The sequence below is a fragment of the Streptomyces liliifuscus genome (assembly GCF_016598615.1).
In the GTDB taxonomy this organism is placed as follows: Bacteria; Actinomycetota; Actinomycetes; order Streptomycetales; family Streptomycetaceae; genus Streptomyces; species Streptomyces liliifuscus.
In genome coordinates, this window is sequence record NZ_CP066831.1 from 5281737 (window position 1) to 5334622 (window position 52886).

Annotated in this window: 68 protein-coding genes and 2 tRNA genes (2 of these 70 cut by a window edge); 45 read left to right on the forward strand and 25 right to left on the reverse strand. The window is 69.4% G+C overall.

Features of this window, described 5'->3' with window-relative positions; translation table 11 throughout:
• Positions 1 to 572, reverse strand: the 5' portion of a protein-coding gene (gene upp / locus JEQ17_RS22415) for a uracil phosphoribosyltransferase (protein ID WP_200396881.1). 64 nt of this gene lie to the left of the window's left edge; only the first 572 of its 636 coding nucleotides appear in the window; the start codon lies at positions 570 to 572; its stop codon lies off the left edge, out of view.
• A 143-nt stretch (positions 573 to 715) separates the two neighbouring features.
• Between upp and JEQ17_RS22420 the strand changes: the two genes are divergently transcribed.
• From JEQ17_RS22420 to JEQ17_RS22460, 9 genes are all read left to right on the forward strand, one after another.
• The gene (locus JEQ17_RS22420) at positions 716 to 907 is read left to right on the forward strand and encodes a hypothetical protein (RefSeq protein ID WP_055618270.1); all 192 of its coding nucleotides are present in this window, start codon (positions 716 to 718) and stop codon (positions 905 to 907) included.
• A 382-nt stretch (positions 908 to 1289) separates the two neighbouring features.
• Entirely contained in the window at positions 1290 to 1841 is a 552-nt protein-coding gene (locus JEQ17_RS22425) for a tRNA adenosine deaminase-associated protein (protein WP_200401653.1), read from the forward strand.
• Between the two features lie 56 nt (positions 1842 to 1897).
• Complete coding sequence (gene tadA / locus JEQ17_RS22430; RefSeq protein ID WP_200396882.1) at positions 1898 to 2329, forward strand: tRNA adenosine(34) deaminase TadA; 432 nt, start codon at positions 1898 to 1900, stop codon at positions 2327 to 2329.
• A gap of 81 nt (positions 2330 to 2410) precedes the next feature.
• A tRNA-Ser gene (locus tag JEQ17_RS22435) sits at positions 2411 to 2495 on the forward strand.
• Between the two features lie 167 nt (positions 2496 to 2662).
• Entirely contained in the window at positions 2663 to 2842 is a 180-nt protein-coding gene (locus tag JEQ17_RS22440) for a hypothetical protein (RefSeq protein WP_200396883.1), read from the forward strand.
• A gap of 8 nt (positions 2843 to 2850) precedes the next feature.
• A complete protein-coding gene (locus tag JEQ17_RS22445) occupies positions 2851 to 3144 on the forward strand; it encodes a Dabb family protein (RefSeq protein ID WP_055618263.1) in 294 nt (97 codons plus the stop codon).
• A gap of 170 nt (positions 3145 to 3314) precedes the next feature.
• On the forward strand, positions 3315 to 4217 hold the full coding sequence (locus JEQ17_RS22450) for an RNA polymerase sigma factor SigF (RefSeq protein ID WP_200396884.1): 903 nt from the start codon (positions 3315 to 3317) through the stop codon (positions 4215 to 4217).
• Positions 4218 to 4461: 244 nt separating this feature from the next.
• Positions 4462 to 5361 carry an RNA polymerase sigma factor SigF gene (locus tag JEQ17_RS22455; RefSeq protein WP_055618261.1) on the forward strand — a complete coding sequence of 300 codons (900 nt, stop codon included), beginning with the start codon at positions 4462 to 4464 and terminating at the stop codon, positions 5359 to 5361.
• Positions 5362 to 5464: 103 nt separating this feature from the next.
• Positions 5465 to 6253, forward strand: a complete 789-nt coding sequence (locus JEQ17_RS22460; RefSeq protein WP_200396885.1) for a hypothetical protein — start codon at positions 5465 to 5467, stop codon at positions 6251 to 6253.
• Between the two features lie 55 nt (positions 6254 to 6308).
• Here the strand turns inward: JEQ17_RS22460 and JEQ17_RS22465 are convergent, their stop codons facing one another.
• The gene (locus JEQ17_RS22465; protein WP_200396886.1) at positions 6309 to 6500 is read right to left on the reverse strand and encodes a hypothetical protein; all 192 of its coding nucleotides are present in this window, start codon (positions 6498 to 6500) and stop codon (positions 6309 to 6311) included.
• A gap of 761 nt (positions 6501 to 7261) precedes the next feature.
• Here JEQ17_RS22465 and JEQ17_RS22470 point away from each other — a divergent pair.
• From JEQ17_RS22470 to JEQ17_RS22480, 3 genes are all read left to right on the forward strand, one after another.
• The gene (locus JEQ17_RS22470) at positions 7262 to 7792 is read left to right on the forward strand and encodes a MarR family winged helix-turn-helix transcriptional regulator (RefSeq protein WP_200396887.1); all 531 of its coding nucleotides are present in this window, start codon (positions 7262 to 7264) and stop codon (positions 7790 to 7792) included.
• Between the two features lie 23 nt (positions 7793 to 7815).
• The gene (locus tag JEQ17_RS22475; protein ID WP_200396888.1) at positions 7816 to 10389 is read left to right on the forward strand and encodes an MFS transporter; all 2574 of its coding nucleotides are present in this window, start codon (positions 7816 to 7818) and stop codon (positions 10387 to 10389) included.
• A 101-nt stretch (positions 10390 to 10490) separates the two neighbouring features.
• Entirely contained in the window at positions 10491 to 11315 is an 825-nt protein-coding gene (locus JEQ17_RS22480) for a YceI family protein (protein ID WP_200396889.1), read from the forward strand.
• Here JEQ17_RS22480 and JEQ17_RS22485 read toward each other — a convergent pair.
• Complete coding sequence (locus tag JEQ17_RS22485; protein ID WP_200396890.1) at positions 11301 to 12113, reverse strand: GAF and ANTAR domain-containing protein; 813 nt, start codon at positions 12111 to 12113, stop codon at positions 11301 to 11303. The genes JEQ17_RS22480 and JEQ17_RS22485 overlap by 15 nt on opposite strands.
• A gap of 28 nt (positions 12114 to 12141) precedes the next feature.
• Positions 12142 to 12867: a GAF and ANTAR domain-containing protein gene (locus JEQ17_RS22490; RefSeq protein ID WP_200396891.1), complete on the reverse strand. Its 726-nt coding sequence runs from the start codon at positions 12865 to 12867 to the stop codon at positions 12142 to 12144.
• 241 nt (positions 12868 to 13108) lie between these two features.
• On the opposite strand from JEQ17_RS22490, the gene JEQ17_RS22495 reads away from it, so the two are divergent.
• Together JEQ17_RS22495 and JEQ17_RS22500 are read left to right on the forward strand one after the other, a co-directional pair.
• A complete protein-coding gene (locus tag JEQ17_RS22495) occupies positions 13109 to 13453 on the forward strand; it encodes an STAS domain-containing protein (protein WP_200396892.1) in 345 nt (114 codons plus the stop codon).
• Positions 13454 to 13462: 9 nt separating this feature from the next.
• Complete coding sequence (locus tag JEQ17_RS22500; protein ID WP_200396893.1) at positions 13463 to 13933, forward strand: PPOX class F420-dependent oxidoreductase; 471 nt, start codon at positions 13463 to 13465, stop codon at positions 13931 to 13933.
• Between the two features lie 157 nt (positions 13934 to 14090).
• On the opposite strand, the gene JEQ17_RS22505 is transcribed toward JEQ17_RS22500, so the two are convergent.
• The 6 genes from JEQ17_RS22505 to JEQ17_RS22530 form a co-directional block, all read right to left on the reverse strand.
• Positions 14091 to 14873: a TetR/AcrR family transcriptional regulator gene (locus JEQ17_RS22505; RefSeq protein ID WP_200396894.1), complete on the reverse strand. Its 783-nt coding sequence runs from the start codon at positions 14871 to 14873 to the stop codon at positions 14091 to 14093.
• An 80-nt stretch (positions 14874 to 14953) separates the two neighbouring features.
• A complete protein-coding gene (locus tag JEQ17_RS22510) occupies positions 14954 to 16477 on the reverse strand; it encodes an MFS transporter (protein ID WP_200396895.1) in 1524 nt (507 codons plus the stop codon).
• 122 nt (positions 16478 to 16599) lie between these two features.
• A complete protein-coding gene (locus tag JEQ17_RS22515) occupies positions 16600 to 18861 on the reverse strand; it encodes a mannosyltransferase YkcB-related protein (protein ID WP_200396896.1) in 2262 nt (753 codons plus the stop codon).
• Entirely contained in the window at positions 18858 to 20345 is a 1488-nt protein-coding gene (locus JEQ17_RS22520; RefSeq protein ID WP_200396897.1) for a bifunctional glycosyltransferase family 2/GtrA family protein, read from the reverse strand. Before JEQ17_RS22520 ends, JEQ17_RS22515 begins: the two co-directional genes overlap by 4 nt.
• Positions 20346 to 20359: 14 nt before the next feature.
• Positions 20360 to 21973, reverse strand: a complete 1614-nt coding sequence (locus tag JEQ17_RS22525; protein ID WP_200396898.1) for a sensor histidine kinase — start codon at positions 21971 to 21973, stop codon at positions 20360 to 20362.
• Positions 21970 to 22710, reverse strand: a complete 741-nt coding sequence (locus tag JEQ17_RS22530) for a response regulator transcription factor (RefSeq protein ID WP_200396899.1) — start codon at positions 22708 to 22710, stop codon at positions 21970 to 21972. Before JEQ17_RS22530 ends, JEQ17_RS22525 begins: the two co-directional genes overlap by 4 nt.
• 270 nt (positions 22711 to 22980) lie before the next feature.
• On the opposite strand from JEQ17_RS22530, the gene JEQ17_RS22535 reads away from it, so the two are divergent.
• Positions 22981 to 24222, forward strand: coding sequence for an outer membrane protein assembly factor BamB family protein (locus JEQ17_RS22535; protein ID WP_200396900.1), 1242 nt, complete (start codon positions 22981 to 22983; stop codon positions 24220 to 24222).
• Between the two features lie 48 nt (positions 24223 to 24270).
• On the opposite strand, the gene JEQ17_RS22540 is transcribed toward JEQ17_RS22535, so the two are convergent.
• The 4 genes from JEQ17_RS22540 to JEQ17_RS50125 form a co-directional block, all read right to left on the reverse strand.
• Positions 24271 to 25155: an amidohydrolase family protein gene (locus tag JEQ17_RS22540; RefSeq protein WP_234048318.1), complete on the reverse strand. Its 885-nt coding sequence runs from the start codon at positions 25153 to 25155 to the stop codon at positions 24271 to 24273.
• 61 nt (positions 25156 to 25216) lie between these two features.
• On the reverse strand, positions 25217 to 25699 hold the full coding sequence (locus tag JEQ17_RS22545) for an antibiotic biosynthesis monooxygenase family protein (protein ID WP_234048319.1): 483 nt from the start codon (positions 25697 to 25699) through the stop codon (positions 25217 to 25219).
• 106 nt (positions 25700 to 25805) lie between these two features.
• Positions 25806 to 26684, reverse strand: coding sequence for a DUF2797 domain-containing protein (locus JEQ17_RS22550; RefSeq protein ID WP_200396903.1), 879 nt, complete (start codon positions 26682 to 26684; stop codon positions 25806 to 25808).
• 60 nt (positions 26685 to 26744) lie between these two features.
• Positions 26745 to 27161 carry an HGxxPAAW family protein gene (locus JEQ17_RS50125; protein WP_234048320.1) on the reverse strand — a complete coding sequence of 139 codons (417 nt, stop codon included), beginning with the start codon at positions 27159 to 27161 and terminating at the stop codon, positions 26745 to 26747.
• Between the two features lie 229 nt (positions 27162 to 27390).
• Here JEQ17_RS50125 and JEQ17_RS22555 point away from each other — a divergent pair, with 229 nt between their 5' ends.
• The gene (locus JEQ17_RS22555; RefSeq protein WP_200401655.1) at positions 27391 to 27813 is read left to right on the forward strand and encodes a MarR family winged helix-turn-helix transcriptional regulator; all 423 of its coding nucleotides are present in this window, start codon (positions 27391 to 27393) and stop codon (positions 27811 to 27813) included.
• 396 nt (positions 27814 to 28209) lie between these two features.
• Here JEQ17_RS22555 and JEQ17_RS22560 read toward each other — a convergent pair whose 3' ends face one another.
• The 6 genes from JEQ17_RS22560 to JEQ17_RS22585 all read right to left on the reverse strand — a co-directional run bounded on the left by JEQ17_RS22560 (position 28210) and on the right by JEQ17_RS22585 (position 32828).
• Entirely contained in the window at positions 28210 to 28671 is a 462-nt protein-coding gene (locus tag JEQ17_RS22560; protein WP_200396904.1) for a hypothetical protein, read from the reverse strand.
• Positions 28672 to 29083: 412 nt separating this feature from the next.
• Positions 29084 to 29494: a hypothetical protein gene (locus tag JEQ17_RS22565; protein WP_200396905.1), complete on the reverse strand. Its 411-nt coding sequence runs from the start codon at positions 29492 to 29494 to the stop codon at positions 29084 to 29086.
• 559 nt (positions 29495 to 30053) lie between these two features.
• Positions 30054 to 30464 (reverse strand): NUDIX hydrolase, encoded by a 411-nt coding sequence (locus JEQ17_RS22570; protein WP_200396906.1) that lies wholly within the window; start codon positions 30462 to 30464, stop codon positions 30054 to 30056.
• 39 nt (positions 30465 to 30503) lie between these two features.
• Entirely contained in the window at positions 30504 to 30989 is a 486-nt protein-coding gene (locus tag JEQ17_RS22575) for an NUDIX domain-containing protein (RefSeq protein WP_200396907.1), read from the reverse strand.
• An 18-nt stretch (positions 30990 to 31007) separates the two neighbouring features.
• Entirely contained in the window at positions 31008 to 32222 is a 1215-nt protein-coding gene (locus JEQ17_RS22580; RefSeq protein WP_200396908.1) for a helix-turn-helix domain-containing protein, read from the reverse strand.
• Positions 32223 to 32456: 234 nt separating this feature from the next.
• A complete protein-coding gene (locus JEQ17_RS22585) occupies positions 32457 to 32828 on the reverse strand; it encodes a winged helix-turn-helix domain-containing protein (protein ID WP_200396909.1) in 372 nt (123 codons plus the stop codon).
• A 149-nt stretch (positions 32829 to 32977) separates the two neighbouring features.
• Between JEQ17_RS22585 and JEQ17_RS22590 the strand changes: the two genes are divergently transcribed.
• From JEQ17_RS22590 to JEQ17_RS22635, 10 genes are all read left to right on the forward strand, one after another.
• The gene (locus JEQ17_RS22590; protein WP_200396910.1) at positions 32978 to 33331 is read left to right on the forward strand and encodes an SCO3933 family regulatory protein; all 354 of its coding nucleotides are present in this window, start codon (positions 32978 to 32980) and stop codon (positions 33329 to 33331) included.
• 2 nt (positions 33332 to 33333) lie between these two features.
• Positions 33334 to 34689: an FtsK/SpoIIIE domain-containing protein gene (locus JEQ17_RS22595; RefSeq protein WP_200396911.1), complete on the forward strand. Its 1356-nt coding sequence runs from the start codon at positions 33334 to 33336 to the stop codon at positions 34687 to 34689.
• 80 nt (positions 34690 to 34769) lie between these two features.
• Positions 34770 to 35438 carry a DUF2637 domain-containing protein gene (locus JEQ17_RS22600; RefSeq protein ID WP_200396912.1) on the forward strand — a complete coding sequence of 223 codons (669 nt, stop codon included), beginning with the start codon at positions 34770 to 34772 and terminating at the stop codon, positions 35436 to 35438.
• Positions 35439 to 35455: 17 nt separating this feature from the next.
• Positions 35456 to 35647: a mobile element transfer protein gene (locus JEQ17_RS22605; protein WP_200396913.1), complete on the forward strand. Its 192-nt coding sequence runs from the start codon at positions 35456 to 35458 to the stop codon at positions 35645 to 35647.
• Positions 35648 to 35659: 12 nt separating this feature from the next.
• Complete coding sequence (locus tag JEQ17_RS22610; protein WP_200396914.1) at positions 35660 to 35815, forward strand: hypothetical protein; 156 nt, start codon at positions 35660 to 35662, stop codon at positions 35813 to 35815.
• A 23-nt stretch (positions 35816 to 35838) separates the two neighbouring features.
• Positions 35839 to 36156: a SpdD-like protein gene (locus JEQ17_RS22615; RefSeq protein WP_200396915.1), complete on the forward strand. Its 318-nt coding sequence runs from the start codon at positions 35839 to 35841 to the stop codon at positions 36154 to 36156.
• An 88-nt stretch (positions 36157 to 36244) separates the two neighbouring features.
• Positions 36245 to 36430, forward strand: coding sequence for a hypothetical protein (locus JEQ17_RS22620; protein WP_200396916.1), 186 nt, complete (start codon positions 36245 to 36247; stop codon positions 36428 to 36430).
• Positions 36423 to 37802: a replication initiator protein RepSA gene (gene repSA / locus JEQ17_RS22625; RefSeq protein ID WP_200396917.1), complete on the forward strand. Its 1380-nt coding sequence runs from the start codon at positions 36423 to 36425 to the stop codon at positions 37800 to 37802. Before JEQ17_RS22620 ends, repSA begins: the two co-directional genes overlap by 8 nt.
• Positions 37799 to 38005, forward strand: a complete 207-nt coding sequence (locus tag JEQ17_RS22630; RefSeq protein ID WP_200396918.1) for an excisionase family DNA-binding protein — start codon at positions 37799 to 37801, stop codon at positions 38003 to 38005. The genes repSA and JEQ17_RS22630 overlap by 4 nt, the downstream gene beginning before the upstream one ends.
• Complete coding sequence (locus tag JEQ17_RS22635; protein ID WP_456115132.1) at positions 38002 to 39228, forward strand: site-specific integrase; 1227 nt, start codon at positions 38002 to 38004, stop codon at positions 39226 to 39228. Before JEQ17_RS22630 ends, JEQ17_RS22635 begins: the two co-directional genes overlap by 4 nt.
• Before the next feature lie 77 nt (positions 39229 to 39305).
• On the opposite strand, the gene JEQ17_RS22640 is transcribed toward JEQ17_RS22635, so the two are convergent.
• Together JEQ17_RS22640 and JEQ17_RS22645 are read right to left on the reverse strand one after the other, a co-directional pair.
• A tRNA-Arg gene (locus JEQ17_RS22640) sits at positions 39306 to 39378 on the reverse strand.
• A 430-nt stretch (positions 39379 to 39808) separates the two neighbouring features.
• Complete coding sequence (locus tag JEQ17_RS22645) at positions 39809 to 40072, reverse strand: hypothetical protein (protein WP_200396920.1); 264 nt, start codon at positions 40070 to 40072, stop codon at positions 39809 to 39811.
• A 179-nt stretch (positions 40073 to 40251) separates the two neighbouring features.
• Here JEQ17_RS22645 and JEQ17_RS22650 point away from each other — a divergent pair, with 179 nt between their 5' ends.
• The 12 genes from JEQ17_RS22650 (at position 40252) to JEQ17_RS22710 (ending at position 47561) form a co-directional block, all read left to right on the forward strand.
• Entirely contained in the window at positions 40252 to 40623 is a 372-nt protein-coding gene (locus tag JEQ17_RS22650; RefSeq protein WP_200396921.1) for a hypothetical protein, read from the forward strand.
• Between the two features lie 146 nt (positions 40624 to 40769).
• Positions 40770 to 41927 carry a hypothetical protein gene (locus JEQ17_RS22655; RefSeq protein ID WP_200396922.1) on the forward strand — a complete coding sequence of 386 codons (1158 nt, stop codon included), beginning with the start codon at positions 40770 to 40772 and terminating at the stop codon, positions 41925 to 41927.
• Positions 41928 to 42016: 89 nt separating this feature from the next.
• On the forward strand, positions 42017 to 42160 hold the full coding sequence (locus JEQ17_RS22660; RefSeq protein WP_200396923.1) for a hypothetical protein: 144 nt from the start codon (positions 42017 to 42019) through the stop codon (positions 42158 to 42160).
• Positions 42157 to 42471: a hypothetical protein gene (locus JEQ17_RS22665; RefSeq protein ID WP_200396924.1), complete on the forward strand. Its 315-nt coding sequence runs from the start codon at positions 42157 to 42159 to the stop codon at positions 42469 to 42471. Before JEQ17_RS22660 ends, JEQ17_RS22665 begins: the two co-directional genes overlap by 4 nt.
• The gene (locus JEQ17_RS22670; protein ID WP_200396925.1) at positions 42468 to 42845 is read left to right on the forward strand and encodes a DUF6907 domain-containing protein; all 378 of its coding nucleotides are present in this window, start codon (positions 42468 to 42470) and stop codon (positions 42843 to 42845) included. Before JEQ17_RS22665 ends, JEQ17_RS22670 begins: the two co-directional genes overlap by 4 nt.
• A gap of 190 nt (positions 42846 to 43035) precedes the next feature.
• Positions 43036 to 43818 carry a hypothetical protein gene (locus JEQ17_RS22680; RefSeq protein ID WP_200396928.1) on the forward strand — a complete coding sequence of 261 codons (783 nt, stop codon included), beginning with the start codon at positions 43036 to 43038 and terminating at the stop codon, positions 43816 to 43818.
• A complete protein-coding gene (locus JEQ17_RS22685; protein ID WP_200396929.1) occupies positions 43815 to 43988 on the forward strand; it encodes a hypothetical protein in 174 nt (57 codons plus the stop codon). The genes JEQ17_RS22680 and JEQ17_RS22685 overlap by 4 nt, the downstream gene beginning before the upstream one ends.
• The gene (locus JEQ17_RS22690) at positions 43985 to 44305 is read left to right on the forward strand and encodes a hypothetical protein (RefSeq protein ID WP_200396930.1); all 321 of its coding nucleotides are present in this window, start codon (positions 43985 to 43987) and stop codon (positions 44303 to 44305) included. Before JEQ17_RS22685 ends, JEQ17_RS22690 begins: the two co-directional genes overlap by 4 nt.
• A 97-nt stretch (positions 44306 to 44402) precedes the next feature.
• Entirely contained in the window at positions 44403 to 44582 is a 180-nt protein-coding gene (locus JEQ17_RS22695; protein ID WP_200396932.1) for a hypothetical protein, read from the forward strand.
• A gap of 86 nt (positions 44583 to 44668) precedes the next feature.
• Positions 44669 to 46759: a cell division protein FtsK gene (locus JEQ17_RS22700; RefSeq protein WP_200396933.1), complete on the forward strand. Its 2091-nt coding sequence runs from the start codon at positions 44669 to 44671 to the stop codon at positions 46757 to 46759.
• Between the two features lie 145 nt (positions 46760 to 46904).
• Positions 46905 to 47135: a hypothetical protein gene (locus tag JEQ17_RS22705; protein ID WP_200396934.1), complete on the forward strand. Its 231-nt coding sequence runs from the start codon at positions 46905 to 46907 to the stop codon at positions 47133 to 47135.
• 63 nt (positions 47136 to 47198) lie between these two features.
• Entirely contained in the window at positions 47199 to 47561 is a 363-nt protein-coding gene (locus tag JEQ17_RS22710) for a hypothetical protein (protein ID WP_200396935.1), read from the forward strand.
• A 49-nt stretch (positions 47562 to 47610) separates the two neighbouring features.
• On the opposite strand, the gene JEQ17_RS22715 is transcribed toward JEQ17_RS22710, so the two are convergent.
• On the reverse strand, positions 47611 to 48228 hold the full coding sequence (locus tag JEQ17_RS22715; RefSeq protein WP_200396937.1) for a hypothetical protein: 618 nt from the start codon (positions 48226 to 48228) through the stop codon (positions 47611 to 47613).
• 160 nt (positions 48229 to 48388) lie between these two features.
• Here JEQ17_RS22715 and JEQ17_RS22720 point away from each other — a divergent pair, with 160 nt between their 5' ends.
• The 7 genes from JEQ17_RS22720 to JEQ17_RS22750 all read left to right on the forward strand — a co-directional run bounded on the left by JEQ17_RS22720 (position 48389) and on the right by JEQ17_RS22750 (position 52339).
• The gene (locus JEQ17_RS22720; RefSeq protein WP_200396939.1) at positions 48389 to 48730 is read left to right on the forward strand and encodes a hypothetical protein; all 342 of its coding nucleotides are present in this window, start codon (positions 48389 to 48391) and stop codon (positions 48728 to 48730) included.
• Between the two features lie 144 nt (positions 48731 to 48874).
• Complete coding sequence (locus JEQ17_RS22725; RefSeq protein ID WP_200396941.1) at positions 48875 to 49078, forward strand: hypothetical protein; 204 nt, start codon at positions 48875 to 48877, stop codon at positions 49076 to 49078.
• A 2-nt stretch (positions 49079 to 49080) separates the two neighbouring features.
• Positions 49081 to 49617: a DUF6879 family protein gene (locus JEQ17_RS22730; protein WP_234048321.1), complete on the forward strand. Its 537-nt coding sequence runs from the start codon at positions 49081 to 49083 to the stop codon at positions 49615 to 49617.
• Positions 49614 to 50459, forward strand: coding sequence for a helix-turn-helix domain-containing protein (locus JEQ17_RS22735; RefSeq protein WP_200396942.1), 846 nt, complete (start codon positions 49614 to 49616; stop codon positions 50457 to 50459). Before JEQ17_RS22730 ends, JEQ17_RS22735 begins: the two co-directional genes overlap by 4 nt.
• A gap of 87 nt (positions 50460 to 50546) precedes the next feature.
• Positions 50547 to 51008, forward strand: coding sequence for a hypothetical protein (locus tag JEQ17_RS22740; RefSeq protein WP_200396943.1), 462 nt, complete (start codon positions 50547 to 50549; stop codon positions 51006 to 51008).
• Positions 51005 to 51415 (forward strand): hypothetical protein, encoded by a 411-nt coding sequence (locus JEQ17_RS22745; protein ID WP_200396944.1) that lies wholly within the window; start codon positions 51005 to 51007, stop codon positions 51413 to 51415. Before JEQ17_RS22740 ends, JEQ17_RS22745 begins: the two co-directional genes overlap by 4 nt.
• Positions 51416 to 51775: 360 nt before the next feature.
• A complete protein-coding gene (locus tag JEQ17_RS22750; protein WP_200396945.1) occupies positions 51776 to 52339 on the forward strand; it encodes a DUF4352 domain-containing protein in 564 nt (187 codons plus the stop codon).
• Positions 52340 to 52418: 79 nt separating this feature from the next.
• Here JEQ17_RS22750 and JEQ17_RS22755 read toward each other — a convergent pair whose 3' ends face one another.
• Positions 52419 to 52679: a hypothetical protein gene (locus JEQ17_RS22755; protein ID WP_200396946.1), complete on the reverse strand. Its 261-nt coding sequence runs from the start codon at positions 52677 to 52679 to the stop codon at positions 52419 to 52421.
• A protein-coding gene (locus JEQ17_RS22760) for a hypothetical protein (protein ID WP_200396947.1) crosses the window boundary here: on the reverse strand, positions 52676 to 52886 show its 3' end. The gene runs 422 nt beyond the window's last position; only the last 211 of its 633 coding nucleotides appear in the window; the start codon falls outside the window, past its right edge — the gene reads right to left on this strand; the stop codon is at positions 52676 to 52678. Before JEQ17_RS22760 ends, JEQ17_RS22755 begins: the two co-directional genes overlap by 4 nt.

Consider the following 52886-nt stretch of genomic DNA (forward strand, 5'->3'; position numbering starts at 1 on the left):
TCGTTCAGGCGCTCGTCGACCGACGCGGTCACGACCGTGACGGGCGAGCCGGCCAGCTCGCGCTCCATGACCTCGACGCCCTCGGGGGCGGCGAGGAGGACCACGGCCGTCACATCGTCGGCGCCGCGCTTCATGAGCTCCTGGATCGCCGCGACGAGCGTGCCGCCGGTGGCGAGCATCGGGTCGAGGACGTACACCTGGCGGCCGGAGAGGTCCTCCGGCATCCGGGTCGCGTACGTGGACGCCTGGAGCGTCTCCTCGTCACGGATCATGCCCAGGAAGCCCACCTCGGCGGTCGGCAGCAGCCGCACCATGCCGTCGAGCATGCCGAGGCCGGCCCGCAGGATCGGTACGACGAGGGGGCGCGGGTGGGACAGCTTGACGCCCGTGGTCGGGGACACCGGGGTCACGATGTCGACCTGCTCGGTGCGCACGTCCCGGGTGGCCTCGTAGGCGAGCAGGGTGACCAGCTCGTCGGCGAGCCGCCGGAAGGTCGGGGAATCGGTGCGACGGTCGCGCAGCGTGGTGAGCTTGTGAGCGACCAGAGGGTGGTCGACGACGTGGAGACGCATGCCCACAAGGGTATCCGGGCGCCCGCCGCCCACCCCTCGCCCGTCACCGACCGGTCCTGTGCCTCGTCGCACCTTCAAACCTCGGCTGGCATCAAACCGCCCGTCGGAGGGAAAGTGGGAAGGACCGACTGGGGGTGTTGCCCATGTCCGACCCGGAGCAGCGGAGCCGTGAGGACCGCGAGGACCCGGTGAGCGAAGCCGCGCGACGAAGGCGCCGCGCCCAGTTCCTGCGGGAGCTCACGGAGGCGCGTGAGCTGCGCGACCGGGTGCAGCCACGCCGGGCCAAGACGGCCCGGCTGCGCCACGCCATGCGCATGCGCACATTCCGCTGGTAGGGCGCTGACAGGCCACTGGTGGCCACGCCCGGCGCAGGTCCCGCCGCGGCGGGGGCAGGCCGCCCGCCCGCGGGGCCGGTGCCGGGCGACCCGCCCGACGATCACTCGGGCGGCCGCGTGCGAAGCGGAGGTCGTGTCGGCGTACGATCCCGCTGTCGGTGGGTGCTGGGCGCCCAGGTGAGGCCGTACGGCGGCGTGACGCACGCGACACGGGAACGGACGCTGAGACGCGACCGGGACACAGCGAGCCGAAGACCTCTCCTGAACGCTCCGTTTCTGCCACGATTCCGAGTGGGCGGGGCTCGGCACACGCGCTCCCCGTCCACAGCCTCCGCCGGGGGGACCCCCAACCGGCACGCCTATGACCAGTGGGAGAGTCACGGTGTACTTCGCCGCACTGCTCGCGCGCACCGAAGACGGGTGGGAAGCGAGCGACACAGAGCTCGACGATGTGGAGACCCTGTCGGATCTGACCGACCTGGCCCGTGAAGCCTCGGTCGACGACGACACGGTGCTCGTCTTCATCGAGCAGGAGGACGCGTGGTTCGGAGTCGTCCGCGTGGACGGCGAGGAGGACCCTCGCATCTACGTCTCGGACGCCGCGGCCGCCGCCCGCAGCTCGTACGGCGAGATCCTGCTCACGGACGAACTGCTCGGAAGGGAGCCGGACGACGACGTCGCCGACCTGGACTCCCTCGACCTCGACGGTACGGAGGACGGTGAACCCGAGGACGAGACCGACGACGACGATGAGGACGACGTCGGTGCGACCGCGAAGGGTGAGGCCGTGCCGTCCGGACCCATCGGAGACCGCGAGGTCCTCACGGACCTCGGCGTGAACGAGAAGGAGCTGCTGGCCCTGGACAGCACCGACGCGCTCGGTGAGATCGCCGAGGTGCTCGGCGCGGCGGAGGTCCTGGAGACCGTCCGCTGACTCCCCCGAGCGCTCAGGAGGAACAGGATCCCGTACGCGACCGCTGGCGGGCGGCGATGCGGCTCGCCCTGGACGAGGCCGGGTCGGCCGTCCGGGGCGGGGACGTCCCCGTCGGCGCCGTCGTGCTGTCCCCTGACGGCACGACGGTCCTCGCCACCGGCCACAACGAGCGTGAGGCGACCGGCGATCCGACCGCCCACGCCGAGGTGGTCGCGATCCGCCGGGCCGCCGCGAAGCTCGGGGAGTGGCGGCTCAGCGGCTGCACGCTCGTCGTGACCCTCGAACCCTGCACGATGTGCGCGGGCGCGATCGTGCAGTCCCGGGTGGACCGCGTGGTCTACGGCGCCCGCGACGAGAAGGCGGGCGCGGTCGGCTCCCTCTGGGACGTCGTACGCGACCGGCGGCTCAACCACCGGCCCGAAGTGATCGCCGGCGTACTCGACGAGGAGTGCGCCCGGCTGCTCACCGAGTTCTTCCGCGACCGCTGATCCGGGCGCCGGCGCGGCTGCCCCACAGGCGGCCGAATACCGATTTCGGAGCACGGCCCAACGTGGGCTAGGATCTCTCTCGGTAGCGTGTCCGAGCGGCCGAAGGAGCTCGCCTCGAAAGCGAGTGTGGCGCAAGTCACCGAGGGTTCAAATCCCTCCGCTACCGCTTCGGAAGGGCCCCGTCGAAAGACGGGGCCCTTCGTGCGTTCCGAACTCGGCATGGTTTGAAAGATCGTCATATCAACTGTCCGGGTTACACTCACCGCCGGCAACAGGGGTCCCAACAGGCGCAGCCGACAAGACAGCAGGCAGCAGGCACACGGGGAGGCCGCGATGGCGGTGAATTCGAAGAAGATCGCCGTCTACGTGCTCATCGTGTTCGCGCTGTACGTGATCATCACCGACCCCGCCCAGGCCGCCGACTACGTCCAGATAGGGTTCGAGGGCATTTCGAATGCCGCTCAGGCCGTCGGGGACTTCATGACGTGGATCGCCGACGGGGCCAAGAACTAGGAGTCCCCGTGATCCGCCACCTGGTCCTGTTCAAGCTCAACGAGGGTGTGGAGCGCGACGACCCGCGCGTCGTCGAGGGCGTCGCCGCCTTCCGCGCCCTCGGCGGGCAGATCCCCGAACTGAAGTTCTGGGAGTGCGAGTGGAACATCACCGACCGGCCCATCGCGTACGACTTCGCGATCAACTCGGCGGTCGAGGACACGGACGCGCTCAAGCGGTACATCGAGCACCCCGCGCACCAGGCGGGCGTCGCACTGTGGCGGGAGTTCGCCACGTGGGTGATCGCCGACTACGAGTTCTGAAGCGCGCCCGGCGCACGCCCCCGGCCCCTCGCCTGAACGGCGGGGGGCCGTTTCGCGTCCTGGGCCCCGCCCCGGGCCCCAACTGACGCTCAACACGGAGTTATGCGGTGCTTGCACACAGTGCACATGTCTTGTGATGCTATGACCGCTTTTGACGGATGAGTTGACGGATGTTGACCGACCCAGAGGTGGAGTTGACCGTGCCGGCCAGTACTGCGCCTCAAGCACCGCCCCATGAGCCCCCGGCTCCACCCTCGGCCCCAGCCCAGGAGCGCCTTCCCGACACCCCGGAGGAAGGCCCGCAGCGTCGCCGCGGGGCCGACACCCGGGCCCTGACCCAGGTGCTGTTCGGCGAGCTCAAGAACCTCGAGCCCGGCAGCCCCGAGCACGGCCGGGTGCGGGCCGCGCTGATCGAGGCGAACCTCCCTCTGGTGCGGTACGCCGCCGCCCGGTTCCGGTCGCGCAACGAGCCCATGGAGGACGTCGTCCAGGTCGGCACCATCGGCCTGATCAACGCCATCGACCGCTTCGACCCCGACCGGGGTGTGCAGTTCCCGACCTTCGCGATGCCCACCGTGGTCGGCGAGATCAAGCGGTACTTCCGCGACAACGTCCGCACGGTCCACGTACCGCGCCGGCTGCACGAGCTGTGGGTCCAGGTGAACAGCGCGACCGAGGACCTCACGACGGCCTTCGGGCGCACGCCCACGACCGGCGAGATCGCCGAGCGGCTGCGGATCACCGAGGACGAGGTCCTGGCCTGCATCGAGGCAGGACGGTCGTACCACGCGACCTCGCTGGAGGCCGCCCAGGAGGGCGACGGACTGCCCGGGCTCCTCGACCGCCTCGGCTACGAGGACCCCGCGCTCGACGGCGTCGAGCACCGCGACCTCGTACGGCACCTGCTCGTCCAGCTTCCCGAGCGGGAGCAGCGGATCCTTCTCCTGCGCTACTACAGCAATCTGACGCAGTCGCAGATCAGTGCCGAGCTGGGCGTTTCGCAGATGCATGTGTCAAGACTGCTCGCCCGCAGCTTCGCCAGACTGCGATCCGCAAACAGGATCGAGGCGTAACCCGCAGGAGCGAATCGCCCTCAAGGCCTTTTCGCGACTTTTCTGCGTCGAAAAACTGTCAGACCCCCCTTTTCCAGGGCCTATTCACCCCTCCTGTGTCGACATGTCACTACAGCGTGTTGCCGACATGTGACATTCTTCCGCTGACGCGTTTGCCGCAGCCCCACCTCCGGTATTCAGGTGGAGGCTGCGTTCCTTCGACGGGAGCGTCCGCCGCGACCGTCCGCGACCCAAAGGGGGTGGCATGTCCGCAGACCAGGGCAGCTCGAAGGTGCTCACGCTCACGAAGAGCGAACCCGCGCCCGACGCGCTTCACAGTGTCGTTGCCGATGTTCCGGCCGTCCCGGCCGTGGAAGCCCCGGCCTTTCCCCCGACCTCGGAAGCCATCGACACCCGCACCCTGTCCCGCTCCCTGTTCCTGCGGCTCGCCGCACTCGACGAGAACAGCCCCGAGCGTGCCTACGTACGGGACACGCTCATCGAGCTCAACCTCCCGCTGGTGCGTTACGCCGCCGCCCGTTTCCGGTCGCGCAACGAGCCGATGGAGGACATCGTCCAGGTCGGCACGATCGGCCTGATCAAGGCGATCGACCGCTTCGACTGCGAACGCGGGGTCGAGTTCCCGACGTTCGCGATGCCGACGGTCGTGGGCGAGATCAAGCGGTTCTTCCGGGACACCTCGTGGTCGGTGCGCGTGCCGCGCCGCCTCCAGGAGCTGCGACTGGCCCTCACCAAGGCCAGTGACGAGCTCTCCCAGAAGCTGGACCGCTCGCCGACCGTGGCCGAACTCGCCACCGTCCTCGGCGTGTCCGAGGAGGACGTGGTCGACGGCCTCGCGGTCGGCAACGCGTACACCGCGTCGTCGCTCGACTCGCCGGCCCCCGAGGACGACGGCGGCGAGGGTTCCCTCGCGGACCGCCTCGGCTACGAGGACACGGCGCTGGAGGGCGTCGAGTACCGCGAGTCCCTGAAGCCCCTGCTCGCCAAACTCCCGCCCCGCGAGCGGCGGATCATCATGCTGCGCTTCTTCGCCAACATGACCCAGTCGCAGATCGGCGAGGAGGTCGGCATCTCACAGATGCACGTCTCCCGACTGCTCACACGCACGCTGTCGCAGCTGCGGGAAGGCCTGATCTCCGACTGAGGCCGGGCGTTGGGGTCTCCGACCGACACCGGGGCCGAGAGGTCTCCGACCGGGATCCCGACCGAGGGTTCATAATTGACGACCCGTCAGCCACACTGGCGCGATGCGCCGACGGATGGGTCACGAGTCGATTCGCGGTCGCCGAGGTGCCCTTGGGGGCGCCTCGGCGATTGTCGTCTGCCTGGGTACGGTCCTCGCCGCCTGCGGGACCGGCGACGGCGGCGAGGGTTACGTCGCCGTGCAGCGCCCCGCGTCGTCCGGCGAGGCGGTGGCGCCCACCGGGGACGTGGAGTTGGTGCCGTTGGAGGGCGCAGCGGCGCCCGAAGGGGCGATGGGCGACGGCAGTTCGGGATCCCCGGGCAGCGGGAGCGCGGCCGGTGACGGCTCGGCCGCGTCCGGGGCGGCCTCCGCGCCGGGGTCCGACGACGGCGGCCGTACGACCCCGCCGACGGGCGGGAACGACTCGGGTTCCGACTCCAACTCAGACTCCGACTCCGGTTCCGAGGGCGGGAGTTCCGGTACCGGAGCGCCGAGCGGCGGCGGCGCGGAGAGTCCCGCGAGCCCGTCGAATCCCGCGAAGCCCGGGCCCGCCGTGCTCGACATCGGCGACCCCGAGCGGGCGCCCGCCGACAAGCGCTGGTGCGAGAAGGTCACCGTCGGTTTCCACAACACCGGGGGTACCGCGGTGCGTTCGGGCACGGTGACCTTCGGGACGCACATCATCGGGGCGCTCGGGATCGACTGGGCGACCGTCGCGTCGGCCGAGAGGCTTCCCGCGCCGATCGCTGCGGGCGCGCGGGAAGAGAAGACCTGGACGGTGTGCGTCGACGCGTGGCGCGTCCCGCTGGGCATGCACATCGAGACGCGGGACGTGTCCGTCCGGTTTGAGTAGGGCAGGCGGGGGGCGCCTTGCGGTGCCCCGGCCTACCCGAAGACCTGTGTGAGGTCTACTTGAGCGCGAGCCAGGCGACGACGGCCACGACCGCCACGGCCACGATCACGCCGACGATCAGGCCGATGCGGGGGCCTGCGGGGGTTGCCGGCTGGCGGGTGCTCTGGGGGTCGTCGACGAACGCTCGGAACATCTGGGTGCTACCCGCGGGGTCGTAGTTGCCCTCGGGGCCCTGGGTGTTTGCCATGGGCCTGGACTCTAGGTGGCACCTCGGGTGAACGTCCACCCGGGTCCCCCTGGGGCTGCCCTTCTGTCGCCTGCGGGCCCACTGTGGCTTGTCGCGCAGTTCCCCGCGCCCCTGGGTGGGTGGGGGGGTCTGGGTGGTTCGTCGACCGCGGGCCGGTGGGGGCCGATCGCGCAGTTCCCCGCGCCCCTAAAAACACCGGTGGCCCCCGCCGGTTCACCACGCGCCGGCCGTCTTGGGTTGCTCGCGCAGTTCCTCGCGCCCCTAAAAGATTGCGCCGTTCCCCGCGCCCCTGATGGGGCACCACCCGCCGTCGCCATGTGGCCGTCCGTCTCGGTTGCTCGCGCCGTTCCCCGCGCCCCTGGCGGGGCGCTGCCCCCGTCCCCCCCTGCCCGGGGCCGGATGGTTCGTCGGGCGGAGGGGACGTGGCGGGATGTGTGGCCGCAGCTTACGAGGACACCAGTCCGGGGTCACCGTGCTGCAACTGCGCTTTACGTCAGCGGCTGCGGACGCACATTCCGACGCGGCCCCGCACCCCGAAGACGAGCCGCAACCCCCACCCACCCAGGGGCGCGGGGAACTGCGCGACCAGCCACAACGCACCCGCAGCCGACAACGAACCCACCAAACCCACCCCACCTGCAAGTTTACGTTCGCCAATACTTGCCTTTGCCAAGGTTTTAGGCCATCACCCCCCACTTTCATTTGCCTGCAGCAACCAACAGTTCTTATGGTTGCCTGAAGCAACAAACCAGGGAGGTGCGATGGCGGCTCGACGTCAGTACGAGGAGCTGGCCCGGCAACTCAGCGCCATAGGTGCTGTGAAGCGCGGCCTCGGCCGAGTACTCCCGCACGAGTGCCCCGCCGGCTCCGCCGCCGTACTCACCCTGCTGGACCGCCACGGCGAAATGCGGATGAGCCGCCTAGCGGAGCTGCTCGCCATCGACATGTCGGTGACGAGCCGCCACGTGGCCCACGTGGCGGAGCGCGGCTGGATCGACCGTTCCCCCGACCCCGCCGACAAACGCTCCCGCATCCTGCGCCTCACCCCCGCCGGCCAGGACATGCTCGCCGATCTCTCCGAGCGCTACATGAACGCGCTCGTCCACTACCTGGCGGACTGGTCGGACGACGAGGTCGACCAGCTCAACACCCTGCTCGCCCGCCTGCGCACCAGCTTCGGCGACTGCAGGCCCGCACCGGCGGTACCGCCCGCACCCCCCGGGTCGGCCGTACTCCCCGTACCACCCCCACCAACCCCCCTCGTCGAGCAGACAACCCGTACACCCGCATGACGCATCACAAGAAAAGGAAGCCCATGGCAACGACCACACCAACCGGTGTGCGGGGCTCACACGCCAAGCACGGAGGTGCCACAGGCGCCGCCGAAGGCGCTCCGATGACGCACCGGCAGATCATGGAGGCCCTCTCCGGCCTGCTGCTCGGCATGTTCGTCGCGATCCTGTCGTCGACGATCGTCACCAACGCCCTGCCCGAGATCATCGGCGACCTGGGCGGCGGCCAGTCCGCCTACACCTGGGTCGTCACCGCCGCACTGCTGTCGATGACCGCGGCGACGCCCCTGTGGGGCAAGCTCGCCGACCTGTACAGCAAGAAGGCGCTCGTCCAGATAGCGCTCGTCATCTACGTCCTCGGATCGGCCGCCGCGGGCCTCTCGCAGAACCCCGGCATGCTGATCGCCTGCCGCGTGGTGCAGGGCATCGGCGTGGGCGGTCTGTCCGCCCTCGCGCAGATCGTGATGGCGGCGATGATCTCCCCGCGCGAGCGCGGCCGGTACTCCGGCTACCTCGGCGCCACGTTCGCAGTCGCGACCGTCGGCGGCCCGCTGCTCGGCGGTGTCATCACCGACACCAGCTGGCTCGGCTGGCGCTGGTGCTTCTACGTCGGTGTGCCGTTCGCGGTCATCGCGCTGATCGTGCTGCAGAAGACCCTGCACCTGCCCGTCGTGAAGCGGGACGTGAAGGTCGACTGGGGCGGCGCGTTCCTGATCTCCGCCGCGGTCTCGCTGCTGCTGGTCTGGGTCACCTTCGCGGGTGACAAGTACGAGTGGGTGTCGTGGCAGACGTACGCCATGGTCGGTGGTGCCGTCGCCCTGGGGCTGCTGTTCGTGCTCGTCGAATCCAAGGCCAAGGAACCGATCATCCCGCTGCGGCTCTTCCGCAACCGGACCATCACCCTCTCCTCCCTCGCCTCGCTCTTCGTGGGTGTCGCGATGTTCTCCGGCACGGTCTTCTTCAGCCAGTACTTCCAGCTGGCGCGGGACAAGTCCCCGACCATGTCGGGTGTCATGACGATCCCGATGATCGGTGGCCTGTTCATCTCCTCCACCGTCTCCGGGCAGATCATCACCAAGACGGGCAAGTGGAAGGTCTGGCTGGTCAGCGGCGGTGTCCTGATCACCGCGGGGCTCGGTCTGCTGGGCACCATCCGGTACGACACGGACTACTGGCGGGTGGCCGTCTTCATGGCGCTGCTGGGTCTCGGCATCGGCATGATGATGCAGAACCTGGTGCTGTCCACGCAGAACCAGGTGGCGCCGGAGGACCTCGGCTCGGCCAGCTCCACGGTGACCTTCTTCCGCTCCCTCGGCGGTGCGATCGGCGTCTCCGCGCTGGGTGCGGTGATGGCCAACCGGATCACCGACTACGTCAAGGACGGTCTGACCGGGATCGACCCCAAGTACGCGGCGGCTGCGGGCGGTTCGCACAACAGCAGCATCCCGGACATGGACGCGCTGCCCGCGCCGCTGCGCACGGTCATGGAGAGCGCGTACGGACACGGCATCGCGGACGTCTTCCTGATCGCGGGCGCGATGGCTCTGATCGCCTTCCTCGTCACGCTGTTCATCAAGGAGGTTCCGCTGCGTACGTCGGGTGCGCTGGCGCAGGCCGCCGAGGCGCAGCCGGATGTCACGGCCGTCGCCGAGGCCGCCCCGGCCGCGGCCCTCTCCACCGAGGCCGACGAGCGCGTCCCGAGCTGGGCGGTCGCGGACACCGGAACCGACAACGGAACCGGCGCCGGGTCAGGGGCCGGGCCCGAGGGCACCCAGCGGCTCGCGGCCGTCGCCACCGTGGCGGCCGGGGCCGGCGGCGCCTCCGGCCCCGGCCCGGGCGGGGTCGCGGTGCGCGGATACGTCCGCGGTGCCGAGAGCGCGCCCGTCCCCCGGGCCGCCGTCACGCTGATCTCCCTCGCGGGCCGTCAGCTGGGCCGCTCGGTCGCGCAGGCCGACGGCTCCTACGCGGTGGACGCGCCCGGCACGGGTTCGTTCGTGCTGATCGCCTCCGCGGACGGGTTCCAGCCGCAGGCCTCGACGATCGTCGTGAACGGTGAGCCGCTCGCGTACGACATCCTGCTGAGCGGGACGAGCGGGCTGTCGGGCACGGTGAAGGCCGCCGAGGGCGGGAAGCCGGTCGTGGGCGCGATGGTCATCGTGACCGATGTGCGCGGTGACGTGCTGGCCACCGGGACCACCGGTGAGCAGGGCGAGTTCGCCTTCGCCGAGCTGGTGCCGGGCGCCGTGACCGTCGCGGTGAACGCCGCCGGGCACCGGCCGCGGGCCCTGCCCGTCGAGGTCGGCGGCACCGGGGTCACCCGGATCGAGGTCGCGCTCACCGCGGGCGCGCAGCTCCAGGGCGTCGTGCGGGCACCCGGCGGACCGCTGGGCGACGCCCGGGTCACGCTCGTCGACGCGGCGGGCAACGTGGTCGGCACCGCCACCACCGGGGCCGACGGGGCGTACGCCTTCGCCGACCTGGACAGCGGCGAGTACACGGTCATCGCGACCGGCTACCCGCCGGTGGCCACGGCACTGACCGTGAACGGCGGCGGCGTGGACGGCCACGACATCGAACTCGCCCACCCCGGCGAGTAGTCGAGAACCAGCAGAGAACCAGTTGAGGACCCCGGCCCGTGGCGCGTGCTCTGAGCGGAGACACGCCCACGGGCCGGTTTCATTACGAGAGGTTGCTTGCCATGGGACTGACCGCGCGGATCCGTACGCGGGACGGCTGGGCCGTGTCGCACGCGGTCGTCACGGTGACCGACGGGACGGGCACCCAGGTGGTGCGCGCCGAGGCGGACGACGAGGGCGGCGTACGGGATGCGACGGAGCTCGCGCCCGGGGCGTACACCGTGATCGTCACGGCCGTCGGGTACGCGCCCGCCGCGTCCAGCGCGATCGTGACGGCGAGCGGCCGGGCCGCGATCGGCACCGTCACCCTCGCCCGGCAGGGCGGCACGGAACTGCCGCCGCCCGGCCCCTGGACCGTCGACCCGGCCCACTCCTCCGTGGGCGCCGTCGCCCAGCACCTGGGCATCTCCAGCGTGCACGGGCGGTTCACGGAGTTCGCGGGCTCGATCGACATCGCGCCCGACGAGGTGGCCAAGTCCCGGGTGGAGGCGGTGATCTCCGCGGCCTCCATCGACACGGGCAACGCCATGCGCGACGGCCATCTGAAGTCCCCGGACTTCCTCGACGTCGAGCGCCATCCGCAGATCACGTACGTCTCGACGGGCCTGAGCCCGGCCACCGGCACCGACCGCTGGACGGTCCACGGCGAGCTGACCATGCACGGGGTCGTGCGGCCGGTCGACCTGGACCTGGCCTACCTGGGCACGGGCGCCGACCCCTGGGGCGGGACGCGCGCGGCCTTCCGCGCCACCACCGAGCTGCGCCGCGAGGACTTCGCGATGAACTACAACCAGGTGCTCCAGGCGGGCATCGCGGCGATCGGTACGACACTGAAGGTGGAGCTGGACATCCAGGCGGTGCAGGGCGGGACGCTACCGTCGCTGTGACGCCCGGCCCGGCGCTCCGTCCGTCGTGCGGGCCACCAAGTCGCCGCACAGGTCGCGGAGTTTGATGTTCGCGTCCTGGGAGACGCGGCGCAGGGTGTCGAGTGCCGTCTGGGCGGTGCAGCGCTCCTGGGCCATGAGGATGCCGATCGCCTGGTCGATCACGCTGCGCGAGAGCAGCGCCGTGCGGACGTCCCCGGCCGACGCCCGCTCGCGCTCGATGCGCAGGGCGGCGTTGACGGCGTCCGAGGCGTTCGCCGCGAAGGCCCTGGCCGCCTCGCGGCTCCCGTGGAAGGCACCCTCCGTCGTGGCGTAGAGGTTGAGGGCGGCATCGGTCTCGCCGTCGACCGCGAGCGGCACGGCCAGCACCGAACGGACCCCCTTGGAGAGCGCGTACGCGGCGTACGTGGGCCAGCGGTCCTCCTCGGACAGGTCGGGCGCGTGCTGCTCCGCGTCCGAGTCCGCCGCCCGGACGCAGGGCCCGTCGCCGTTCTCGTACTGGCGCTGGTCGAGCCCGCTGGGCAGGCCGCCCGTGCCCGCCACCGTCAGCAGCCGCCCGTCGCGCCGCACGGTGATGCTGCACGCCTCGGCGCCCGCCACGGCGAGCACCGCACGATCCGTGAGATCGCGCAGCAGTGTGTCGAGGCCGCCGGTGCCGGCCAGCGCCTGGTGCAGCGTGGCGGACTCCGGGGCTGTGGCACGCGGCTGCCGCTCGTTGAGATGGGCGGGATCAGCGTGATGGTCGTGATCGGCGGGATCGGCGGGATCGGCGGGATCGGCGGGATCGGCTGAGAGTCTCATGCGGATCGGGTATCCCGTCGGTGCCCGCTCACTCGCTGCTCCTGGCGTCGACGATCCGTCTGGCCAGGTCACGGAGCTTGACGTTCTCCCGCTGGGAGGTCCGTACGAGGCTGTCGAAGGCCTCCGCCGCGTCGATGTCGAGGCGTTCCATGAGGATGCCGGTGGCCTGGCCGATCAGGTCCCGGGTGCGCATGGCCTCGGTGAGCTGTTCGCGGGCGGTCGCCGAGTCGAACGCGATGCTGACGTGCGCGGTGAACAGCCGTCCGATCCGGGTCGCCGAGTCGTCGAAGGCCCGCGGCTTGGTCGCGTACGCCGTGAGGACGGTGAGCCGCTGGCGTTCGGCGCGCAGCCGGAGCGAGAGGACCGAGCGCAGTCCGAGGTCGGAGAGGGCGGGTTCGCCGTCGTCGTCGCCGGACGCGCTGTCCTCGATACGGGCGACCGGGGAGGTCCACAGCCGGGTCCAGTGCTGATGGTCCTCGCCCGAGGCCAGTGCCTCGGCGGAGCGGACGATCTCGTCGGTCCAGGCGAGGGTCTGGCGGTGGGCCTTGCGCTCGATGACGGAGATACCGGCGTGTTCGGCGCCGGGGAGGATGTGTACGGCGAGCCGGACGGCGGTGCGCAGGGTGCTGCGGGGACTGGATGGCTCGTGCAGCTGCTGAGCCGCGACCGTCAGTGTCTCGGCCAGCTCAAGACCCCCCGGAAAACGGGGCAATTCGGAAAAATCAGACGCAGCCACCACGAACCTCTTCGGCATGCACGGCCCCGGATCCCGTCGTCGGTTCGACGACAGACCCCGGCAGCTGTGCGCAGGAGAGCTCCGCAGCACATTCCCGACTGCGAGCACAGGACGAAGAGCCACTTTAGCTGCTCTGTTGGGGTGAGGGCGCGGCTCTTCGTACGTACTTCCGATCTCGCCCGCACGCGTGGTGCAATGGGCGGGCGGGTCAGGAAGCGGCCTCATCGGAATCCGGACGAACGTCTGCCAGGTGAGTGCGATGACCTTCTTCCCGAACCCCTATGACCTGCCTGAATGCACCCTGCTCGGGTTTCCCTCGGAGATCGACCTGAGCAACGCCGATGTCGTCCTCGTCGGTGCCCTGGACGTCGTGGACGCCAGGAGGGACCGGCTGCGGCTGCTGGTCCTGGATCTCACGCGTACGCACTTCATGGACTCCCAGGGCGTCCGTGTGGTCGCCGGTGTCCGCGGACGGCTGCCCCGGCCCGTCCAACTGCGCGTGGCGGCACGGGCGGACGGGGTGGCCAACCGTGTCCTGGAGCTGACGGGAATGCGCCGTGACGTGCCGGTGTACGACAACCTCGCGGAGGCGATCGAGTCCTAGGCTGGGGGCATGGCATCGAACATCGCGACGAACACCTCTGTCTCCCTCGACGATCTGCTGGACTTCGTACGCCCCCGCCACCGCGCCATCCTGCTGACGCGCAGGTCGGACGGCGGTCCCCAGGGTTCCCCGCTGACCTGCGGAGTGGACGACTCGGGCCGCGTCGTCGTCTCGACCTACCCGGAGCGCGCCAAGACCCGCAACGCCAAGCGGGACGACCGCGTCAGCCTCATCGTCCTGAGCGACGAGTGGAACGGCCCCTGGGTCCAGATCGACGGCACGGCCGAGGTGATCGACTCCCCCGACTCCGTCGAGCCCCTCGTCGAGTACTACCGCAACATCGCAGGCGAACACCCCGACTGGAACGAATACCGAGAGGCCATGCTCAAGCAGGCCAAGTCCATCATCAGGATCACCCCGGAGAAGTGGGGCCCGGTGGCAACGGGCGGCTTCCCGGCAAGGCTGGCCCCACAGGAGTAAGCCCCGATAGGGGCGCGGGGAACGGCGCAGTCTTTGGGGGCACGCGAAACTGCGGCACCTTCTTCTAGGGGCGCGGGGAACTGCGCAGTCTTCTAGGGGCGCGGGGAACTGCGCGACCAGCCCCCACCGGCCCGCACCCACGAACGACCCGCACCACTCACACCCCCCGCCCTTCCCCCCGCACCACCGACTCGATCCCCGTGATCACCAGATCGAGCGCAAAGTGAAAGTCCCGCTCGTACATCTCCTCCACCGTGTTGCCCCCACGAGCCCGCATGATCTCCTTGGACTCCTCGAGAACATCGTCGAGTTCAGGAGCCTGCCGAATCGTGCTCAGGGCCTGCTGGAAGTACTCGTCAGGACTCAGCCCCGCATCGGCGGACCGCAACGTGAAATGCCCCTCGATCGTGCCGAATCCGTACACGAACTGGAAGACCGCGGAGATGGCCCCGGTCAGCCGGTGCGTGGGCAGCCCGGTCCTGCGGATCACCTGCTGCACGGTGCGCGAGAACGCGACCGACCTGGGCCCGATGTTGAGGAACGTCCCGGCGAGCGGCGACACCCAGGGGTGCCGGACGAGCAGCGCCCGGTACCCGACAGCCAGTGCCCGGAGCTGGTCCCGCCAGTCCTCGCCCGACTCCGGGTCCGGCAGCTCCAGTTCACCGAACACCGCGTCGAGGGCGAGCTCGAGAAGATCGTCCTTGGTGTCCACGTACCAGTAGACGGACATCGCGGTCACGTTCAGCTCGGCGGCCAGCCGGCGCATGGAGAACTTGGCCAGCCCCTCCGAGTCGAGCAGTCGTACCGTGACCTCGGTGATCCGGTCCCGGTCGAGCGACGACGGCTGCCCGCCCCGGGCACCGCCGCCCCGCGGGGCCTTGCCCTCCAGCCAGACGCTGGTCCGCGCCGGACGCTTGGCCCGGTCGGCTGCCCTCACCATGGCGCACCTTCCTCGGAACTCTTACGGAGAGGGCGACCCGGAACACCGAGGTCCGCCCCCTCCCTGATGCTAAGCGGGCCCTACGCCGCAATCGTCACCGCGGAGTCTGCCCGTTCCGCTCTCCGGAGCAACGCCGCGGCCAGCAGTCCACCGAGCAGCACGGCGACCGCGCCGACCAGTTGACTCGTCTCCAGACCCGAGGCGAACGCGTCCGTGATCCGGGCTCGCTCGTCCGCCGACTCAGCGGAGGCCAGCGCCGCCGGCAACGAGGCCGCCGCGACCGAGACCAGCGCGGCGAAGCGGGAGTTGAGAACCGCGCCGAGCACCGCCACGCCCAGCCCGAGGCCGAATTCGTTGAGCGTGCCGTTGACGCCCGCGCCGACGCCCGCCTTCTCCGGGGGAATCGCGCTCATGATGGCGTTGGCCATGGCGGGCATGGCGACCGCGATACCGGCGCCCATGACGACCAGTCCCAGCAGCATGCCTCCGTAACCGCCGCCCGTGCCGCCGCTGAGCAGGGCAATCGCGGCCAGGCCCGCCGACAGCATCGTCATTCCGAGGGCGATGGTGGCCGGGGTGCCCAGCTTGGTGACGATCCGGGCGCCCACGCCGGTGAGGTTGAGCGCCACGACGGACAGGGCCATCGGAGCCGTACGAAGACCCGCCTCCAACGGCTCGTATCCGAGCACGAACTGGAGGTGCTGGGTGAGCAGGAAGAGGGAACCGCCCATGCCGAAGGCGACCAGGATCGCGCCGGCGACGGCACCGATGAAGCGCTGGTTGCGGAAGAAGTGCATGTCCAGCATGGGGTGCTCAATGCTCAGCTCCCAGCGGACGAAGGCAGCGAGGACGGCGAGGCCGACCGCGCCCGACCCCAGGACCTGGAACGACGTCCAGCCGTGCTCGGGGCCCGAGATGATCGCGTAGACGACCGCGGTCATACCGATCGTGGAGAGCACCGCGCCGAGGAGGTCCGGGCGGTCGCCCTGGGGGTTCTTGGACTCGGGGACCAGCTTGAGCACGGCAACCAGGGCGAGGGCGGCCACGGGGATGTTGATCAGGAAGATCGCGCCCCACCAGAAGTGTTCGAGCATGACGCCGCCGAGCAGCGGGCCCGCCGCGAAGCCGAGCGAGTTGACCGTCGACCAGAGGCCGATCGCCTTGACCCGCTCGGTGTCGTCGAAGATCTGTACGACGACGGCGAGGGTCGTGGTCATCAGGAGCGCGCCGCCGACGCCCATGCCGGCGCGGGCCGCGATGAGTTGGGTCGCGCTCTGGGCGAGCCCCGCGGTGAGCGAGCCGACGCCGAAGAGGACCAGGCCGGTGGCGAGCATCTTCTTGCGGCCGTAGCGGTCGGCCGCGCTGCCGGCGGTGAGCAGCAGGCCCGACTGGACCAGCGAGTACGCGTTGATCATCCACTGGATGTCCGCCGTGGACGCGTCCAACTCCGCCGTGAGGGAGGGGATCGCGACGTTGAGGACGGTGTTGTCGAGCAGCACGGTGAGCGTGGCCAGCAGGATCACACCGAGGATCAGCCAGCGCTGGGGATGGCCTTGGCTTTGACCCAGGCCTTGGCTTGGGCTTTCGCCCTGCGAAATTGGCATGCCATACACCGTAGAACAACTCCCATACGCCGTACAACACAAAAAGAGAGGGGTGGCGGCCGAGGCACTCTCGCCCCGGCCGCCACCCCTCTGCCACCGCCCTGCTGCCGCCGTACTCCGGGCTAGCTCGTCGGCTGTGTCAGGTCGTAGAAGGTGGACGAACCCACCGTCACCTCCTTGAAGTTCTCCTGCACCCACTCGCTGATCTGGGTCCCGGTGCCGGAGCTGCTGCCACCGCCACCGCCGCCCATGGAGCCGGAGGAGATGAAGTAGTGGATCTTCCCGTCCTCCACGTACTTCTTGAACTGGGCCAGCGTCGGCGACGGGTCGCTGCCGTTGAAGCCGCCGATCGCCATGACCGGGTCACCGGTGGAGAGCTGGTAACTCGCGGCGTTCTGGGCGCCGATGGCCGCCGCGACCCAGGTGTAGTCGCCGGAGTTCTTCTCCAGCAGGGCCTTGGCCTCGGAGCTGACGGTCGCGCCGTTGAGCAGACCGCCCATACCGCCACCGCCGCCCATTCCGCCGCCGTCGCCCGTGCCGCCACCGCGCTGGGTCTGGCCGTTCTGGCCCGTCTGACCGTTGCCGGTCTGGCCGTTGCCGTTCTGCTGGCCCTGGCCGTTCTGACCGTTCTGGCCGCCGCCCGGCATTCCGCCGGTCGGGGGCTGGCCCATGCCGCCGCCCTGCTGGTTCTGACCGGTGCCGCCCTGCTGGTTCTGGCCCGGCATACCGCCGCCACCGGGGCCGCCGCCCATGCCGCCACCGCCGCCGCCCGGGCCGCCACGACCGCCCGAGACCGCCGGACCCGCCGTCACGATCGAACCGGTGTGGCCCTCGTTCAGCGTGGTGAGGGTGTACGCCGTCGGACCCGCGAGGGCCGCGACGAAGCTCAGCCCGACGACCCCGAGGGCCAGCCGGCGCCCGAGCCGGGACACGAAGACCAGGCCGAGCGCGGCGACCAGGCCGCCCACCAGGACCAGCCACTTGAGCCAGGGCAGATAGTCGGAGGAGCGGTTCAGGAGGACGTACCCCCAGACCGCGGTGGCCGTCACCCCGGCCGCCATGGGGAGCGAGACCCACATCCGGCCGCGCTCCTCCCACAGCACGCTCGCGCCCATGCCGATCACGGCGGCGACGTACGGGGCGAGGGCCACCGTGTAGTACTCGTGGAAGATGCCCTGCATGAAGCTGAAGATCACCATGGTGATCAGCAGCGAGCCGCCCCAGGCGAGGAACGCGGCGCGGGCCGTGTCGGTCCGCTTCGCCTTCCAGGTGAGGGCGATGCCCGCGGCGAGCACGATCAGCGCGGCCGGGATCAGCCAGGAGATCTGGCCGCCGATGGAGGAGCTGAACATCCGGTCCCAGCCGGTCTCGCCCCAGCCGCCACCGCCGCCGCCTCCGACACTGCCGGTCTCCTCGCCGTTGATACGGCCGAGTCCGTTGTATCCGAAGGTCAGTTCAAGGAAGGAGTTGTTCTGCGAGCCGCCGATGTACGGGCGGGAGGACGCGGGCCACAGTTCCACTATGGCCACCCACCAGCCGCCCGCGACGATCATCGACAGGCCCGCGAGGAGCACCTGCCCGATGCGCTTGCGCAGGTTCGTCGGCGCGAAGACCACGTAGATCAGGGCCAGCGGAGGCAGGATCAGGAAGGCCTGGAGGGTCTTCACCAGGAAGGCGAGACCGACGGCCGCACCCGCCCACACCAGCCACTTCGTCTGGGCCTTCTCCATGGCGCGCAGCACGCAGTAGACCGTGACGGCCATCAGGAGCGCGAGGGCCGCGTCCGGGTTGTTGAAGCGGAACATCAGTGCGGCGACGGGCGTGAGCGCGAAGACCGCCATCGCGATGAAGCCGGCCGCGGCACTGAACCGGCGGCGCAGGGCCCCGTACAGCACTCCGGCCGTGGCGACGGCCATGAGGACCTGCGGGAACAGGATCGCGAAGGAGTTCAGACCGAACAGCCGCACCGACAGCGCCATCGGCCACAGGGAGGCCGGGGGCTTGTCGACGGTGATGGCGTTGGCCGAGTCGAGCGAGCCGAAGAAGAAGGCCTTCCAGGACTGGCTGCCGGCCTGGACGGCCGCGGAGTAGAAGGAGTTGGCGTACCCGGAGGCCGTGAGGTTCCAGGTGTAGAGCGCGCCGATCAGCAGCAGCGTGCCGAGGAACGCGGGACGCGTCCAGCGGTGGTCCTCGGGCCGCCCGCGCCACAGACGGCGTACGAAGGGCTGCTTGGGACTGCCGTCCTCGGGGGCGGCCGGCGGAGCAACCACGGGCTCCTGCACGGCGGTTGCCCCGGTCGGGCCCGGCGGTCCCCAGTCGGGGCTCGCGCCCCCGGAGGGACCGGCGCCCCCCTGATAGCTCGTATCGGGCTGAGTCGTCGTCATCGTGCGTCCCTCGGATCGTGATCGTTCGGACGCACCGGCTGAAGCTGCATGGTCGCGTCCCCCCAGGTCTGGTGGTCGTGCGGAGAGTGGGTCGTGCCGTACGCGGTCGTCCCGTACGAGGTCGACTCGTGGGGCACGGGAGCCGATCCGTACGGGGACCGCGGCGCCGTCGCGTAGACGGGCGACGCGGGTCCGACCGGCACGGCGGGTGTGTGCGAGGCGACGACGGTCGACGGTGACTCGTCGCGCCGGTCAGGGAACACCCAGGCCCTGAAGAGCAGGAACCGCAGCACGGTGGCCGCGAGGTTGGCGGCGATCAGCACCGCCAGTTCGGTGGAGTGCGCGGGGTCGTTCGTCGCCGCGTTCAGGGCGGCGAGCGAACCGCTGGTCAGGGCGAGCCCGATGCCGAAGACGACCAGGCCCTGCGCCTGGTGCTTCACGGCGCCGCCCCGGCCGCGCACACCGAAGGTGAGACGCCGGTTGGCCGCGGTGTTGGCGACCGCCGAGACGAGCAGGGCGAGCGCGTTGGCGACCTGCGACCCCGAGAACGTACGGAAGCCGCTGTAGAGCAGCAGATAGAACAGCGTGGACAGACCGCCCACGACACAGAACCCGACGAGCTGGCGGGCAAGACCCTTCGGTACGCCGCTGATCTCGCGGTCGCGGGGATCGTCGCCGAAGGGCCGGGCGAGCCGGTCGAGCGCCAGCGAACCGGTGGCCAGGGCACGCCCCACCCGCCAGACACCCTTCAGGTCGTCGGTCGCGGTCTTCACGATGTGCACGGTCGAGTCCGGGTCGTCGACCCAGTCGACCGGCACCTCGTGGATCCGCAGCCCGGCCCGCTCGGCGAGGACCAGCATCTCGGTGTCGAAGAACCATCCGGTGTCCTCGACGAGTGGCAGCAGCACCTGCGCGACATCGCGCCGGATCGCCTTGAAACCGCACTGGGCGTCGGAGAAGCGGGCCTGCAACGAACCCCGCAGGATCAGGTTGTACGTACGGGAGATGAACTCCCGCTTGGCGCCCCGCACCACCCGCGAGCTGCGGGCGAGCCGCGAGCCGATCGCCAGGTCCGAGTGACCTGAGATCAGCGGGGCGACCAGCGGGAGAAGCGCGTTGAGGTCGGTGGAGAGGTCGACGTCCATATAGGCGAGGACCGGGGCGTCCGAGGCGGACCAGACGGTGCGCAGTGCTCGACCGCGCCCCTTCTGCTCCAGCCGGAACGCCCTGACCTCGGGTATCTCCGCCTCCAGCCGCGCCGCCACCAGGGGAGTGGTGTCCGTGGACGCGTTGTCCGCGATGGTGATGCGGAACGCGTACGGGAAGGTGCGGGCAAGGTGCTCATGCAGTCTGAGCACACACGGCTGGAGGTCCTTCTCCTCGTTGTAGACGGGGATCACTACGTCCAGGACAGGCGTACCGGCATTTCCGGCCGGGAGGTGCTCCCGCGCCGGCAGGTTGCCGGGAGAAGGTTCGGTTCGCATGACGACGACTCTCGTCAAGCGCCCTGTTGCACCCATGTGGTCGTGCTGTGCTGTGCCTGTGAGTACGATTGCGAATTCGATGAGGAAATGAAGGCCTCATGAGAATGCGAGGCTTCGGGCGCCAGCGCGGGCAGATGCACGGTAAAGACGGTGCGTCCGGGCACGCTGTCGACGGTCACCGCGCCGCCGTGCGCGGCCGCGACGGCCTGCACGATGGCGAGCCCGAGTCCGGTGGATCCGGAGGCACGTGACCGGGACGAGTCGCCCCTGGCGAACCGCTCGAAGACATGCGGGAGCAGGTCCGGCGGAATGCCCTGGCCGTCGTCCTGGACGTCCACGCACACCCAGGGTCCCTGACGGTGCACGCGTGCGGTCACCGTCGTTCCTGGAGGTGTGTGCGTTCGCGCATTCGCAAACAGATTCACCATGACCTGCTGGACGCGGGCGGCGTCCGCCAGCACGAGCGCCGGTTCGTCGGGCAGTTCGAGGCGCCAGTTGTGTTCGCGACCGGCCGCGCGGGCGTCGCTCACCGCGTCCACCACCAGCGGGGAGAGGTCGGTGTGCTCGTAGCTGAGCGGCCGTCCGGCGTCCAGGCGCGCGAGCAGCAGCAGGTCCTCGACCAGCCCGGTCATCCGACCGGCCTCGGACTCGATCCGGCCGAGCGCGTGTCTGGTGTCGGGCCCGGTCTCCTCCCGTCCGCGTCTGGTCAGCTCTGCGTAACCGCGGATGGACGCCAGCGGTGTACGCAGCTCATGGCTCGCGTCCGCGACGAACTGCCGTACGCGCGTCTCGCTCTCCTGGCGCGCGTGCAGGGCTCCGTGGACGTGGTCGAGCATGCGGTTGAGGGCGGCGCCGACCTGTCCGACCTCCGTGTGGGGGTCGGTCTCGGACTCGGGCACACGCTCGTTGAGCGTCACCTCGCCGCTGTGGAGGGGCAGTTCGGAGACGCGGGTCGCGGTGGAGGCGACCTTGCGGAGGGGGCGGAGGGCGACCGTGACCAGGACGGACCCGGCGATTCCGGCGGCGACGAGACCGGCCACCGTGACGCTCACCTCGACGAGGATGAGGGTGTTGATGGTGCTGGTGACGGACTCGGTGGGCAGGGCGACGTAGTAGCCGCCCCTGTTGCCCTCGACGTACTTGACGCGGTACTCACCGAGCCCGGGGATCTCCACGGTGTGGACCCCGGTCTTCGACACGGAGCCGATCGCGGACTTCTGCGCCTCGGTCAGCGAGTCGGTGACCATGCCCTCGAAGCCCTCGCTGTCGGAGTTCTTCTCCTTGGCGACGACCGCGTCATTGATTCCGCCGTCGTCACTCACCTTGGCGACAACGGTGTTCTCCTCCGTGCCGCCCTTGGTGACGAACCCGAACGGCCCTCCGGGAGGCTCGTCCTTCAGCTCCGACGGACTGTCCGGTCTCACCGGGCCGCCCGTGGCCCGGTCGCCGACCTCGCTCAGCGAGGTGCCCAACTGGTCGTACAGGTGCTGGCTCAACGCGATGGTCGTCACCGTACCGATCACCGCACACACCACCGCGATGAGCGCGACCGCCGAGACGACGAGCCGCGTCCGCAGCGTCCGAGGCTGTCGGCGCCGCTGCTTCCGCAGCTGTCGTCGCCCGCTCATGACACCGCGGGCTTGATCAGATACCCCGCACCACGCCGGGTGTGGATCATCGGCTCACGACCGGCGTCTATCTTGCGCCGCAGGTACGAGATGTAGAGCTCGACGACATTGGCCTGACCGCCGAAGTCGTACGACCACACGCGGTCGAGGATCTGCGCCTTGCTGAGCACCCGGCGCGGGTTGCGCATCAGGAAGCGCAGCAGCTCGAACTCGGTCGCGGTGAGGTGGATGCCCTCGCCGCCCCGGGACACCTCGTGGCTGTCCTCGTCCAGGGTGAGGTCCCCGACGACGAGCACGGAGTCGGAGCGGCGGTCGGCGGCGCCGGAGCGGCGGATGAGCCCGCGCAGGCGGGCCACGACCTCTTCGAGGCTGAAGGGCTTGGTGACGTAGTCGTCGCCTCCGGCCGTCAGACCCGCGATCCGGTCCTCGACCGCGTCCTTGGCGGTCAGGAAGAGAACGGGCACGTCGGGCAGCTCGCGGCGCAGCCGGCCGAGGACGGCGAGACCGTCCATGTCGGGCAGCATCATGTCCAGCACCACGGCGTCGGGCCGGAACTCGCGCGCGGTCTGCACCGCACCGGTCCCGTCACCCGCGCTGCGGATCTGCCAGCCTTCGTAGCGAAGGGCCATGGACAACAGCTCGGTGATCGACAGCTCGTCGTCCACCACAAGCACTCGGACGGGGCTCCCGTCCGGCCTCAGCAGTTCGGTGCGCCCCTGGGGCGAGGTCGTGGTCATAGCGCACACATTGCTGGGCGCCTCTGAGAGCACGCTTTCTGGAACCTGTGAATTGCCTGAGAAACGCACAGCCACCTCTCAGGCAACGCTCTGGCAACTCCTTGCCTCCGCGGACAGCGGCGGGGGAGGATCCGTCAGCCGCCGGTCATGGTGATCAGGGGGGTGGCCTGTGGGGGGGCTGTTGTGGCGGGTGGGGACAGAGCTGACGGATCTATGCCTTCGATGGAGGAACTCAGTCTTCGGCAGGGTCGCAGGTCCCTGTGGATCATCATGGCCGCCACCGCGGTCTGCCTCCTGCTCGTGCCGTTGGCCCAGTGGCTCCAGCCTTCCGGGCAGAGCGACCTGGTCACCGGCGCGCAGGGCCCGTTCCCCGCGGCGTTCGGCGCTGAGGCACCGGTCGCGCCCGAGCACGTCATGCGCCGCAAGACAGGGGAGAGAGTCCTGGTGCACGGCCTGTCCGTGGAGTCGACGACCGACGGCGCACGGGCGGTGAACCTGCGGACCGGCAAGGAGTACTGGCGCTACGAGCGACAGGACGAGAGCTCCGTCGCGATGTCGTTCGACGTGTCGGAGCGCACCGTGGTGATCGCCTACCGGGAAACCCTGGTCGGTGTCGATCTGCGCACCGGCAAGCGGCTGTGGCGTGAGCACCTCGGGGACGGCGAGGTCTTCCGGAATGTGCGCCTCGGCGCTGGTCAGGCACTGACCGACGCACCCGGCGCCGTGCGCGCCTTCGACGAGCGCGACGGCCGGAGCCTGTGGACGGCGAAGACGCCCAAGTCCTGCCCCGAAGTGGGCGTCTACGACGCGTACTCCCTGCCGGACCACGTGAGCGCGGTCCCGGTGCTGTGCAACGTCGCGAGTATCGACACGGACGCCGAGCAGTACTACCTCCTGCTCGGCGTCGACAACCGGACGGGGAAGGCCCTCTGGCAGCGGCGGACCAGCCATCCCAGGGGGGCGGTCAGGGGCGACGCACACACTCTGGCCGCCCCGAAACCTGACACGGACGACTCACTGGCCGTCCAACTGCTCGACATGAGCCGGGAAGGAGCCACTCCGCGCGCGGACCTGGACACCACCGCGTGGAATCCGGTCGGCGCGGGCAGCGGCACCGTGCTGCTGGCCACCGATGCCCAGGGCGACGGCGACGGCAACCACGACACCGTCCTGCATGCCTACGACACCGAGGACGGCCGCCTCTCCTGGCGGCTGAAGGCGCCGACCGGCCAGGAGTACGGCTCAGGTGTGATCGCCGACGGCCGGGTGTACCTCGTGCGCCAGCCCCTCCTCACCAAGGCGGACGCCAAGCGCCGGATCCCGGGGGCCGAGTTGCTCGTCCTCGACGCGGACACCGGGCGCGCGCTCCACACGCTGCGCCTGCCGGCCATGACCGCGCCCAACGACGATGTCTACTTCATGAAGCTCGACGTCCACCAGGTCACCGACGGAGCGCTCAGCCTCTCCTGGCGGGAACTGTGGACGGACGAGCAACTCATCATCACCGACTGACCCCCGCCGCCCGTTCCCTTCCTCCCCCATGCCTCCGCTTACAGCTCCTCACAGGCCGAACAGCCGCGCCCCGTTGTCATGACAGACCGCCCGGAGCCACTCGTCCCCCAGGCCGAGCCCTTCCAGCACACGCAGCTGATGGACGTACGGATAGGGGATGTTGGGGAAGTCGGTCCCGAGCAGGATCCGGTCACCGAGATCGGCGATCCGGGGGAGCGCCCTCCGGGGGAACGGCGCGAACTGCTCGCTGAAGTCCGTGAACGCCATCGTCGTGTCCAGCCGCACCTCACCGAACCGCTCGGCAAGACCGAGAAAGTCCTCGTACTCCGGCATCCCCATGTGCGCGAACACCAGCCGCAGCCGCGGATGCCGCGCGAGCACCCGCCCGATCGGATCGGGCCCGGTGTGCTTGCCGGGCGAGGGCCCCGAACCGCAGTGGATCACGACCGGTATCCCGGCCTCGGCGAGCAACCCCCAGGCCGGATCCAGGAGTTCGTCGGCCGGGTCGTACGCCCCCACCTGGACGTGCGCCTTGAAGACCCGCGCGCCCTCGTCCACCGCCCTCTGGACGTACGCCGCCACGCCCGGCTCCGGAAAGAGGGTCGCCGTGTGCAGACAGTCGGGGGTCCGGCCGGCGAACTCGACAGCCCACTGGTTCAGCCACTCGGCCATGCCCGGCTTGTGCGGGTAGAGCATCGAGGTGAACGCCCGCACCCCGAACTCCCGGAGCAGCCCGACCCGTTCAAGCTCCTCGGCCCGGTAGGTGATGGGCCACTCGACACCACCGGTCAGCGGCCCGAGCGCGTCGAAGTAGTCCCAGACCTTCTTCAGCACCCGCTCGGGCATGAAGTGGGTATGGACGTCGACGAGCCCGGGAAGCCCGAGCCCTTCCCAGAACCGCCGCACTTCACGGGCCTCGTCAGTCCCTTGCACCAGGCCCCTCCTGTCGTCGTCCCCGGCTGTGTTGTCGCTCCCGTCCCCTCCATTGACTCCGTCAGCCGTGCTCACGCTCGAACCCATGGCTTCGCTCGACCTTGGCGACATGCAGGGTGTAGCGCTCGTACCACTCGGCACGCCCGCGCTTCTGCGCCGCCAGGTGCTCGGCATTGCTCCGCCACTCCTCGACGGCGTCCGCGTCACGGAAGTAGCCGACGGTGATGGACAGCCCGCCGGGGGAACCCGCGTGGTCCATCCCGAGGTACCCCGGAATCTTCTCCACCAGCTCCTCCATCCGCTCATTGGTCTCGCCGTATCCTCCGGCCACCCCGTCCCGCCCACCCTCCTCCGTCTTGACCGAGGTGAACACGACGGCGTAGTAGGGCGGTTCGTACGCGGCGACGGGCACGGCGGGAGTGACGGAGGCGGGAGCGGAGGCAAGGCCAGGGGCGGCGGGAGCAGGGGCGGCGGGGGTGTGGGCGGCGGGGGTGTGGGCAACAGAGGCACCGTCGGCGACAGGTGCAATGGAGTGATCGCTCATGTCGCCCACTCTCGGCCCCGCCGTCACGCCGCGTCCAGGGTCTTTGCCGAAGGGGATCCCGGAGGGATCGATCTCTTGACCATTCCTCCCCGCCTCCATCCCTCCCTCAGAAGAGCCCGCCCTGAACACCACCGAACTCCCTTACGGGCACGGTGACTTCACCACGCTTATCCCGCTCGGCCCCGCCGGTCCCGGTCAGTTCCCAGCCGGTCATGAGCCGCGTGTCGAGCACGACGACCCCGCGCCCGGTCCGCAGATGCAGATCGGGCCCGGCGGCGGCGACGAGTTCCCCGCTCACGACACCGCCCGCCACGAGCTCACCGACGACACCGGCGGCGGGCGGCAACCCATCGAGCCCGAAGACCTCCGCATGATCGACGGCCACGAACGGCATCCGCTCCAACGCCTCCGGCCACCCGCCCAGCCCCGCGGCCAGGGCATGCAGTTCCCGGACCTCCGCCACCCGAACCCCCGCGTCGGGCAACTCGCTCCGCACGGCCCGCTTGGCGTCGTACGGAATCCGGTCCGGCACCCCCAGCGCCGTACGCAGCAACTCCTCACTCCGCCTGGCGGCCATCAGCGGTCCCCGCCCGAGCCAGGTGAAGACGACGGCGCCCTGCTCCAGCAGCCGGGCGGACCCACGCTCGACGGCGGTGATCCCGACCTTGACCAGCCCGGGTCCGAACCACGCCAGATAGACGGAGTAGGGCCGTGGATCGTCGGCGATGGTGTCCGCGGCCACGGAGTGGGCCCGGTCCAGCCGCCCGCACTCCTCGCACCGGGCCCCGACGCTCCGCCCGGACACCGCGACCCGCGAAGGACAGCTGTTCCCCCGCGCCCCCACACATGTCCGCCCGCCCTCACCGACAACGGCGAACGCAACCCGCTTCCCCCACGGCAACGCACTTCGACGCCCCCCGTCCCACGTCAGCACGGGCCCTTCTCCGCCCCACCGAAGCCCCGTGCACTTCCACACCTGTGCCATCACTCACGAGCGTAGAGGGCACCACTGACAACGCGACGTCCTCGGGCAACACGACTGCCGTCACACCACGGACTCAGAGGATGCCGACCCCAGGGCGGCATCCGGCTGCGGCACCCCCTGCACCCCTTGAGCCCCGTGGGCTCCCTGGGCGGAAACAGCCACACCGGTGCTCACCGAACGCCCCCGCCCGGCCAGCCGGCACCCCACACACGCGGGATGCCCGGCCCTCGCGCCCCGATCCCGCACCCGCATGCCCCGTTCCGCCACCGGCCGGATCCCGGGCGGTTTGCCCCACCCCGCCAGATGAAGCCCCCAGGTCACCAGAACATTGAGCCCCACGACACCGAGCCCCAGCCAGATCCAGGCCGCGGACCCCAGACACATGCCGACCCCGGCCACCGACGTGCCCACGACAGCCACAGCGCAACCGGTCCACCCGGCGACGGTGTGCCCCTCATCATGGTGATGCCCGCTCATGTACGTACCTCCTGACCGACTGGTCGACGCACGACCAGGATCCACGGGATCCTCTTAGTACGTAAGAATTTTACCTTACGAACTAAGAGATCTTCCAGAGGCCGGGCAGGGAGAGAATGCGGAGCGAGACAAGAAGAAGGAGAAGCGGGTGAGCGAGAAGAGGGCGAGCGAGAGTGGCTCGGGCCCGCGGCAGCGCCCGCCGGCCACCCCGGCGGAGACCCTCTCGGCGATGGACCACGTCATCGCCACGAGCATGGTCGCCCAGCACGAGATGGCCCAGCGCCTGGGCATGAACGCCTCGGACCTGACCTGCTTCGGCTTCATCCTGGAAGCGGGCGAGCACCTGCTCACGGCGGGCGACCTGGCCACCCGCGCCCATGTCACCACCGGCGCGGTCACCGGTATCGTCAACCGCCTGGAACGCGCGGGCTATGTGACCCGCCGACCCGACCCGTCCGACCGCCGCCGCGTACGCATCGCCGCGGTCCCGGCCGCGGTCGACCGCGTCACCGCCCTCTACGGCCCGTACTACGCCCGCCTGAACCAACAGTTCAACGACTACTCCCCCACCGAAATCGCCGTCCTGAATGACTGGTTCACCCGAACCGGCAAGCTGATGAGCGACTACCTCGAAGAGATCCGCGAAACCTGACCGCCAGACTTCCCCGCCACACACCCCAACGGCCGCCCACCCCAACACAAGAGGCCCCGGACTCACCGTCCGGGGCCTCTTACCTGTGTGCACTCGGCAGGATTCGAACCTGCAACCTTCTGATCCGTAGCTCTATAGAGATCGGTCAGCGACGGTCATACGGGCCGCGCTATGGGTCTATAGGGGAGCTACGGGACGGGACCGGTTGCTGTGGTTGCTGTACTTCGCTGCTGTACCAACGCCTCAGGGCTTCGCCCTTGTCAGGTTGATCCCACTGCGGCTTCGTCCTGCACGATGCGATCCGGGAACCTCAGACAGGGCGCGAAGGTTCGCCTGGATCCACGCACATCCGCCCCTGTTGGTGTCAGCCATTGACGTCAGACGACCAACCAAGCCTTACGGACGTTCGCTCTTGTGGGCGTCGAGCCATACTTGGTCCACGACCCGGAGGGAGGCTTGGCCATTCATCTCCGGAGCATCACTCTCGGTGATGTTGATCGTTGCGCTATAGCGGTAACGTCCAGCCTTTGATGCTGTGATCGGGAACTGGGCTACAAGCGCCAGCCTGCCCGGCAGGCCGGTGTTCTTGATCTCGGTCACCGCACTGCTCTGCTCAACGAAGAAGACGACTTCCCCCGACTCGTTCGTCACAACGATGCGCACCTTAGCGGTACGCCCCAACTTCAACACGGCGCCGTCATCGTCATCATCGACGATCATGACCAGTGCCGGGCTTACTGTGGCGGGAAAACGCTCAACCACGGTGGCTTGCGGGCTAAACCCAACGAGAGCCAGAGATCCGCGGCCGTCGAAGGTAGCGCCCTCGGCGAAGCCCATGAAGGTGATTTGCGGACTCATAGAGCTGTTACCACCAGTTCTTCGTGCTTGCGACCTGCCGCTTCGCGCAGGTGTCCGTGTCCGTTGGGAGTCAACAAACCACCGCGCGAAGGACGCAGCAGCCATACGGGGACAGACGAGGTGCGACGAGATGCCAGCAGAGGCAGGACGTGAACCTCAGCTAGAGAATCCCGTTCCCCAACCGGGGCTCCCGCGCCTGGCCGACACTCAAGCTTGGCCCAATCGACCGACAGGAACACAAGCTGCTTCTGGGTGTCGATCTCGGTGACGCAGGCCGGTCCTACAAGCTCGCTCTCGGGCTCGTAGACCTCAACCCTCATGTTGACTGCTAGCGGCCCGCTGACATCCTCGAAGCCAGCCCGCGTCCCGTTGCCCCGAACCCGTACGTTTGGGTCGATCTCGATCCGCGTAGTCACTTTGTCCTCTTCTCAGGCACGTCATCGAACGCTTCGAGGAATCGCTCCACGTCTTCGAGAGTAGGCGCCGAAGAGCCGAAGTCGACAGAGTAATGTTCGGGCACTTCGTCTCCGTCCTCGTCCTTCCTGAAGGTGAACTTACGCTCTAGTAGCTTCTCCGCCCTAGTGCATACGTAGTACGCCTTGTTACTGCTTGGGTTGATGCCCTGCAACTCTGAAGCGGCCAACAACCTCTGCTTGAGATCATCTACCGCCTCGCCGGGGTTCTGAACGTCAGCGAATACTGACAGCGAGTAGTCCCCGGTGTCTCGGAAGTCCTGATTGAGACGTTTGAGGCACCGCTCTGGATCCATCGGCTTGAAGCGAAGCACCAAAGCATCAGGAGGGACCTCCGCTTCTGATGACATGTCCGGCAGTGTAGGTCCAAGCCTGATCCCATCAGGCGATAACAGCAAATGATCACCTAGGCGGACATAGGCTCTGCACACCACGCTATTGCGGGTACAGATCACGCGTGCGGCTGTCTCACTGATCAGCCACCAGCAACCTCGCTTCCATCCCGTCCGCCGTCGACCCACACACCGTGGAGCAGGCGTGGTTCATGGCGTCCAGGTGGAGCGCACCACTGTACGAACGACCTGGACGCCATGGGCCACGTCTGCTCGGCTCTGCCTGGGTCGGCGGTGGAGGGGATGGAAGCTCCCCACGCACGCCACTACTCGACCGGCACCCGCGAGCGGCGCCCCCTCCATCCCGGAGTCGGAGCGCCCCCGCCGGAGGCACCTCTGTGACCGCGACCGCGTTCGCGCGGTGATCGCCACTCAAGGAATCTGGCTGCTCACTCATGGGCGCGCGTCGGCGTAGCGCCCGCAGCGCGGGCCGAAGGCATGAGCGCGGAGGGCGGCGGAGCCGGGAGCGCGCCCGGCGGAGCGGAGCGCAGCCGGGCTTGATGAAGTAGGGAAAGTTCTATCCCGCTGGGATGAGGCGCTTGCCGTCGTGGCTTCGCACGTGAGGCCCGTTGCCGTCCAAGACATCCAAGACTCTGATCGCGAAGACCTCGGACATGCGCTCGCGGACTTCGTCGGGCGTGAGCCATTCGACGGCGGTTGACTCACTGGACGTGCGCTCGGTGCCGGCCGATGGCTCGCAGCGGAAGACCAGGGCCACGACACCCAGGTTCATGTTCTTGTAGACGCCTGTGAGTTGGCGGACGTCCACCTTGATGCCGGTCTCTTCGAAGACCTCGCGTACGACACCTGTCCGTGGGTCCTCGTGCAGTTCCAGGACGCCGCCGGGTGGCTCCCAGGTCCCGTTGTCCGCCCTGCGGATAGCAAGGATTCTGCCGTCCCCACGAACGGTGATTCCTGCGACCGACACCGAGTGTCTTGGGCTCTCTGGCACTCCCCCGCGCTCCCGCTACGCGGCTAGGTCGCCCGGCGCCTGGCCGTGCTCGAGGTAGACCGGCGCGCTCTCGGCGCGGGCCTCGATCGCAGCGACGATCCGTCGGGCTAGTCGCGGGATGGTGCGGTCTGCGATCTCGCTCGGGGAGACGAACCTGATGGCCTTCAGCTCGTCGGCCTGCAGGTGGATGCCCTCCACTGTCTCCGGAGCGAGTTCGCCGCCGTCAAACAGGTACAGAACCTTGTCACCCTCGGCACCGTTGGGCGCCCAGTCGACGGCCAGGAGGCGGCCGAGCACGGGCGTGATCCCCAGCTCCTCGCGTACCTCTCGGCTGGCCGCGTGCAGTGGGGATTCGCCGGTCTCGACGTACCCACCGGGGATGTCCCAGTAGTCCTTGTACGTGGGCTCCACCATGAGGACGCGCCCGCCCGCATCAAAGAAAAGCGCACCCGCAGCCATGCGCGGATGCGCCATCTTCGCTTCGTGCTCGTTCGCTGCCATGCAGCCGAGCGTACCCACCTAGACCACGTGTAGCCGATCGGCCAGCCCTGCCATGGCCTGGCTCGGCCGGTCCCGGTGGTTCCGGACCCACGTGAGGACCAGCTCACGCGCCAAATAGTGGCTGCGTACCTGTTCAGGGGCCCAAGACTCGGCCTCAAGGATCATTGCCAATGCGTCATCGATGCGGTTGTGGGCACTGAGCGCCCGAGCAACCTCGATGTTGTGTCGCGTCCGCCGCTCTGTCGGGAGGCTGCTTGTGTCGACCTGCGGTCCCAGGTCGATAGCCACCTGCATGTCCCCCAGCTCGGCCGCGGTGGCCACACGGTGGATGTCGACGTTGGTCGGGCCGAAGGCGGTCCACATGTAGTTCGCGTCCCGTCCGAGCATTCGCGCCGCCCTGTCGGCTTCGGCGAGGAACTCGCGCACGGTCGAGCGGTCATCTGCCCGGGCTCCCGCCATCGAGCCAGCGAGGAAGAGCGTTCCGTAGATCGACAGGAAGTCGAGGCTGGCGCCGGTGCGCCCGGGCCGAAGGTAGTCGGCTGCGTCGCCTACGAGCTGTACGGCGGCGTCAAAGCGGCCGGTCGTCAGGAGGCAGTGGGCCACGGATCGGAAGAGGGATCCGGTCACCGCCGGGTTGCCGGACTGCTGTGCTGCGCCCAATCCGCGGTCGGCTGCGATCCATGCGAGGTCCACCTCGCCCACCTTGCCGAGCACCATGGCGGCGCTCTGGTAGGTCAACGCCAATAGCTCGTTGGCCTGCTCGCGGTCGGTGCCTTCGTACGCTTGCGCTGCAATGAGTGCGTCGGCTAGCAGCAGAGGGAGGCGGCGGGTCGCGAAGCCGTAGCGGGAAGCCTGGTAGGCATCCATGACCTCCGTGACGCTGCTTCGCAGTTCCCCCAGCTGCGTGGGCTCCCCCTCGGTCGGGAGTCCCAACAGGGGCGTGAGTTGGCGGTAGTTCATCAGGGCCGAACGGAGTGCCGGCACCGTACGGTTGCCGCTGTCCTGGGTCCAGTCCATGAGAGTCGGTTCGGCAAGCAAGTCTCCGAGAGACACGTCGAGCGCGTCCGCCAGGGACTTGATGACCGAGAGGCGGTCCAGCTCCAGGCGATTGTTCTCGGCCTTGCTCAGCCAGTCGACCGTTCGGCCGACAAGCCCCGCCAACACCTCCTGGGACATGCCGCGCCTGCGGCGGTACCAAGCAACTCGCTCACCGATCGTCAGGTTCGTCGTCATTCCTCGCATGGGAAGAGCGTCCCCCCATCTCCCAGTACGGCCCCGGAGAGTTTTTCCGGGGTGGTGAGTCGGTCCGGTCCTAGCGTTGATGACAAGCCGAGGGGCTGTCAGATCGAGAGGGCGACGAAAGGGCCGTGACCGTGCTGAGCCCGGCAGAGCAGCGAGAACTGATCGACCAGATAAGGGGGCTTGGTGATGAGCTGGCAGCGGTCGCACGCCGAGCTGAAGCCGTGGTCATCGCCCTCGCGCCTGCTGTCGAACCAAGTCCTCCAGCTGATCCATCCGCTCCGCAAGGCGGCGTACGTCCCGACGAACCTCGGACAGGTACTCCGTGATCTGCTCGAACTCGGGGCTGCGCTTGCTGGGGCCACCTTCCCCCGGCAGCGCTGCGAAGCTGCCTTTGCCCTGGTGAGAGATCGCGTAGCCATCTTCGCGGAGACGCGAGATCGCCTGCCGGGCCACTGTTCGAGACACAGAGTGCTGTGTCATCAGCTCCGCCTCAGACGGCAACTTCTCGCCCGGTGCTAGCTCTCCGTCGCGGATCCGGCTCTTGAACTCATCCGCGATCTGCAAGTACGCGGCGCGCCCGGCGGTGAAGTCGGCCATAGCCCCTCTCAGTGGTTGTCGTACCTAGTGCAGCACATTGCACGGACACCCGTCGAGAGAACCACTTGACACGCCAAGTAGTACAGGTTCATTCTCTTCTCAAGATGACGTACTAAGTACGTCAAGTTCAGCGACTCTAGGAGCGCTCCATGCGTCAGATTCCCGTCGACACCGCCAACGCCACCGTGATGGTCGCCAAGGCTCCCCAGCCCAAGGTGAAGGACCGTCGTACCGGCGAGATCGCTCTCGACAAGGACGGCGTCACTCTGATGACCGTGGAGGTCATGTTCTCCACGCCCGAGGAGGTGGAGATCCTCAAGCTCACCGTTCCGCAGCCCGGCGTCTCCGAGGACCTGACGATGGGCACCCCGGTCGCCCTGACGGGCCTGGTCGCCTCGGCGTGGGAGAACGAGTTCAACGGGCAGAAGCGGCACGGGATCGCGTTCCGTGCGGTCGCTGTCACCTCCCTCGCCGCCGCTGCCTCGAACGCCAAGGCGGCCTGATCGTGACCGCCTTCACGGTCGCTCTGGTGTTGGTCGTCGCTGCCGCGGGTCTTCTGCGGTGGCGGCGCCCCGCCTGGTACTGGCTGACCTTCGGCGTCGTCCTCGCCGCGCTGCGGGTCGCCTTCCGCTACGCCTCCGTCATGGATGCCTGCGGGCTGACCGTTCCGCCTTCGCGCTGGCGTCTCGCCCTCGCCCGGGTCGCCAACCGTCCGGTTCCCGAGTCCCGCGCACCGCGCATCCTGCGGCTGCGTCCCACCCGGACCGGCCTGGTGCTGCGGCTCAAGCTCCGCCCTGGACAGGACGCCTTCGATGTCTCGGCCGCCACCGACCGGCTGCGCCACTCCTTCGGGATGTACGGCGTCACCTCCCGCGAACTGCGGTCCGGCGTCGTCGAGTTGAGGATGACCGGCTACGACGTCCTCCAGCGGGTGCAGATGCCCGCCACGGTCGACCGCGCTCCGATGCGCATCCCGGTCGCGCTGCGCGAGGACGGTGCGATCCACTACCGCGACTACCGGACTGTTCCGCACGGGCTCACGCTCGGCGCCACCGAGTCGGGCAAGTCCGTGTATCAGCGCAACCTGGTCGCCGGACTCGCCGCGCAGGACGTCGCCCTGGTCGGTATCGACTGCAAGCAGGGAGTGGAACTCTTCCCGCTGGCACGCCGGTTCTCCGCGCTCGCCGACAACCCGGATGCCGCCCTCGACCTGCTGGAAGCGCTCGTGACGCACATGGAGGACATCTACCAGCTCATCCGTGCTCAGCAGCGCATCAGCGTCAACGTGCCGGATGCGGAGATCGCCGCCGACATCTGGGATCTTCCTGCGGACCTGCGCCCGGTACCGGTCGTCGTCCTGGTCGACGAGGTCGCCGAACTCGCCCTGTTCGCTTCGAAGGAGGAGGAGAAGCGTCGGGATCGCATCATCACCGCGCTGGTCCGCCTCGCCCAGCTCGGCCGGGCGTCCGGGATCTACCTGGAGATCTGCGGGCAGCGCTTCGGCTCCGAACTCGGCAAGGGCATCACCATGCTCCGCGCCCAGCTCACCGGCCGCACCGCCCACCGCGTCAACGACGAAGCCTCCGCGAACATGGCCTTCGGCGACATCGCCCCCGACGCCGTCCTTGCTGCCATCCAGATCCCCACCGAGACCCCCGGCATCGCCGTCACCGGCGACTCCTCCGGCGGCTGGGCCCGCATCCGCGCCCCGCACACCTCACTGCGCCAGGCCGTGAACATCTGCAACCGGCACGCCGACCGCACCCCGGACCTGCCCGCACTCGCAGCCTTCCGGCCCGCCGTCGCCCCGCTGCCCTCGGCCCGCGTTCCGCTGTCCAAGACGGCACCCGCCACCGCCTGACCCCTCCCTCTCCATCGGTCGGCGTGACCGTCTCGCGCCGGGTCCCTACCCGCCCCATGCCCAAAACAGGAGGTGACTGAATGACCCGCTCGATCCGCCCAGACGCCGTCCTCGTGCAAGCCGTGATCGCCGGAGCGCTGTCCTTCGCCCACCTGCACGACCTCGCCGCCGCTGCCGGACAAGACGGCTGGAAAGCCTGGGCCTACCCCATCTCGGTTGACCTGCTCCTGGTCGCCGCGTGGCGTCGGCTGCGTACCGATGGCCCGTCGCGGCTGGCCTGGTGCTGGTTCCTGATCGCGCTCGTGGCCTCGCTCGGCGCCAACGTCGCCACCGCCGGACTTCTCAATCTCAACGACGTTCCGGCCTGGCTGCGCATCCTGGTCGCCGCCTGGCCTGCGCTGGCCTTCATGGGCGGCACGCTCCTCGCCCACTCGTCCACGGCCGAAGACCAGGTGCCGGATCCGCCGGCACCCGCAGCCCCCGAGTCCGCTCCGGAGGTCCCGGAACCTGCGGCCTCCGCCCCGGACCGGGAGCCTGCCGAGATCCCCGCGGCTGAAGACATCCCGGCCCTGCCCGCCGACCCGACCCCGACGGCTCCGGCGGTCCCGGCCGCCCTGGTCGACCACGCCCGCAAGGTCGCCGCCGACCACCAGGCCCGTACCGGGTCCCGGATCGACGTCGACACCCTGCGCGCTCGCCTCGGTGTCCCGCCGCAGCTCGCCGACGCCATCGCCGCCCAACTCACCTGATCAGGAAGGAGACCGACATGCCTGCCCGCGACCACTTCCACTCGCTGATGCAGATAGGCCCGGTGCAGATCGGCACCCACCGCGACCGGCACGGCCAGACCAAGCACGCCGCCGTGTGCACCGCCGACCGCTGCGGCTGGTCGTCCGACTTCACGAGCCAGACCGCCGCCCAGCTCGCGGCCCGCACCCACCGCTGCAAGGTCCGCTAGGAGGCCATCGCCATGGACGTCCCGCTCTGGCTCGCCCTCGCCGTCGTCGGCTACCTCGGCATCAAGCTCATCCGCCCGCCCTGGTGGCTCGTGGCCGTGCTCCTCCTCGGCGGCTACCTCCTCGCCGACAGCCTGCTCGCCCCGGTCATCGACACCGCCGTCAAGTAACCACCAGCGAAGGGAGATCCACCATGTTCCGCCCCAAGGTTCCGACCATGCCCCAGCCCACCGGCGTCGTCACGCCGCCCGCCGTCGTCGAGCCGACCGCAGCGGTCCAGCATGCTCCGGCGGCCCCCGCGCCCAGGTCGGCCCCGGCTCCGACCCGGCCGACCGTCCAGCTCACCCCCGGCGCCGTCGTCGCCCTCGTCGGCGGTGGCACGGCCGTGGTCCTGGTCGTCGGCGCCGTCCTCGTCTCGATGCTCCTCGCGGTCGCCATCACCGGCGCATCCGTCGCCATCTGCGCCCTGGTCATCCGCTCACTCATCACCAGCGAGGCAAAGCGCCGCTGACCGGCCCCCGGGCGGCCTCAACCGCCAAGTCTCCGCCGCCCGGGAGCCGTGCCCCTCTCCGATCTCGCAACCGGAAGGAACACCCAGCATGACCCCCCGCACCCGCCCGCAGACCCACATATGCCCGAACTGCAACGGCTTCGCCTCCGCTGTCATCACCTTCGGCGGACGCGACCGGCACGGCCACCTGCGGACCATCACCGCCAGCTGCCCGGCCTGCCACGGCACCGGCACCACCCGCCGTACGCCCGTCCGGAAGGGCGCCCGTGCCTGACACCCTTCTCGACCCGACCACCCTCGGCGACCTGCTGAGGGTGGCTTCCGCCTCCGACTTCGACCGCTGGCAGGACCAGATCCGCCGCACCGGCGGCTGCGCCGACCCGATCCACCTCACCGGCTGGACCCTCGCCAAGGACAAGACCACCGGCGAGACCCTGCACCACTACACGACCGAGAACGAGCCCGGCGGGCGCCTCCGCCTCGCATGCGGAAACCGCCGCGCCTCCCGCTGCCCCTCCTGCGCCTGGACGTACGCCGGAGACACCTACCACCTGATCCGCGCGGGCCTGGCCGGAGACGACCGCCGCGCCATCCCCGCCACGGTCCGCGATCACCCCCGCGTCTTCGCGACCCTCACCGCCCCGTCCTTCGGCCCGGTCCACAACCGCCCCGACCGAGGCACCTGCCGCTGCGGCACCCGCCACCCCTCCGACGACCGGACGCTCGGCACAGCACTCGATCCAGAGACGTACGACTACGCCGCCGCCGTCCTCTTCAACAACCACGCAGGCGACCTCTGGCAGCGCTTCACCACTCGCCTACGCCGCGAGATCGCCGCCCGCGCCGGACTCACCCGCCGAGAACTCGCCGAGCACGTCCGCCTCTCGTACGGCAAGGTCGCCGAGTTCCAGAAGCGCGGTGCCCTGCACTTCCACGCCGTGATCCGCCTCGATGGTCCGGAGGGTCCCGACACCCCGCCCCCGTCCTGGGCAACGGTCGACCTGCTCGCCGATGCGATCCACGCCGCCGCCGCGCACTCGTACACCTCGGTCTCCGTGCCCGCTGCCGAGGACCAGCCCGCCCGCACCTTCCGGTGGGGCACACAGCTCGACGTCCGCCCCGTCAAGGCCTTCGGTGACGGCTCCGACATCACCGAACAGGCCGTGGCCTCGTACGTCGCCAAGTACGCCACCAAGGCCGCTGAGAACACGGGAACCCTCGACCGCCGCATCGGCGAACTCTCCGAACTCGACCGCCACCAGGTCCCCGACCACACCCGTCGCCTTATCGAAGCGTGCAAGCTGCTCGACCCCCTGTACCCGGGCCGACGGCTCTGGGCCTGGGCTCACATGCTCGGCTTCCGCGGCCACTTCTCCTCGAAGTCCCGCCGGTACTCGACCACCCTCGGGGAACTCCGCCAGGCCCGTGCCGACTTCCGCGCCGCGCAAGAACGCGATGCTCTCGGCCTGGAGGACCGCGAGCCGGACACCGTCCTCGTCCTCACGGAATGGCAGTACGCCGGACACGGCCACACCCCCGGCGAATCCGCCCTCGCCGCCACCATCGCCCGCGACCTCCAGCACAACCGCGAAACCGCCCGTGAAGCCCTACGCGACCAACTGGCCATGGAAGGAGTGGCCGCATGACGACCACCGTGATCGAGCGGAAGTGGCACACCACTGCCGAGGTCGCCGACATGCTCGGCTTCGGCTTGTCCAAGACCAAGATGCTGGTGCTCACCGGGGAGATCCGCTCCGTGAAGGTCGGCCGCAACCGGCGCATCCTCCCGGCCTGGGTGGACGAGTACGTCCAGCGGGTCACCGCCGACGCCGAAAGGTGGGCGGCATGAGCGGCAAGCGTGGCAACGGGGAAGGCTCCATCTACCCGTACAAGAACGGGTACGCGGCCTACGTCTGGGTGACCAAGCCGGACGGCAAGCGGGCTCGCAAGTACGCGTACGGCAAGACCCGCGAAGAGGTCCACGAGAAGTGGCTCGCGCTGCATGCGGAGGCGAAGAAGGGCCCGGTCGCCACTCGTCACCGGACGCTCTCCGCCTTCCTCGCGTACTGGCTCGACTCGATCGTGAAGCCCAATCTCGCCCCCTTGTCGTACGTCTCGTACGAGGGGTACGTGCGCCTCTACATCGCCCCGCACCTGGGTGCGAAGCGGCTGGACAAGCTGACCGTGCGGGACGTGCGTGAGTGGCTGACCAAGCTGGCGACCGTCTGTCAGTGCTGCGCGCAGGGGAAGGACGCCAAGCGGGAAGCTCCCCGCCGGAAGTGCTGCGCGGTCGGTGACTGCTGCGAGTCGTACCCGTCCCGGCGAGTGATCCAGGGTTCCCGCGACGCTCTGCGGGCTGCGCTCACCCATGCGGTCACAGAAGAGGAGATCAGCAAGAACGTGGCGTCGTTCGTGAAGGTGCCCAAGCCTCGTCGTCGCCGGATCAAGCCGTGGTCCGTTGCTGAGGCGGGCCGGTTCCTTGCCGATGCCGCCGCTCGGGACGATCGCCTCTTCGCGGCCTGGGTCCTCGTGCTGTGTCTCGGGCTCCGCCGCGGGGAAGTGCTCGGCCTGACGTGGAAGTCCGTCGACTTCGAGAGGGGGGAGCTGTACGTCGATCACCAGATTCAGCGTGCGGGGCGGCGGATCCTGCACCGTGAGACCAAGACCGAGGATTCCGACGACTTCCTGCCTCTGCCGGCACTCTGTCTCAAGGCGCTGCAGATGCGTCGCGCTCAGCAGACCGGTGACCGGAAAGCCGCCGGGGAGGTCTGGCAGGACAGTCACGGGCTGATCTTCACCACGAAGTACGGAACCCCGATCGAGCCGGGCAACATGACCCGCATGTTCGCGCTGCGCGCTCGCCGTGCCGGGCTCCGGGTGATCCCGCTGCGGAACACCCGGCACACGTGCAGCTCGCTCCTGGTGGCGCTGAAGGTGCACCCGAAGGTGGCACAGCGCATCCTCCGGCACTCACAGATCGCCATGACGATGGAGGTCTACGCCGAAGCGAGCGAAGAGCAGGTGCGTGCCGCGATCGGCCAGCTGTCCGACGCCATGGGCGGTACCGGTTGACGCGGTTGCTGTACTTCGCTGCTGTACGCCCCTGAAACGCCAAAGGCCCCGGATCTCTCCGGGGCCTTTGACCTGTGTGCACTCGGCAGGATTCGAACCTGCAACCTTCTGATCCGTAGTCAGATGCTCTATCCGTTAAGCTACGAGTGCTTGTGTGTTCTGTTGTGTTCGCTCTTCCTTCCGGGCTTTTCTTCCCGGTCGGCGTTGCGGGAACAACATTACATGACTGGCGGCGTGAGGCGAAATCCGTTTGTCGGACCTGACCTGACCTGCGAAAACGACCCCGAAGCGGCCCTCGGCGAGGCCCACGGGGCGCCCCGGAACGATCAAGGAACGACCGAAGCCCCGGTCAGTGATGACCGGGGCTTTCGGGATCTTCGGCGGAGGCGGAGGGATTTGAACCCTCGATGGGATTTAAGTCCCAAACCGCATTAGCAGTGTGTTGCCTGTCGTATGACGGTGACGCGCCGCGACTTCCCAAGACGCTTTCCCGCAGGCCGCACCAGGAGTGCCGTCGGACGCCGTTGACCCCCGTCGGAACGCGTACGCGCCTCTTGGTGCCATCGCCGTGCCATCGGAGTCAGCTCCCGCCGACGCCCTTCGGCCGGCCACCCTTCCGCGCCCGGCGCTCCGCCAACTCCTGCTCGGCCTTGGCCAGGTCGGCTCGATCCTGCTCGTCACCGTGCTCGCGGACGCGGGCTCGCATGTGGTCGAGCAGGTCGTTCGTGCGGTCCGTGTCGAGCCTCTCGCAGATCCGTCCGTACGCGTCCCAGAGCGGCCCCGGTACCCGGATGGGGCGGGTCCTGGTGTGCCGGGGGGGTGGGCTTTCCTGCTCGCCGCTCACGCTGCTCCCTCTCTGTAGATGCAGGGAATCTTCGCATGAGCCTTGTGTATCTACAAGGTTTCCGGATACTATGTAGTTGCAAGGTTAGCCACTCCGGAAACGGAGCGGCCCTCGGTCGGTGTTCGAGCACCGACTGAGGGCCTACGGAATCCACCTGACTCAACCAGGAGAACCGCGTGATGAAGTTTGCCACCCGCCGCGAGCACCGCGCCAACCGCCGTGCCCTCCGCGCCACCCTCCGCCGCCGTACGGCCGGAACCCGCGCCATCCGCCGCGCCGTCCGCGCCGTCGCTACCGGCTCCCCTCAGCCCGTCCGTACCCGCCTCGTCGCGGCCGGCCTGGACGACGCCACCGCGAAGCGCTTCGCCGGAGCGTTCTCCCGCGGCCTCGTCGCCGACGACACCCGCGAGACGGTCATCAAGCTCAAGGGCCGGGTCCGCAAGACCGTCGCCGTGAAGCTCTACGCCGCGACCACGTTCGCCGCCCGCCTCGCCGCGTACCGGCCGAAGGACAAGACCGCCGCTGCCCAGTTCGCGGCCCTGGCTGCCTAGTCCGCCACCCGCCCGCGCCTGCCCGGCCCGCGTTCTGAAGGACGCGAATTCTACCGCCGGGTAACGGAGTTGGGCCGGACGTCCCCCGAACGGATGGGGGGCGCCTGGCCCACCCGCGGCGGGCCGACTACGAGGAGAAGAGCGACGTGAACGCCACACCCGAGGGGACAGAGACCATGAACAACACCACAGCCATCGCCGCCGCCACCGCCCAGCTCGTCGCCGACCAGGCCATCGAGACCCCGCTGCCCCGCGACATGGCCGGCTCGCCCGGAGAGCCGCGGACCCGCGCCGACGAGCCCGTCGAAGACGGAGCCCGCGGGCACGCCGACGTGGACGTCAAGGACGTCACCGTCTCCATCGGGGGCGCCGAACTCACCGGCGAGCTGGTCATCTGGTGGCCCGTCTCCCGCGTCGACCACCACATCGAGGCCGCGTACGACCCCGCCGTGATCAGCCTCGCGCACGCCCAGAGCAGGCTCCGTACCGACCTCGCCGGGCGCGGCCTGAACGTCGAAGAGTTCATTGACGAGGACGCCAAGCCGGCCGTCTCCCCTGAGGTCGCCCGCGCCCTCGTCCAGATGGACGCCCAAGAGCAGACCGTCCGGGAGGCCGGCCTCTGGGACGCCAACTACGAGCGGGTGAACAACGCCCTGCGCGAGATGTTCATCGAGACGAACAGCGTCGGCCCCGTCCTCGAAGTCATCTTCCAGGGCGAGGTCGACCGCCTGGCCGCGAAGCACGGCCTGCGTCTGGCGAGGGCGAACGAGAGCGCTGACAAGGATCTGGACGGGAAGCTCCTCGTCTGGCGGGAGTACGGGCTCGTGCTCCTGCCGCACGGCATGACCGCGAGGGACGCACTGGACCAGCTCCGTGCCGCCCTCGCCGAGGCCCGCGCCCCGCGGCTCACCCCCGCGCAGTCCAGCCTCGTCCTCGACGAGGACTTCGGCGGCCTGCGCTCCGCCGCACCCATCGAATCCACGATGCGCGACATCGACGACCAGCGCACCCCCGCCGAGAACGCGAAGACCCCGTTCCTCGCCGCGGAGATCGTTCAGCTCGACTGGGACCGCCTCTCCCCGGTCAACATCAACGGGCGCTGGCAGTCGCGCTCGGTCGACGGGCAGTTCACCAAGGTGTGGGTCCACTACGGCACCAACACCGCCGATGTGAGCCGTGAGAAGGCCCGCGACATCGCCCGGGAGATGCGGGAGTTCGCGGACCGGCTGGACGCGTTGGTCGACCGCGCGGATGAGATCGGCTCCAGCGACTTCACCGACGAGGCCCGCGCCAACAAGGCGTAGCGCACACCCAAGACGGCCCCGAGGCCGGCGACCCTACCGCCGGCCCGGGGCCTTGATCAGCATCCTTCTGAGACAAGGAGTACTGACCCGTGCAGAACGTACCCGAGCAGGCCGCGCCTACCCGCCGCCTGGTCGCCGCGGGCGTCATCCGCCGGAGCGCGGACCGCACCCTCACCGTGCGCGTCACCGAGGCTGGCGTCACCGGCACCATCCGTAAGGGGGTCCGCCGGTGACCGAGACCTGCCCCGTACCCGCCGCCGCGGCCCACGTGCCGAGCGACCTCGCCGTCGCGATCCGCGTCGCGCAGAAGATGCTCGCCACGTACGGCGTCGTCGACAGCGGCGACATCTTCGCCTACGCCCAGGCCCACGGCGGACTCGTCGAGGCCCTGCGCATCGTGCTCCGCGCCGTCGGCTCCGAGCCGTGCCAGCCCGTGGCTCCTCTTCCCGAGAAGACCAACCAGGACGAGGCCGTCCGCCGCTCGGTCGACGCGCAGTTCCCCGTCGTCGCCGCGTTCCTCGCCGACGAGCGAGGTGGCCAGTGAGCACCGAGCCCCGCACGATCACGCTGGCCACTCGCGACCACGGCGACGTCACCCTCGACGAACCCGCCTGGTGCATCGGCCACCCTGACCACCGGCCCGACGACTACCGCGCCGACATCCTCCACCAGGGCCCCGGCGTCACCCTCACCTTCCGCGGCCACCACATCGCCGATGCCAGCCTCGTGCAGTCCCCGTTCACGGAGATCGACGTCCCGGATCTGTCCAGCCTTACGCCCGGCGTGTCCGTGTCTCTGATCGGCAGGACCCTCGACCCGGCCGGCCTCTACTCCCTCGCGGCCTCGCTCGATGGCTACGCCGACCGGTTGCGCGACATGGCCGACCAGCTGTCCGTGCTCCTCGGGGGTGCGGAGTGAAGCGCGGTCCCGTCCGTCGGCCAACCGAGCACGCGGCCCTCGCGTCCGTGTGCCGGTCCACCCGGCGTCTCCCGTCTGTTCCCGCCCTGATGGCTGCGCTGCTCGACGCGAACGCGCGCCGTGACCGTGAAGGCGTCCAGCTGGCCGCGCACCGTGTGGTGCGCGTCGCCGCCCCGGAGGTGGGCGAGTCGTGACAACTGACAGCACCCGTACGTGGATCCGCCGCACGTCGACCGCGGCCGGCCTCGCCTACACCGCCATCGCCGAATACGAGTTGGCCCGCCGACTGGGAGCGCAGCAGCCGATCGCCGTGATGCTGCCGCTCTCCCTGGACTGCTACGTGATCGCCGCCCTGAAGTGGTTCCGGGCGTTCGACGTCGCCCTCTCGCTCATCCTGATGTGCGCCGCGCAGGTCGCCGCTCACGCCCTCGACGCGGGCGTGGTGAAGGTGAGCCTCGAACTCGTCACGGTCGTCTCGATCCTCGTACCGGTCGCGCTGTGGAGGACACACGCGCTCGCCCGCGACGAGCACGAGGTGCCCATCGAGCCGGTTGTCGAGTACGCGGCGGCCGTCGAGCGGGTGCCCGTACCCGAGGCGTACCCGGAGCTCGCCGAGGCTGTACCTGCCGTGCCCGCGGCCGTGCCTCCGGGCGTCCGGCTGCTGCCCATCGTGGCGCGCCCCGGGCCGGTCGACGAGGAGCCCGTACCCGCCGCTCAGGTACCCGTACCCGAGCCCGTACCTGAGGAGCAGGTACACCCCGATCCGCACCCCCTCCACGATCTGTTCGTCGGGCGCGGCAAGGAGCCGGAGGAGCCGGAGGACGACCCGGTGTACCCGGACCCGCTCATCCCCCAGGTACAGGCCGACTTCGGCAACGAGGTACCCGGGGTACGTCGGTTGAAGGAGACGTACTCGATCGGCCAGGGCCGCGCCCAGCGCATCCGTGACGAGCTGATGGGGGTGCGCACATGAGGTGGATCCTCCTCGGCGCCCTGCTCGGGCTGCTGCTCCTCTGGCCCTCGCTCCTCACGGTCCTCGCCGCCGCGGTCGCATGGGTCATCTCGAAGCCCGTCATCGTCGCGTTCGCCCTCGGCCTCGCAGCCCGCCCCCACCTGCCCCGCATGCGGAGGTGGGCCCGATGAGCGACGCCCTCGACAAGGCCGAGGCCGCGGTCAGAGAGGCCTCGACGGACACGGCCGCGGTGCAGCTGGCGTTCGCCGCGATGGAGCTGGCCAAGCTGGCTCAGCAGCAGACGGCCGGCCCCGCTCCGTGCCAGCACGACCACGGCCGCCGACCCGGGCGCAGCGCCGGTGAGTGGATCGGCATCTCCTGCGCCATCTGCATCGGTGGCGTCGGGATCGCTTTCGCGTCCATCGCGATCGCCATCGGCGGCATCTCCGTGGCGATCCTCGCGCTGGTCCTGCGCTCGATGTGGCGGGACGTCCAGAAGCGGCGCTGACCCGGCCCTTCCGTCCTCCGTCAACCACGGTCGTCACGGCCGCGGTTGCGGGGGTGCGGTGGGGCCGGACAGCCCGGCCCACGACCAGGGAGCCCTCATGGCCGCGACCAATCGAGACCCGCACAACGCCCGCGAGTTGGCGGCCGTCGTCCTCCTCGGCGCCCGCATCACCCGGCGCGAGCGCCTCGGCAAGCCGACCAAGCGCCTGGAGAACCGCGTCGACCGCATCCGCGAGGAGGCGCAGAAGCGCGAGGACGCCCGGCGCCAGAAGAAGTAGGTACCCCACGGGGCGGCCGTACCCGGCACAGGTACACCGGCCGCCCCGTGTCCCGAACGTCCCTGAGAACGACCGGAGAGACCAGCATGACGGACACCGTCCTCGCCCCCGACCAGACCACGGCAGGTACACCCGTACCCGATGTACCCGAGCAGGCGAGTACACCAGGTACCCCCGTACCCGTCGACAACCCGAAGCTCCCCGATCCCGGCGTCACCACGGAGAAGCGGCGCCCGATCATCGCCCCGTGGATGCGCTCGACGAACGACTTCCTCGCCACCGTGAAGCGCGCGGCCGGGCATGCCGGGTACGCCTCCACGTACCACGGGGTGCGCCTCCCCTGGTACGGCACGCAGTTGACGATGATGGCCCCGCGCGGCACCGCCCGCCTCGTCGCCTCCACCGGCCGCTGGGTGTGGGACCGCGAGGCCGCACCCCTCCGCGACTGGGCCGTCCGCACCGAAGACGTCGACGAGTACATGCGCCTCGCCCGCCTCCGCGCCGGACGAGTCCGCCTGCGCGGCTTCGTCACCGTCGTCGCCGCGGTGTTCGGCCTCGGCTTCGCCCTCTGGCTGTACGTCATGGCCCCGGAGTTCCTCTACCTGTTCGCGGTCGGCGGGGTGCTGACCCTCGGCTACTTCGGCCAGCAGCCCGACGCCCCCGTCATCGGCCCCGCGGTCGTGCGCACCGAGCTGCAGAAGCTCACCGGCTCGATCGTGCTGCGCGCCCTCGACTCGATCGGCAACGCCAAGATCTCCGCCGCGGTGAAGAAGGGCGGCGACATGAACGGCATGCGCTTCACCAGCGAGATCACCCGCGACGGCCCCGGCTACCGGGCCGACCTCGACCTCCCGTACGGCGTCGTCCCCGAGGACGTGATGGAGGAGCGCCAGGCGCTCGCCTCCGGCCTGCGCCGAAAGCTCGGCTGCGTGTGGCCCTCCGGCGACCCGACCGAGCATGAGGGCCGGCTGATCCTGTGGGTGGGCGACAAGCCCATGAACGAGACGACGAAGCCCCCGTGGCCGCTGCTGAAGGATGGGCAGGTCGACCTCTTCAAGCCGGTCGTGTTCGGCAACGACCAGCGTATGAGGGACATCGTGGTCACCCTGATGTTCGCCTCGATCATGATCGGCTCCATCCCCAGGATGGGGAAGACGTTCCTGCTCAGGCTGCTGCTCCTCATCGCCGCGCTCGACCCGCGCGCGGAGCTGTACGGCTTCGACTTCAAGGGCACCGGCGACCTCGGCCCGCTGGAGCCGGTCATGCACCGCTACCGGTCCGGCGAGGACGACGACGACCTGCTGTACGTCCTGCACGCCATGCGGGAGCTGAAAGAGGAGCTGCGCCGACGCGCGAAGGTGATCCGCCACCTGCCTAAGTCCCGCTGCCCCGAGTCGAAGGTCACCCCTGCCCTGGCCAGTGACAAGAGCCTCGGCCTGCACCCCATCGTCGTCGGCTTCGACGAGTGCCAAGTCCCCTTCGAGCACGAGAAGTACGGCGCCGAGCTGGAGTCCATCTGTACGGACGTCGCCAAGCGCGGCCCGGCCCTCGGCATCGTCGGCATGTTCGCGACGCAGCGCCCCGACGCCAAGAGCCTGCCGCCCGGCATCTCCGCGAACGCCGTGCTGCGGTTCTGCCTGAAGGTGATGGGCCACACCGCGAACGACATGGTCCTCGGGACCGGCGCGTACAAGGCCGGCATCCGCGCGACCATGTTCAGCCGCTCGGACCGTGGCATCTGCTGGATGTCCGGCGAGGGCGACGACCCGCAGATCGTGGCCTCCGCATTCGTCGACGGGCCCGCGGCCGAGCTGGTCGTCACCCGCGCCCGCCAGCTGCGCGAGGACTACGGCAACATCACCGGTCACGCCCTCGGCCAGGGGCCCGCCGAGCAGCGCGGGATGGACGTCCTCGGCGACGTGCTGAAGGCGTTCGGCCCGGACGACGAGCAGCTGTGGTGCGAGCGGATCGCGGCCCGCCTCTCCGGCTCCCTGCCGGACGTCTACGGCGAGTGGACCACCGCGTCCGTCGCCCCGGCGCTGAAGCCCTGGGGTGTCGCCACGGCGGACGTGTGGGCCACCGGGGAGGACGGCAAGGGCACCACGAAGCGCGGCATCAAGCGGGCCGACATCGCCGCCGCCATCACCCGCCGCAACGCGGACCGGGCCGCGGCGTAGGCCCGGACGGGGGTGCTTGGCCTAGCACCGGCAAGTGCTTGGCCTAGCACCCCCGCTAGTACCAGAACCGAGCCCTGACCAGGCACCTAGCGCCTAGCAGGGCCGCCCCTGGAAACGGGAAACACCCACGGATACGGGAGTCGAGATGCTGATCCTTGCTGCTTGCGGACTGGTCGTCGGAGGGCTCGGCTACTACCTCGTGCTCTGCGCGGTGCGGCCGTTCGGCGCGTGCCGGAAGTGCGACGGATCCGGGGAGACGGAGCGGTGGCGGAAGACTCGGACGTGCCCGCGCTGCCGCGGGAAGAAGCTCCGGCTCCGCCTTGGCCGACGAGCGCACAACGCGTGGCGCCGTACGTACGACGCCGGCACCGACTGAGCCCCGTGGCCGGAGCCCGCCGCGCCCCTGCCCCTTCTCGGCCGTCAGGCGTAGCGTTTCGGGATGAGCAATACGACGCCGGGTAACCGGCTCTACGGCATGATGCAGGCGCTGATGGCCGCCTTCGCGCACGACGAAGATCCTCCCTCCGCTGAAGATCGCGGTGTTGTCAGTGAGCAGGACGCCCTCGACGCTGTCCTCCACCTCGCGGGATTCCTGGACGCCCATGTCGAGGCTGGCCGGATAGCCGCAGAGGACGCCGAGCACATGGCCTCCATGTTGATGGTGATTCGCGAGCGCATCCGCCCTCTTCCGGTCGGTCTGATGGAACGACGGGGCAGCGAGACGGACGGGGTCACCCTCGATCTGCAAGAGATGGTCGAGGGTCTCCGCACGGCTCGGGAAGAGTCCGGGAGGCAAGGCTGATCGCTTTGACGGGGGCTTTCGTCCGCCCGCCCTCGATGCCTCGCGTGCGTCACGGGGGTCCCGGCGGAGACGGCAACTCCTCCAGCTTGCCGTGTTCGTCGAGTCGCCACTTCGCCCCGTCGTCATCAGTGAAGTGAAGCGACGGGCGGTTGTTGTCGACCGATTCCTCGGTCCACGAAGGCGACTCGAAGACCATTGATCGTGAAGCTCCGATCAGATGAACCGGAACGCCCCGCCGTCCTCTGTCTGGGTGCCTGACAGCGTCTGGATCCCATGCCGCTACCGCCAGGTACGGCGCGCCGAAGCGGACCATGACGTCGTGTACTGGTGCATCACTCCCGTTGACGACGTTGACGTGCCATCGGTCGTAGCCCGTCGAGTTGTTGTAGACACCGGTGCCACTGGACCCCGCCGTAGCGAATGTCATGGTGACCCTCCTGGCCTGCGACACCCGCCGTTCCTCGGCATTGGCCCGCAGCTCGGCCCGCTCCAACGTCATCGTGTCGCTCTGCTCGGCGATGAGCCGCCTCTGTTCGCCGATGAAATCGCGCTGTTCGCCAATCTGGTCCCGCTGGCTCTTCAGCGTCCACACCGCTGCACCGGCTGCGGCTGCAGCGAATACGACACCCAGCCACGTGGGGGCGTCACCCCAGTTGATCGCGCTCATGGACGCAGCGTAGACGGGCTCTCCGACAGTCCCCTCGTGTGCCTTTCGAGTGCCATCACGCCACGTATCCGCAGGTCATGGCCAACGCACCGCACCCTCTATGCGGTTAGAGGGCGATACTGGATAGAGATGCTTGGGGAGAACGTGGAGGAGGTGCGCCATGTCGAAGGAATCCAGGCAGGCGAAGAAGGAGCAGCGCCAGCAGCTCAAGAAGCTTCCGCTCCGGGAACGGATGGCGGCAGCCCACAGGCTGGCCGAAGGACTAGATGCGGAACTGCCTGACGAGCCGGTCACCCGCGAACGTTTTCGGGTAGACATCGAGGAGAACATCGACCTCGCAGGATTCGGCACCACCGGATTGGCTAAGTACCGGTACACGATCACGGACACGGCTACCAACCGGATCCAGAAGACCGAGTACCAGTTCTCCAAGAGCCTCGCTCAGTCAGTGGCCAACACCTACGTCACCAAGATCCTCAGCGGAAAGCACGCGATCAAATAGGGGAGGTAGCTCCCCGCGGCTCAGGCACACGGTTGCGCGCAATCGAATCGCGTCGAGGAGCAGCCGCAATCTGCCGCAATCCCCGGGCGTGCACGCTCAACCCTGCGCATGCTGGACGTCCAACCAGCGCAGATGGAGGGCGACATGACACTCAGGTTCCTCGGCACGACCAGCGACGGCGGCGACTGCCCCACCCTGTACGAAGTCGTCGAGACCGGAGACATCGTCGTCCAGGGCGACAAGCTCACCGACCCCGAGCACCTCGACCAACTGCGGGACGTGAAGGACTCGGAGACGTTCGTCGTCATCCCGCGCGACCTGCTCACCCGCTTCGCCCCCAAGGAGTGACCGTGCCCGAGGTGATCCCCTTCAAGGAGATCAGCCACGTCTTTCAGGACTTCGAGCACACCGCCTGGAGACTGGAGACCCGCCGCGGCTACGCCACCGACCGCAACGGCCCGAACTGGCCCCGCTGGAAGGCCGGCGAGGACTTCACCCACGATCCGCCGGACGCCTGGCGAACCAACGTCGAGACGCAGACGGCCGCCGGGAAGAGGTTCGAGCGGGTACGCCTCGTCGATGACCCGCTCACGGAAGGGCAGCGGTTCCTCCTCGCCCGAGCCCCGAGCAACGTCGCCGCCGGTGACGAGGTCCGCTACCTCCTCCGTACGGACGCCGTACGGCTCGGCCTGCCGGACTTCGACTTCTGGCTGATCGACTCCCGCACGCTGCTCCGGTTCGTCTTCGACGAGGACGACACCACCCTCGGCGTGACCGTCACCCAGGAGCCGGCCGAAGTCCTCGCCGCGTGCCAGGCCCGAGACGCTGCCTGGCATTACGCGATCCGTACCGCAGAGTTCGCAGCGCGGGTACGTTCCACCGTGTGAGCACCGATTTCCAGTCCGCCCGAATCGCCCTCGGTGCCCGGCTCCGCGAGCTGCGCACCGAGGCCGGACTCGACGGCAAGGGCCTGGCCGAACGCCTCGGCTGGCAGCGCTCCAAGGTCTCGCGCCTGGAGAACGGCAAGCAGACCCCGAGCGGCGACGACCTCAGGCTGTGGGCCGAGGCGGTCGAGCGCCCCGACGTCGCGACTGAACTGTCCGGGCGTCTCACCGGTCTGGAGACGCAGTACCGGTCGATGCGCCGGCAGTTGGCCAACGGGCACCGGGCCCGGCAGGAACAGGCGGTCGCCGAGACCGAGCACACGCAGATGATCCGGGGCCTGGAAGTCGTACGGATCCCCGGCCTCTTCCAGACCGCGGAGTACGCGCGGCACGTGTTCGCGGCCAACGCGGCGTTCCGTCAGATCCCGGACATGGACGTTGAGGACGCGGTGCGTGCCCGGATCCGTAGGCAATCGGCCTTGTACGAGCCGGGCCGCTCGTTCCGCATGCTGATCTGGGAGGGTGCCCTGTACGCCCTCACGAGCCCGCGCGAGGTCATGGCGGCCCAACTGGACCGGCTCGTCTCCCTGATCGGCCTGGACACCGTTGAGCTCGGCGTCGTGCCGTTCTCGGCGCAGCTGCGCCGCAGCCCCTCGCACGGGTTCTGGATCTATGACCGGCGGCTCGTCATCGTGGAGACGCTGAGCACGGAGATGTGGCTGGAGGACGAGGAGAGCCTGGCCCTGTACGAGCGGGCCTGGGAGTGGCTCGATGAGTCGGCCGTCCAAGGGGCGCACGCACACCGTCTGATCGGCCGTGCCCGGGCCGCTCTCAACCTCTCGTAAGCAACCGGCTGCAACACCCTGCTCGGCCTTCGCAATCACGCGCAATCGGCGCGCACCCGCGCAATCGGACTCCCTACGGTCCTGGCCATGGCCACACAGCCCGCCCTATCGCTCCGGCAGGCAGGACAGGAATGGCTCCTCTCCTGCGCCGAACACCCCGCTCTCACACAGAAAGCGTGGGACGCGGACGACCTCGCGCCGATCCCGACCGGCACCCACTGGCGGGTCGCCGAGGCGCCGCTCGCCGGATCGATGGATGCAGTGAAGCGCATCGGCCACCACCGCGTCGGACCGGTCCTCGCGGACGTCACCCAGTCCACGGCCTGGTGGCTCCTGCCACCCGACCTCGACGACGAGCTCGACGACGTCCGCCAGTTGACCGTGTACCCGGTCGGCTGGGTGCTGAGGTGCCCGCCTGCCCTGTTCCCGGTACGAGGCCGCGTGTGGATGGAGCGCCCCGACGGGTCTGGCCGACTGACCGATCCCACCCTGCTCGGCGCGGCGTTCGGCCCGGGCGGGCCCCAACTCCCCGCGGAGGCATTCGGATGACGACGACCCAAGACACCGACGTTCACACCATCGACGAGGAGGACGCGCCATCGCTCGGGGCACTGCTGCTGGCATCGGCAGCCAACCCGCGTCACAAGGCGGCCGTGCGCGCGCTCGTCGACGAGGAATTCCTCCTTTCGCTGGAACGCGTCCGTACGGCGCTGGTCGTGAAGACCCCTGAGGGTCGGATGGGCTGCGACTGGGAGCGGTTCGGGAAGCGCCTGTACACCCTGGGTCTCAACGAGAGCGACCGCGCGTTCCTCGACCTCGTCCTGTCGCTCGCGGGCCCGCACCAGACGAGCCTCGCCCGCGTGCTGGAGATCGACGACCGGCGCCTTGCGATCGTCCTGCGCGCAACGGTCCAGCTGTCCGGCTGCGACACCCTCGCGATCGGCACGCGGACTTGAGACTCCCGCCCGTCCCCGCACCCCAGGCTCAAGGGGGCGGGCGGGACCATCCCTGACGCCGCGGCGTACGCGTCTCCGCCGACCCGTCAGAGGGTGCCCGGCCTCGGCCCGGGCACGGCCGCCCTGCCCCTCCCCGGTACGAACACGGGGCGGGGCGGCCCACGGTCGGGAGGCCACGGTCGAGCCTTCACGCGGTCTCACCCGTCCAGATGACGGAGCCGTGGCCTCCCTTCCCACTACGCCGGAAGGGAACCCCACCCGCACACATCACCCCTCAGGGTCACAACACGGCTATACCCGTCACACAACGGTGCCCGTCCCACGATGATGCGACTCCACCGCACACGTCCTGGGGGGACCATGCGCCACACCACTGCACTGCTCGCAGCCTGCCTGCTCGCCACGCTCACCGCTTGCGGAGGAAGCGACGACGACAAGCCCGCCGTGTCGAAAGCCACCGACACACCATCCGCCAGCACGAAGCCGACCCCGAGCCCATCGCCCACCAAGGAGACTCTCCGCCTCGGAGACACCGTCAACGTGAACTCGGGCGGCATCCAGTTCTCCGCCGCAGCGCTCGCCTACAAGGACAAGGGCATTACCAGCCCGCCGGGCATGCTGCAGGACGGGCAGAAGCTGGCCCTCGTCGAGGTCAAGGTGTGCAACCGGGACGATGAGGCGATGACGGTGAGCCCGTTCGTGTGGTCCCTGGCCTACGAGGACGGGGCGCGTGCGGAGCCCTTCCACATGAGCGGGGCCGGGTTGCCGCAGCCGGTGTACCCGATGGACGCGAAGGTTCGTGGCGGGGATTGCGTACGCGGCAACGTCTTCTTCGAGGTGTCGGAAGGGTCAGGCAGTGCGGAGCGGGTGTTGTACTCGCCGCAGGATCTGGACGAGCCGGTGGAGTGGCCGGTCAGTAAGTAGCCGCGCGTATGCAGAGGCCCCGCCGTTGGGCGGGGCCTTCGTCATGCGGTGAGGTACTCGCTGCGCGCCTTGCGGCGACTCACGCCTGCCTCCCGGACCGGGCCGACCAACCGAGCTCCTGCCCACCGGCGCGGGCCTCCGAGACCGGCGACAGATCCACACCCGCCAGCGCGGCGGTGAGCGCCTCCACCATCGGGCTCACACTGTCGACACCGACCGGCGCCCCGGACTCAACGAACTCCTCGCGGGCACCGTCGATCTGCCACGCCATCCGCCAGGCCTGCGCAGCCACCCCGTCATCCGACGGGCCGCCGTACCCGCCGATGTCGTCCCGGCTCACCGCGCGACCGCCTTCAACAGCGCCTCGGCACCAGCCTGCTGCGCCAGACCACCCGAATGCCGCCACCGCTTCGCCAACGGATGCCGCTGATCATGCGCAGCAACCGCCGCAGACACCAACGCCCCGAGCATGTCCGGACCCGAAGCCGGCCGCCACACCTCAGTGACACCCCCGTCGGTGAGGTAGACCGAACCGTCCGTGGCGCCA

Coding starts and splice junctions, on each gene's coding strand:
- JEQ17_RS22580 (WP_200396908.1), bottom strand. CDS start 32,222: ATGACGACGAACCTGACGATCGGTGAGCGAGTTGCTTGGTACCGCCGC.
- JEQ17_RS22465 (WP_200396886.1), bottom strand. CDS start 6,500: ATGGCAAACACCCAGGGCCCCGAGGGCAACTACGACCCCGCGGGTAGC.
- JEQ17_RS22515 (WP_200396896.1), bottom strand. CDS start 18,861: ATGACGACGACTCAGCCCGATACGAGCTATCAGGGGGGCGCCGGTCCC.
- JEQ17_RS22695 (WP_200396932.1), top strand. CDS start 44,403: ATGGCCGCGACCAATCGAGACCCGCACAACGCCCGCGAGTTGGCGGCC.
- JEQ17_RS22690 (WP_200396930.1), top strand. CDS start 43,985: ATGAGCGACGCCCTCGACAAGGCCGAGGCCGCGGTCAGAGAGGCCTCG.
- JEQ17_RS22450 (WP_200396884.1), top strand. CDS start 3,315: ATGTTGACCGACCCAGAGGTGGAGTTGACCGTGCCGGCCAGTACTGCG.
- JEQ17_RS22615 (WP_200396915.1), top strand. CDS start 35,839: ATGTTCCGCCCCAAGGTTCCGACCATGCCCCAGCCCACCGGCGTCGTC.
- JEQ17_RS22420 (WP_055618270.1), top strand. CDS start 716: ATGTCCGACCCGGAGCAGCGGAGCCGTGAGGACCGCGAGGACCCGGTG.
- JEQ17_RS22650 (WP_200396921.1), top strand. CDS start 40,252: ATGAAGTTTGCCACCCGCCGCGAGCACCGCGCCAACCGCCGTGCCCTC.
- JEQ17_RS22605 (WP_200396913.1), top strand. CDS start 35,456: ATGCCTGCCCGCGACCACTTCCACTCGCTGATGCAGATAGGCCCGGTG.
- JEQ17_RS22600 (WP_200396912.1), top strand. CDS start 34,770: ATGACCCGCTCGATCCGCCCAGACGCCGTCCTCGTGCAAGCCGTGATC.
- JEQ17_RS22520 (WP_200396897.1), bottom strand. CDS start 20,345: ATGCGAACCGAACCTTCTCCCGGCAACCTGCCGGCGCGGGAGCACCTC.
- JEQ17_RS22545 (WP_234048319.1), bottom strand. CDS start 25,699: ATGAGCGATCACTCCATTGCACCTGTCGCCGACGGTGCCTCTGTTGCC.
- JEQ17_RS22485 (WP_200396890.1), bottom strand. CDS start 12,113: ATGAGACTCTCAGCCGATCCCGCCGATCCCGCCGATCCCGCCGATCCC.
- JEQ17_RS22590 (WP_200396910.1), top strand. CDS start 32,978: ATGCGTCAGATTCCCGTCGACACCGCCAACGCCACCGTGATGGTCGCC.
- JEQ17_RS22440 (WP_200396883.1), top strand. CDS start 2,663: ATGGCGGTGAATTCGAAGAAGATCGCCGTCTACGTGCTCATCGTGTTC.
- JEQ17_RS22705 (WP_200396934.1), top strand. CDS start 46,905: ATGCTGATCCTTGCTGCTTGCGGACTGGTCGTCGGAGGGCTCGGCTAC.
- JEQ17_RS22610 (WP_200396914.1), top strand. CDS start 35,660: ATGGACGTCCCGCTCTGGCTCGCCCTCGCCGTCGTCGGCTACCTCGGC.
- JEQ17_RS22740 (WP_200396943.1), top strand. CDS start 50,547: ATGGCCACACAGCCCGCCCTATCGCTCCGGCAGGCAGGACAGGAATGG.
- JEQ17_RS22500 (WP_200396893.1), top strand. CDS start 13,463: ATGGCATCGAACATCGCGACGAACACCTCTGTCTCCCTCGACGATCTG.
- JEQ17_RS22475 (WP_200396888.1), top strand. CDS start 7,816: ATGGCAACGACCACACCAACCGGTGTGCGGGGCTCACACGCCAAGCAC.
- tadA (WP_200396882.1), top strand. CDS start 1,898: ATGCGGCTCGCCCTGGACGAGGCCGGGTCGGCCGTCCGGGGCGGGGAC.
- JEQ17_RS50125 (WP_234048320.1), bottom strand. CDS start 27,161: ATGAGCGGGCATCACCATGATGAGGGGCACACCGTCGCCGGGTGGACC.
- JEQ17_RS22555 (WP_200401655.1), top strand. CDS start 27,391: ATGGACCACGTCATCGCCACGAGCATGGTCGCCCAGCACGAGATGGCC.
- JEQ17_RS22630 (WP_200396918.1), top strand. CDS start 37,799: ATGACGACCACCGTGATCGAGCGGAAGTGGCACACCACTGCCGAGGTC.
- JEQ17_RS22620 (WP_200396916.1), top strand. CDS start 36,245: ATGACCCCCCGCACCCGCCCGCAGACCCACATATGCCCGAACTGCAAC.
- JEQ17_RS22525 (WP_200396898.1), bottom strand. CDS start 21,973: ATGAGCGGGCGACGACAGCTGCGGAAGCAGCGGCGCCGACAGCCTCGG.
- JEQ17_RS22535 (WP_200396900.1), top strand. CDS start 22,981: ATGGCCGCCACCGCGGTCTGCCTCCTGCTCGTGCCGTTGGCCCAGTGG.
- JEQ17_RS22530 (WP_200396899.1), bottom strand. CDS start 22,710: ATGACCACGACCTCGCCCCAGGGGCGCACCGAACTGCTGAGGCCGGAC.
- JEQ17_RS22550 (WP_200396903.1), bottom strand. CDS start 26,684: ATGGCACAGGTGTGGAAGTGCACGGGGCTTCGGTGGGGCGGAGAAGGG.
- JEQ17_RS22495 (WP_200396892.1), top strand. CDS start 13,109: ATGACCTTCTTCCCGAACCCCTATGACCTGCCTGAATGCACCCTGCTC.
- JEQ17_RS22700 (WP_200396933.1), top strand. CDS start 44,669: ATGACGGACACCGTCCTCGCCCCCGACCAGACCACGGCAGGTACACCC.
- JEQ17_RS22725 (WP_200396941.1), top strand. CDS start 48,875: ATGACACTCAGGTTCCTCGGCACGACCAGCGACGGCGGCGACTGCCCC.
- JEQ17_RS22455 (WP_055618261.1), top strand. CDS start 4,462: ATGTCCGCAGACCAGGGCAGCTCGAAGGTGCTCACGCTCACGAAGAGC.
- JEQ17_RS22750 (WP_200396945.1), top strand. CDS start 51,776: ATGCGCCACACCACTGCACTGCTCGCAGCCTGCCTGCTCGCCACGCTC.
- JEQ17_RS22490 (WP_200396891.1), bottom strand. CDS start 12,867: ATGCCGAAGAGGTTCGTGGTGGCTGCGTCTGATTTTTCCGAATTGCCC.
- JEQ17_RS22470 (WP_200396887.1), top strand. CDS start 7,262: ATGGCGGCTCGACGTCAGTACGAGGAGCTGGCCCGGCAACTCAGCGCC.
- JEQ17_RS22565 (WP_200396905.1), bottom strand. CDS start 29,494: ATGTCATCAGAAGCGGAGGTCCCTCCTGATGCTTTGGTGCTTCGCTTC.
- JEQ17_RS22510 (WP_200396895.1), bottom strand. CDS start 16,477: ATGCCAATTTCGCAGGGCGAAAGCCCAAGCCAAGGCCTGGGTCAAAGC.
- JEQ17_RS22575 (WP_200396907.1), bottom strand. CDS start 30,989: ATGGCAGCGAACGAGCACGAAGCGAAGATGGCGCATCCGCGCATGGCT.
- JEQ17_RS22505 (WP_200396894.1), bottom strand. CDS start 14,873: ATGGTGAGGGCAGCCGACCGGGCCAAGCGTCCGGCGCGGACCAGCGTC.
- JEQ17_RS22480 (WP_200396889.1), top strand. CDS start 10,491: ATGGGACTGACCGCGCGGATCCGTACGCGGGACGGCTGGGCCGTGTCG.
- JEQ17_RS22745 (WP_200396944.1), top strand. CDS start 51,005: ATGACGACGACCCAAGACACCGACGTTCACACCATCGACGAGGAGGAC.
- JEQ17_RS22460 (WP_200396885.1), top strand. CDS start 5,465: ATGCGCCGACGGATGGGTCACGAGTCGATTCGCGGTCGCCGAGGTGCC.
- JEQ17_RS22685 (WP_200396929.1), top strand. CDS start 43,815: ATGAGGTGGATCCTCCTCGGCGCCCTGCTCGGGCTGCTGCTCCTCTGG.
- JEQ17_RS22560 (WP_200396904.1), bottom strand. CDS start 28,671: ATGAGTCCGCAAATCACCTTCATGGGCTTCGCCGAGGGCGCTACCTTC.
- JEQ17_RS22585 (WP_200396909.1), bottom strand. CDS start 32,828: ATGGCCGACTTCACCGCCGGGCGCGCCGCGTACTTGCAGATCGCGGAT.
- JEQ17_RS22720 (WP_200396939.1), top strand. CDS start 48,389: ATGTCGAAGGAATCCAGGCAGGCGAAGAAGGAGCAGCGCCAGCAGCTC.
- JEQ17_RS22715 (WP_200396937.1), bottom strand. CDS start 48,228: ATGAGCGCGATCAACTGGGGTGACGCCCCCACGTGGCTGGGTGTCGTA.
- JEQ17_RS22635 (WP_456115132.1), top strand. CDS start 38,002: ATGAGCGGCAAGCGTGGCAACGGGGAAGGCTCCATCTACCCGTACAAG.
- JEQ17_RS22710 (WP_200396935.1), top strand. CDS start 47,199: ATGAGCAATACGACGCCGGGTAACCGGCTCTACGGCATGATGCAGGCG.